Source organism: Herbaspirillum sp. WTB6 (assembly GCF_057457785.1).
This window is the reverse complement of sequence record NZ_CP176522.1, coordinates 57,672-113,301: the sequence shown is the minus strand read 5'-3', so window position 1 is coordinate 113,301 and position 55,630 is coordinate 57,672. Positions and strand designations below refer to the sequence as shown.

The following is a 55,630-nucleotide window of genomic DNA, read 5'->3' as shown; positions in this document are numbered from 1 at the left end:
GCAGCCGGTTCCGCCGCTTCACCGACTTCGGTTTGCGCCAGCAGTGAAACATCGCGCGCGATCTTTCCCAGGCTGCCGGTCAACAGGCCGAGCACGGTGGCGGTTTCGGCCACCCGGTCACGCTGCGTGTGCCACGGCATGTCGGGCAGGCCCAAGCCGAGTTGCGCCGCCAGCGTGGCGGCCACTTGCAAGCCTTGCGAGCCGAGGCTGGCCAGGGTGCCGGCGGCACCGCCGAATTGCAGCGCCAGCAGGCGCGGCCGCAATTCCCGCAGCCGCTGTTCGTGGCGCAGCAGGCCGTCCAGCCAGCCGGCCGCCTTCAGGCCGAAGGTGATTGGCGCCGCCTGCTGCAGCCAGGTGCGGCCGGTCATCGGTGTGGCGCGATGGTCGCTGGCCAATTGCGCCAGCACCGCCATCAGTTGCGCCAGCTCGGCCTCGATCTGCGCCAGCGCATCGCGCAACTGCAGCACCAGGCCGGTGTCGATCGCATCCTGGCTGGTGGCGCCCCAGTGTACGTATTTGGCTGCTTCAACATCGGCGGCGGCGACGCGCGCGGTCAACTGCTTGACCAGCGGAATCGCCAGGTTGCCGGCCTCGGCCGCCGCCGCCGCCAGCGCCGCCAGGTCGACTTCGGCGGCGTCGCAGGCGGCACCGATAGCCGCCACTGCCGACGTGGGGATCACGCCATGTGCGGCTTCGGCGCGCGCCAGCGCGGCCTCGAAATCCAGCATGCGCTGCAGCGTGGCGCGGTCGGAAAACAGTTCCGCCGTCGCCGCGTTGGCGAGTAGCGCCGTATTCAGATTAGGCGCTGTCATGGCAACGAATCCGGCTGGTCCAGGTGGGCATGATGCTCAGATGTCGAAGAACACGGTTTCATCGGCGCGCGCGCTGCCCGCCTGCAGCACGATGTCCCATTCCAGCACGCTGCCGCCCTGCGCAGCGGCATCGGCTGATTTGCGGGCGATCAGCGTCGCCCGCCGTTCGGCCGGCACCAGCGCCAGCACCGGATCTTCGGCGTTGGCCGCCTCGCCCGGGAAATACACGCGCGTCACCAGGTGCTTCAACATGCCGCGCGCAAAGACGGTGACGGCGATGTGCGGCGCCTGCAAGCTGCCGTTGGGCCCCGGCACCCGGCCCGGCTTGATGGTGGTGAAACGGAAAAATCCGCGGTCGTCGGTCGGCATCCGGCCGAAGCCGCGAAAACCCGGCGCCAGCGGCAAATCGCGGATGTCGTCCGGATGCGCATACTTGCCATGTGCATTCGCCTGCCACAGCTCGACCAGGCCGTCCGCCACCGGCTTGCCGTCACCATCCAGCAGCCGCCCCTGCAGCATCACGCGTTCGCCCTCGACTTCGGGACCGGCCAGGTCGGGCGTATTCAGCCAGTCGGTGCCGATCCGCAGGTAGGGGCCGATGGTTTGCGAGGAACTCATTTGCAGGCTCATGTCATTTCTCCATCGGGGTGGCGTCGCGCCCGCGCAGCACGATGTCGAAGCGGTAGCCGAGCGCGGTTTCGGGCGTCGTCACTTCCCAGTCCAGGGTCGAGATCAGGCGGCGCCGCGCCTTGTCGTCGGGAATACTGGTGTACATCGGGTCGAACTCCAGCAGCGGGTCGCCGGGGAAATACATCTGCGTCACCAGGCGCGTGGCGAAGGCATGGCCGAACAGCGAGAAATGGATGTGCGCCGGCCGCCAGGCATTGTAATGGTTGCGCCACGGGTAGGAGCCGGGCTTGATCGTCAGGAAGCGGTAGTACCCCTGGTCGTCGGTCAACGTGCGGCCGCCGCCGGAAAAATTCGGATCGAGCGGCGCGTCGTGGTTGTCGTTCTGGTGCAGGTAACGGCCGGCGGCATTCGCCTGCCAGATTTCGATCAGCGAATTCGCCACCGGCCGGCGGTTTTCATCCAGCACGCGGCCGGTAACGATGATGCGCTCGCCGAGCGGGTCGCCGCCGTGCTGGTGCGTCAGGTCGTTGTCGCCGGCGCGGATGTCGCCATGGCCGAATACCGGGCCGGTGATTTCGGACAAGGTTTGCGGCAGCAGGATCAGCGGCTGGCCCGGCGAGCGCCGCACGGTGGAGGCGTACGGCGGGTACAGGTAATCCGGCTGGCCGCCGCGCAACGGGCGGCGGTACTGGGCAATCTCGGACATGCTGGTCTCCTCTATGCGATGCTGAAATTCGCTGCTGCCTGCCGCGCAAGCGCACGGCCCTTGAAAATCATACGCGCTCGATCACCAGCGCGATGCCCTGGCCGACGCCGATGCACATCGTGCACAGCGCATAGCGGCCGCCGCTGTGCTGCAACTGGTAGAGCGCGGTGGTCACCAGGCGCGCGCCGCTCATGCCGAGCGGATGGCCGAGCGCAATCGCGCCGCCATTCGGATTGACGCGCGGATCATTATCCGCCACGCCCAGCATGCGCAGCACCGCCAGCCCTTGGGCGGCAAAGGCCTCGTTCAATTCGATCACGTCCATCTGGTCGATCGTCATGCCGAGCCGCTGCAGCAGTTTCTGTGTCGCCGGCGCCGGGCCGATGCCCATCACGCGCGGCGCCACGCCTGCGGTCGCCATGCCGACGATGCGCGCCTTCGGCGTCAGGCCGTGGCGGCTGGCCGCCGCTTCAGAAGCCAGCAACAAGGCGCAGGCGCCGTCGTTGACGCCGGACGCATTGCCGGCGGTGATCGTGCCGTCCGGCCGCACGATGGCTTTCAGCTTGGCCAGCGCCTCCAGCGTGGTGGCGCGCGGGTGCTCGTCCTGCGTCACGGTAATCGGATCGCCCTTCTTTTGCGGGATCACGACCGGCGTGATCTCCTCGGCCAGCGTGCCGTTTTGCTGGGCGGCCGCGGCCTTGTTCTGGCTGGCCAGCGCGAACAGGTCCTGATCTTCGCGGCTGATCTGGTAATCGTCCGCGACATTCTCGGCGGTCTCCGGCATCGAATCGACGCCATACTGCGCCTTCATTAGGCGGTTGACGAAACGCCAGCCGATGGTGGTGTCGTAAATCGCCGCGTTACGTGAAAAAGCGCTGTCGGCCTTGCCCATCACGAACGGCGCGCGCGTCATCGACTCGACGCCGCCAGCGATCATCAACTCGGTTTCGCCGGACTTGATCGCGCGCGCGGCGCTGCCGACCGCATCCATGCCGGAGCCGCACAGGCGGTTGATGGTGGCGCCGCCGACTTCCTGCGGCAGGCCGGCCAGCAAGGCCGCCATGCGGGCGACGTTGCGGTTGTCTTCGCCGGCCTGGTTGGCGCAGCCGTAGATGACGTCCTGCACGGCGGCCCAGTCGACCTTGGGATTGCGCTCGATCAGTGCCGAGAGCGGAATCGCGGCCAGGTCGTCGGCGCGCACGTCCTTCAAGGCGCCGCCGTAGCGTCCGATCGGAGTGCGGATCGCATCACAGATAAATGCTTGGTTCATGGTCCTGATTACTCTTGGAGATTAAAAAATAAATTCATTACCCAGCATGCGCTGGCGGTGGACAGATCAGCGGCACCCCGGTCAGGCGCTGCAGTTCGTCAAACGATATGTCGGCCAGGATCTCGCGCAGCGCCAGGCCGTCGGGTGTCACGTCCAGCACCGCCAGGTCGGTATAGATGCGGTTGACGCAGCCGATCCCGGTCAGCGGATAGCTGCAGCGGGAAACGATCTTGCTCTCGCCACTCTTGGTCAGGTGCTCCATCATCACGAACACCTGGCGCGCGCCGGCCGCCAGATCCATCGCGCCGCCGACCGCCGGAATCGCATCCGGCGCGCCGGTATGCCAGTTCGCCAGGTCACCGGTGACCGACACCTGGAACGCCCCCAGCACGCAGATGTCGAGATGGCCGCCGCGCATCATCGCAAACGAATCGGCGTGGTGGAAATAGGCACCGCCGGCCAGCAGCGTCACCGGCTGCTTGCCGGCATTGATCAGGTCTTGGTCTTCCTGCCCTGGCACCGGTGCCGGGCCCATGCCGAGCAAACCGTTTTCGCTGTGCAGGATGATTTCACGGTCGGCCGGCAAGTAGTTCGATACCTTGGTCGGCAGGCCGATGCCGAGATTGACGTAGGCGCCTTCCGGGATGTCGCGCGCGACGCGCTCGGCGATCTGGTCGCGGGTCAGGGGTTTCATCGGATCTCCTTCGCTTGCGCCGTTTCCGACACCACGCGCTGCACGAAAATCCCCGGCGTCACGATCGCCTCCGGGTCGAGCGCGCCCAGTTCGACCACCTCGGCCACCTGCACGATCGCGCACCTGGCCGCCATCGCCATGATCGGGCCAAAGTTGCGTGCGGTCTTGCGATACACCAGGTTGCCCCAGCGGTCGGCGCGCTGCGCCTTGATCAGCGCGAAGTCGGCGTGGATCGGCTTCTCGAACACATAGTGCTTGCCGTCGATTTCGCGGGTTTCCTTGCCTTCGGCCAGCAGCGTGCCGTAGCCGGTCGGCGTGAAGAAGCCGCCGATGCCGGCGCCGGCAGCGCGGATGCGTTCGGCCAGGTTGCCCTGCGGCGCCAGTTCCAGTTCGATCTCGCCGGCACGAAACAGCGCGTCGAATACCTGCGAATCGACCTGGCGCGGAAACGAGCAGATGATCTTCCGTACCCGCTTCGCCTTCAACAGCGCCGCCAGTCCGGTTTCGCCATTGCCGGCGTTGTTGTTGACGATGGTCAGGTCGCGCGCGCCCTGCGCGATCAGCGCATCGATCAGCGCGGCCGGCATGCCGGCATTGCCGAAGCCGCCGATCATCACGGTTGCGCCGTCGTGCACGTCGGCCACTGCCGCCTGTACCGATTCGCATATTTTATTGATCACATTGCTCCTTGCTCGGCCTGTGGACGGTTTGCGCAAGGCCGGGACAAGCTCCAGCCGTCGATACGCTTGCGGCCAGCTTGCGGCTGACTAATGCACGTGCGATAATCGCACTAATGTCTGTTTATAGAACATTACAAGTGTAGCCAGAAGGGCCGTCAGCCGTCAAGGACCAGCCGCCGTCAAACGTCAGCATGCCCATTTTTTTTCGGATAAACCAATGACCGATACAACCCAGCCTAGCCCCAGCCGCAAAAAAGAGCTCAGCATCGCCGACGAAATCGACGCCCTGACCGACCCCAGCTTCATGACTTCGCTGGCACGCGGTCTGGCGGTCGTACGCGCCTTCAGCGACCAGCGCCGCAGCCTGACGATTGCCCAGATCAGCCATAGAACCGGCATTCCGCGCGCGGCGGTGCGGCGTTGCCTGCATACGCTGCGCCAGCTCGGCTATGCCGATTCGGAAGCCAACAATTTTTTCCTGACCCCGAAGATCCTGACGCTTGGCTATTCGTACCTGTCTTCGACCCCGCTGGCGGTCTCGGCACAGCCATGCCTGAACGAGATCAGCCGCACCTTGCATGAATCCTCATCGATCGCGGTACTGGATGGCGGCGACGTACTGTACGTCGCGCGCGCCGCCACCAGCCGCATCATGTCGGTCGCGCTGAACGCAGGCAGTCGTCTTCCGGCCTATTGCACCTCGCTGGGACGCGTGATGCTGGCCCATCTGCCGCCCGAAGAGCTGCAGGCCTATCTGGACCGGGTCGAGCTGAAGGCGTTTACCGAACGCACCGTGGTCTCCGCCAAGCGCCTGCGGGAGATCCTGGCGGCCGTGCGCCAGGCCGGATATGCGATCGTCGAGGAAGAACTGGAAGTCGGGCTGCGCTCAATCGCGGTGCCGGTGCGCGGCGCCTCAGGCCGCGTGGTGGCGGCGCTCAACGTCGGCGCCCAGGCAGCGCGCGTATCGCGCCGGCAGATGGAGGAAGATTTCCTACCGATCCTCCTGCGCGGCTCGCAGGAGTTGGCTGCGCTGTTGCCCTGAGTGATGCCGGCGGAGTGCCACATCGTCTGGAATTTTTCTGGAATTACATACTCCATACATCAATCTCCATCACCGCCCATTAAATAATCAGATTAATGACATACTCCAGGCTAAATTGGGGCGGCGCGATTGGATTCCGGTCACGAGATCATCGACACGCCCAGACCACATTTTTTCCACTGCGCATGCGTCTGAAGGCCGGTGCGAGGACGCCGCTCCGAACGGATTGATCTTCGTCAAGCCAGCTTGCAGCGGGACGTTGTAGCCTGCTTTCTCGGATACCCCACTGAAAGCATGCGCCGACCTGAATCCATATGAGTCGGCTCCATCGAACTGGCCGTAAGACGAAAGAAAGCCATGAGACAAACATTGAGACGGGTTTTTGTCCACATCGTAATGGCAGCGTTCATTTTCACCGGCTTCGCGCAAGCGACGCAGGCAGCGATGATCGGCACCGATCAGATCTATGCCGCAGCCAGCGCACAACAAAATCATGACAGGATTGCCGCTGCATTGAATCGCCCGGAGGTCATCTCACAACTTGAAAAAATGGGGGTGAGCCAGGCCGATGCGCAGGCGCGGGTAGCCGCACTGACAGACACGGAGGCCGCCGCGGTGGCGAGCCAGATCGACAGCTTGCCGGCCGGTGGCGACGGCATCCTGGGGGCGCTGGTACTGATTTTCGTGGTGCTGCTCGTCACCGACATTCTTGGGCTCACCAAAGTTTTCCCGTTCACGCGCTCCGTACGCCGCTAGCGGATCGGTGTCACGCATGGTTCTGCCACTGCGGGCTATCTTCGTTCTGCTGGCGTTGCTGGTCGGCGGCTGCGCCACGCAAACCGACGCCGTGCGACACGACGCCAACCTGCCACGCCGCGCCGAACTCGCCTCGACTCCCTTTTTCGCGCAGGAACGTTATCAATGCGGGCCGGCCGCGCTGGCCATGTTGCTGGCCGCTGCCGGCATGGCCATCACCCCCGATGAGCTGACGCCCCAAGTCTATGTGCCGGAACGCGAAGGCAGCCTGCCGCCGGAAATGCTGGCCGCCGCGCGCCGCAATGGTGCGCTCGCGATGACCATTGCCCCGCGCCTGGTCGACCTGCTGACCGAAGTCGCCGCCGGCAATCCGGTGCTGGTCTTGCAGAACCTCAGCTTGCCGATCTTCCCGTTATGGCACTACGCGGTGGTCATCGGCTTCGACCTCGACAAGGGCGAGCTCTTGCTGCACTCGGGCACCACCGAGCGCCTTGTCATGCCGATCTCCACTTTTGAACACACCTGGAGTCGCAGCGACTTCTGGGGCATGATGGCGCTGCTGCCTGGCCGCCTGCCTGCCACCGCGAACGAAAACGATGCGGTAGACGCGCTCGTCGCCTATGAAAAATCGACCGTTCCTGGTCGTGCCCGCAGCGCGTATGACGCAGCAAGACAAAGGTGGCCGCACAATCTGACGCTGCAGCTCGGAAGCGGCAATACGGCCTACGCAGCCGGAGACCGACTTGCGGCGTTAGCGGCATTTCGTACGGCGACGCTGGAGCATCCCGATAGCGCGCCGGCATTCAATAACCTGGCTTCGGTGCTGGCCGAGTTGGGTCACTTGAATGAGGCCCGGTCGGCAGCGAGGAAGGCTGTTGCGCTCGGAGGACCCTGGCGCGACACCGCTGCGGCTACCCTGGCGGGAATCGAGGCGCAGCAAACGCTCAAAAAGAGGCCTTGAGCATTTTCCAGGATCGCCAGCCATGGATTGCGCCGGGACGAGGATTGCGTGCCTGTTTGATTCCAGCTCCGCTCTCGAACCGCTCAGAGCGGCAACCGGCTCCGCATAGCGGTCACAAGCCGGATAACCGGCTTATGCTGCATCAGACGCGCCGCGGGAAACGCACGCAGGCGCGCAAGCCGTGGCCGGAATTGCTGAGCGTTGCGCGCGCGCCATGTGCCTCTGCAATTTGCCGCACGATCGCCAACCCGAGCCCGCTGCCCTTCGCCTGCGTGCCGCCAGCCTGATAGAAACGATCGAATACCCGCGTCAGTTCGGCTTCCGGGATACCGGGGCCGCTGTCCTGCACGACGATCGATACGGTGTCAGCGTCGGCCTTCACCGCTACGTCGATGCGGCCTCCTTCCGGCGTGTAATGCAGCGCATTGTCGACCAGATTGTTGAGCATGATGCGCAGCGCGTCGGCATCGCCTTGCACGGTCACCGGCGTTTCGCTGCCGATTCCGAGGTCGATGCGCCGGGCGTCGGCGCTCAAGGCGAAATCGGCGATCACGCCATGCGCCAGCAACACCAGATCGACCGGCTGCCGTACCCGCTCGGACACGCCCGGCTCCTGCCGCGCCAGCGTCAACAACTGTTGCACCAGACGAATTGCCCGTTCCAGGCCGCGCTTCAGGTCGGCAAAGGCGGCCTGCCGCTCGCCCGCGTTGGGGGCGCGCTCGGCCAACTGGATTTGCAGCTTGAGGGCCCCCAGCGGCGTCCTCAATTCATGTGCCGCGTCAGCCACGAAGGCGCGCTGCGCGTCCATCGAATGTTCCAGGCGTGCCAACAAATCGTTCAGCGCCGAGGTCAGGGGCCGGATTTCCTGAGGCAGGCCGGCATCGGAAATCGGCTGCAGCGAACTGGCGTCGCGCGCCCCAACTTCGCCGGCGACGCGCCTCAGTGGTGCCAACCCGCGCCCGACAGTGATCCAGATGATCGCTCCCAGGAACGGCAGCAGCAACAGCAGCAGCGCGACGGTTTTCATCGCCATCTGCGCCGCGACTTCGCGCCGCGCGCCCAGCGGCTGTGCGATCTGCACCACGGTATTGCCCAATTGGGTGCTATACACGCGCCAGCGATTGCCCTCCACCGTTACATCGGAAAAGCCGAGCTCGGCGCGCTGCGGCAAGTCGGTGTGCTGGTGCGAGCGGTAAATACGCAAGCCGGTGTTGTCCCAAATCTGGATGACGATATCTTCTTCCTGCTCCAGACGCTCGGCGCGCTCCGGCGCCAGCGGCGCGAACGCGCGATCCGGCAAGGACGCCGCCAACTGTTTCATCTGGTAGTCGAACAGCTGGTCGGCTTCATTGCGCGCCTGAAAATACAGCAAGGCCGCGGCCACCAGCACGCCCGCCGACAGGCCGGCCGAGAGCCACAGCAGCAAGGTACGCCTGATCGAATTCATCGCCTTATTCTTGATGTAGCGGCACCATGTAACCGACGCCGCGCACGTTCTTGATCAGCTCCGCTCCGAGCTTCTTGCGCAACGCGTGGATATAGACCTCGACCGTATTGCTTTCGACTTCCTCGTTCCAGCCATACAGTTTTTCTTCCAGTTGCGCACGCGAGAACACGGCGCCGGGGCGATCCAGGAAAGCATGCAACAGGGCAAATTCGCGCGCCGACAGATTCACCGGCTGGCCGCGCAGCTTTACCTCGTGCGTGGCCGGGTTCAAGCTCAGGTCTCCCAGCCGGATTTCCGGTTGCGCCCGCCCCGCCTGCCGCCGCAGCAGGGCACGAATGCGGGCCGCGAGTTCTTCCAGATCGAACGGCTTGATCAGGTAATCATCGGCGCCCGCGTCCAGGCCTGCCACCCGGTCGGCAACTGCATCGCGCGCGGTCAGGATCAGCACCGGGATCCGGTTGCCGGCCCGGCGCATCGATTTCAACAACTCGAGGCCCGATATTTTCGGCAAACCCAGGTCCAGCAGGAGTAACTGGTACAACTCGCTGCCAAGCGCCACTTGCGCCGCCTGCCCGTCCTGCACCCAGTCCACCGTGAAGCCGTCCAGGCGCAAGCCTTTGCGCACGCTGTCGCCAATCATGGCGTCATCTTCCGCCAGCAATAAACGCATGTACTCCCCACAGACTGTGAATTTTCCCTGCCGATGGAAAATAGTGTACTCCGCAGCAGCTGCAGCAAGGCGGCCGCAAGCGGATGATAGGCGCGTGGAGTTAAGCCAGACTTAAATTTAAAAAAACGCCCCGATTGCGCAGGCAACGGGGCGTCAAATGACGGAGAACGACAATATCGAATCCGCCGTCATCTTGCGAAGCGGAAAATCAAGCGTTCAGGCCACCCGCAAACGCGGTGCCGCGCCATTCTGAAGCGCCGTCGTGGCGGCGCGGCCGGCACTGGCCAGCAATACCTTTGCCTGCGGCCGTTCCTCACCGACCATTCGGGTCAGTCCGGCCATCACCGACAAATTGGCATCTTCCATGGCCGCCAAAGCCTGCAATGCGGCAGCATAGTCGCCGGCATAAAACAGGCTCACCGCGCGTCGCGCTTCCCGGTGCAGTGCCTGATGCGGCGCTTCGATCTGGCGGTAAATCGCCTGGCCGGCATACCTGGATTTGCCTTCGCCGGCGTAATACCACTGGCCCAGCCCGCATTCGGTTTCGTCCGGCAAATCCTTGGGGTCGATCTGCGACAGGCCCATGAATACCTTGTACACCTCCAGCTTCATGGTCAATTCATCGATATTCGCCAGTTCGAGATTGCTGAGCAGCGCCGAAGATTCAATCGCAACCTCCATCTTTTGCGACAACGTCAGCAGTCGTTGCATGCCATGCATCGCCCCCTTGCTTTCATCGCTGAAGCGGCTTGCATCCTGCGCGCCGTCCTGCATCATCGTCGTCGTCAGCCTGGCTTCCTCTCGAATGCCGTCGATCAGAGTCGCAATGTCGGCGGTGGCGCTGGTCGTGCGCTGCGCCAGCTTGCGCACTTCATCGGCCACCACGGCAAACCCCTTGCCGTGAACTCCGGCACGGGCCGCCTCGATTGCCGCGTTCAACGCCAATAGATTGGTCTGGGCTGCGATCTGCCGGATGGAGGCGATGATGCCGCTGACTTCGCCGACCCGGGAATTGAGTTGCTGGACGTTCGAGGCGGCGCCGTTGATGTGCCCGAACATCGCGTGCAGGTTGCCGGAAATGCTTTGCAGCGCCTCCCGATTGGCGTCGGATTCGGAAGACGCCTGCAGCACCGATTTCTTGCCCTCGTTGAGCGTCAGGGTTACACCCTGAAACGACTGGCGGATGCCTTGCAGCGATTTGCCGAAGCTGGTGAGGCTGGAGAAAACACCTTGCGCGACCATCTGCCGTTGCTCTGCGGCCGTCAGCCGTGCCCGGGTTGCTTCGAGTTCGTCTTTTAGCTGCTGATTGCTGGCCAGCGCCGCGGCTAGGGCGCGTTTCTGTTTGCGATAAAACACGTCGGGGTCTTTCGATGCGCTTGCCATAAATCGGCAGACGCTAAAGGGTTGCACTGCCGGGGAAAAGGTTAATCGGTCACGAAAATCAGATCCGGATCATCTGCATATTCGAGCAGGATCTTCCGCACCCGCTCTTGCCACAGGCGGCCGAACTCCGCCACTTCTTCCGGGCTTGCCGAGCCGCCCAGCGCTTTCTGTAACAAGGGGGAAGTACGCGGATCAAACGGCACCTTACCCATGTCCATCCCAAGCTGGACCGCGGCGCCGGTATCCTGCCGTTCAAAGCGTACTTCGCCGTCGAAATCGGCGTCGTAGCCAATCAGGTCCTTGCGGCAATGCTGGCCGCCGATTCCCTTGAAACCGCCGCGCCCGGCCGCACCGGTAATCAGGCCAGCCACATTGGCGATCACGCCGATCACGCCCTGCTCCAGCGGTGCGGAAAACTGAATCTTGATGCCACCGCGCTGCGGCACCTGGTCCGGATACAGCAGTTGCAGGGCGCGCCGCGTCAGCAGATAAGAGCCGGCAACGGTGGGACAAGAATGGCCGGCAAGCCGGACCGCATCAACGTAGTGATAGGTCATCATGCCGCCTTCGGCGGCGCCAAGAAGTTGCGCCAGTTCATCGCGCACGGTGATGGATGGCGCCTGGTCAAAGAAAGCCGGGTATGTCATGAATAGCCTGATTTGGAACATGCGTTGATCGGAATGACCGCGCTGTAAATCGAGTGTGGTCAGCTAGCCTGCATCGTAAGCGTGGCACGCCGGGACGGGAATGATTATTGTCATGGCGAGGCAACGCCTGCGCTCCTATGCTCGACACCGAATCAGGATGAACAGGAGAAACAGACATGACCTTTGTGGTTACCGAAAGCTGCGTCAAATGCAAATACACCGATTGCGTGGAAGTCTGTCCGGTCGATGCGTTTCGGGAAGGTCCCAATTTTCTGGTGATTTCGGCCGAAGACTGCATCGACTGCGCGCTGTGCGTCGCCGAGTGCCCAGTTAACGCGATCTTTGCCGAGGAAGACGTACCGGCCGACCAGCAGCGTTTTATCGGCCTGAACACCGAACTGGCGGAGCAATGGGAACCGATCGTCAGGAAAAAGCCGGCATTGGCCGATGCCGATGAATGGGCCGAGGTGAAGGATAAATTGCACCTGCTGGAGCGATAACGGAGAATCTCCGCGCGATTCAGCCGGCATCCGACATGCGTTGCAGCATGTCTACGCGCGCGATGTCGATACCGTCGCGCGCGCCCTTCAGCCAGCCGGCTTTTTGCCAGCGGCTCATGATACGGATCACGGTCTCGACCCTGGCGCTTACCAGGCGGCCGATTTGCTCGCGCGTCAGGGCCAGATTGATATGCAATTCGCCCGAGGCGCGTTTGGTGCCGAAGCGGCGGCCAAGGAAAAGAAACAGGGCCGCCAGCCGCTTGGGCACCGAGCCGGCGCCGACGATCTCGATCGATGCGTGCAGGGCCGCATTATGCTGCAGCAGGGCCTGATTGACCGCCAGTGCCAGTGGCAGGTGTTCGCGCATCACCTGCAGCATGACGGATGCCCGGATGCGCACGATGTCGACATGATCGGAAAGCGCAATGGCATCCGCCGGATAGGGTTTGTGCGCGATTGCCGCCGGCAAGCCGACCGTCTCGCCGCCGGCGAACAGGCCCAGGATCACCCCATCGCCGGAACGCCTGGTACGCTCGATTTCAACGATGCCGTCGTCGATCAGCGTAAAGTGATCGGCCTTGTCCCCGGCATACCAGATACGTTCGCCGGCCTTGAAGCGATGCCGGGTCATTTCGCGCGCCAGGCGCGACAACGGCAAATCGCCGACCTCGGCAAACAGTGTGAAACGCGCCAGGATGCCTGCCTCCGGTGCGCCAGGCGGCACCACCTGGGGCGGCATGCCCGGAATTGACCGGATGGCGTTCAATTGCAGCATGCAAGGCTCCCGGTGCCAACCGTGTTACAGCAGCCCAAGCTCCAGCTTGGTCTCGTCGCTCAGCATGTCAATGCTCCATGCCGGCTCCCATACCAGTTCGACCCGCACATCGGACACCCCCGGCACTTCGGAGAGGCGCTCTTCCACCGTGCCGGGGAATGTCCCGGCCACCGGGCAGGCCGGCGCCGTCAGCGTCATCTCGATCGCGACCTCGCCTTCGTTGCCGATATCCATTTTGTAGATCAAACCGAGATCATAGATATTGACCGGGATTTCCGGATCGTAAATGGTGCGCATCGCGGCGATCAGGTTGTCCCTGATCTGTTCTTCCTGCAGGGAAGCGCCGTTGCCTGGCTGTTCTGAGACGTTCATCATTTACTCCGTTGACACATCCTGTGGTTGATCCTTCAGAGCCGCATGCAGGGTATGCCATGCGAGCGTCGCGCATTTCACGCGTGCCGGGAATTCGCGCACGCCGGCCAGCACTTCGAGCTTGCCGATGTCGTCATGCGGGACATCGTCGGGGCTGGTGACCATTTGGTGAAACTCGTGGAACAGATGTTCGACCTCCGCCACCTTCTTGCCCTTCAACGCCTCAGTCATCAGCGACGCGGAAGCGGTCGAAATCGCGCAGCCGCTGCCGGAAAAACTCAGGTCCTCGATTACCCCATGCTCGATTTTTAGATACACCGTCACCTGGTCGCCGCACAGCGGGTTATGGCCTTCGGCCTTGTGATTGGCGCAGTCGAGCACATGGCAGTTACGCGGCTTGCGGTAGTGATCGAAGATCACTTCCTGATATAGATCTCGCAGATCGCTCATCTCTGGAATAACTCCCGTACCTTGTGCAAACCGGCCACCAGCGCATCGATCTCCTGGCGAGTGTTGTACAGCGCAAACGATGCACGCGCGGTACCGGCAAGCCCGAAACGGCGCATGACCGGCATCGCGCAATGATGGCCGGCCCGGATCGCAATGCCGTCGTGATCCAGGATCGTGCCGATATCGTGCGGATGAATTCCATCCATCGTGAACGACAGGATACTGGCCTTGTGCTGCGCGCGCCCGATGATGCGCAGACCGGGAATGGCGCTGACCAGCTCGGTTGCGTATTCCAGCAAATCCTGTTCGTGCGCCGCGATCCGCTCGACTCCGATCGCCGCGACATAGTCGAGCGCCGCGCCCAGTCCGATTGCGCCGGCGATGTTTGGCGTACCGGCCTCGAACTTGTATGGGAGGTCGTTGTACTCGGTCTTTTCAAACGTCACCGCGCGAATCATGTCGCCGCCGCCCTGGTAGGGCGGCATGGCCTCCAACAGGGCCTTCTTGCCGTACAGCACGCCAATGCCGGTCGGAGCAAAAATCTTGTGCCCTGAAAAAACATAGAAGTCGCAATCCAGCGCACGCACGTCGACGGTAAGGTGCGAAATCGCCTGCGCGCCGTCCAGCAATACCAGCGCGCCGACCGCATGCGCCATTTCACTCACTTGCGCCACCGGCGTGATCGTGCCCAGCGCATTCGACAGATGGGTAATCGCCACCAGCCGGGTCCGCTCGCCCAGCAGCGCGGCATAGGCTGCCATGTCGAGTTCGCCGGCATCGTTTACCGGTGCCACCTTGAGCACGGCACCGCTTTGCGCGCACACCATTTGCCACGGCACGATGTTCGAGTGGTGCTCCATGGCGCTGACGACGATCTCGTCACCCGCCTGCAACAGTGGCCGGGCATAGCTTTGCGCCACCAGGTTGATGGCCTCGGTAGCGCCTCGAACAAAAATAATCTCCTCGTCGTGGCCGGCGCCGATGAAGCTGCGTATCTTGCCGCGTGCCGCCTCATAGGCATCGGTCGCGCGCTGGCTCAGATCGTGCACGCCGCGATGGACATTGGCATTCAGCTTGCGGTAGTAACTGGCCTCGACGTCGATCACCGATTGCGGCTTTTGCGTGGTGGCGGCATTGTCCAGGTAGACCAGCGGTTTGCCGCGCACGGTTTCCGACAGAATCGGAAAATCGAGACGCCAGTTCGCCACGCCGCTCGCGGTCGCCGAGTGCAACAGGGTTTCGGTATCCAGTTTCACACCAGCTCCCTGATGCGCTCGCCTTGCGGGAGGCGTGCGAACAAAATTTGCTCCAGTCGCTGGCGCAATGACTGCAGCCGGATCCGCTCGATCACGTCGTGAGCGAAGGCATGCACCAGCAGGCTTTGCGCAATCGCGTCCTCGATGCCGCGCGAGCGCAGGTAAAACAGCTGCTCATCATCGATCTGGCCAACGGTCGCGCCATGCGTGCATTGGACGTCGTCGGCATAAATCTCGAGTTGCGGCTTGGTATCGACTTCGGCATCGCGCGAGAGCAGCAGGTTGTGATTCGACTGGTGGGCATTGGTCTTTTGCGCACCGGGGTGAACGATCACCTTGCCGTTGAATACGGCGCGCGACGAACCATCCATGACGCCCCGATAATATTCACTGCTGGTGCCGCTGGGCGACGCGTGATCAACCCGGGTGTGGTTGTCCACATGCTGGCGTCCACCCACCAGATACAGGCCATTCAGCGTGACCTCGCAGCCGGTTGCGCCGAAGTTGGTCGTGATGTCATTGCGCGTCAACAGCGCTCCCAGCGAGATCGAATGCGACTCCACGCTGCTGTCCTGTTTTTGTTGCGCATGGATGCCGGCGATATGAAACGCCTGCGCCGATTCCTGTTGCAGCTTGTAGTGTTCGATCGCGGCGTTGCCCGCGGTGAAGATCTGCGTGACGGCATTGGTCAGATACACCGCATCGTCCGTTCCCGCATAGTGTTCCACCACGGTCGCCCGCGCACCGGGTTCGGCCACCAGCAGATTGCGCGGGTAGATCGCCACACCGCTCTGCGTGGTCAGAAACAGCAAATGAATCGGCTGGGCAACCACGATGTCGCGCGGCACATGCAGCCAGGTGCCATCTGCCATGAAGGCGGTGTTCAGTTCTCCGAATACGGTCTGCCCGGTGCGGTCGATCAGATAAGGCTGCAGCGAGTCCGGCGCCTCCTTCAGCGCCTGCGCCAGGCTGCTCAGCACGACGCCGTCCGGCAGGGGCTGCAGGCTCGACAATTCCGGTGCGTGCCGGCCATTGACGAATACCAGCCAGTGGCCTGCTTCGCGGTCAGGAGCAATGTTCTTCAGCAACGCCTCAGCTCCCGTTGCGTCGGAGTCGGCGGCCGCCAGTGCGGCAAAAGCCTGGCGTTCAATCCGGCTGACGTTGGTGTATTTCCAGTCTTCCTCGCGCGTCGTCGGATAGCCGCTCTGGGCAAAGCGCTCAAGCGCGGCGTTACGCCCCTGCACCAGCCAGGGCAACTGGGTGCCAGGCAAGGTCAACGCAATGCGGGCGTAATCGGCCAGCGTGCGCTCCCTGGGTTCCAGGTTCATCATGCTGCCGCCCCCACTCCCGCGGTGACGGATTTTTTGGCATCGGCACCCGGCTCCAGCCAGCCATAACCGCGCTCTTCCAGTTCCAGCGCCAATTCCTTGCCACCAGACTTGATAATTTTCCCTTTCGACAGCACGTGCACAAAATCCGGCACGACATAGTCCAGCAGGCGCTGATAGTGGGTCACCATGATGATCGAGCGTTCTGGGCTACGCAGCGCGTTAATGCCCTTGGCCACGATCTGCAGCGCATCGATGTCGAGTCCGGAATCGGTTTCGTCGAGGACGGCCAGTTTCGGTTCCAGCATTGCCATTTGCAGCACTTCGTTGCGCTTTTTCTCGCCACCCGAAAATCCCTCGTTGACCGAGCGGTACAGCAATTCCTGGTTCATTTCCATCAGCTTCATCTTCTCCTTCATCAGCTTCATGAATTCGAAGGCGTCCAGTTCCTGCAAGCCGCGATGCTTGCGCACGTTATTGAGCGCCGCTTTCAACAAATAGACGTTGCTGACCCCAGGAATCTCGACTGGGTACTGGAACGCCAGGAAGACACCTTCCCGCGCGCGAATTTCCGGTGCCAGCGCGAGCAGGTCCTTGCCCAGGTATTCCACGCTGCCCCCGGTCACCTCGTAATTGTCGCGCCCCGCCAAAACCTGGGCCAGCGTGCTTTTTCCCGAGCCGTTTGGCCCCATGATGGCGTGCACTTCGCCGGCGTTGACGGTCAGATCAAGTCCCTGCAGGATCGGTTTCTGCTCGACCCGGACTTGCAGATTTTTAATTTCCAGCATGTTTTTCCCTAGTTCGCTTATAACAATGATTAACCGACACAACCCTCGAGGCTCACGGAAAGCAGCGCCTGCGCTTCCACCGCAAACTCCATCGGCAGTTCCTTGAAGACTTCCTTGCAGAATCCGTTGACGATCATCGACACCGCGTCTTCCGCCGAAATGCCGCGCTGCATGCAATAAAACAGCTGATCCTCGCCGATGCGTGAAGTGGATGCCTCATGTTCGACGCGCGCCCCGGGATTTTTGACTTCGATGTACGGGAAGGTATGGGCGCCACATTGGTCGCCCAGCAGCAACGAATCGCACTGCGTGTAATTGCGTGCGCCCTCGGCCGATTTCATGATCTTCACCTGGCCGCGATAGGATTGCTGGCCACGCTTGGCGGAAATGCCCTTGGACACGATCGTGCTGCGGGTATTTTTGCCGATATGAATCATCTTGGAACCGGTATCGGCTTGCTGGAAATTGTTGGTCAGCGCCACCGAGTGGAATTCGCCGATCGAATCGTCGCCGCGCAAGATGCAGCTTGGATATTTCCAGGTAATCGCGGCGCCGGTCTCGACCTGGGTCCAGGAAATGCGCGATTTCTTGCCACGGCAATCACCACGCTTGGTGACGAAATTGTAGATACCGCCGTTGCCGTCCTTGTCGCCCGGGTACCAGTTCTGCACGGTCGAATATTTGATCTGCGCGTTATCCATCGCCACCAGTTCCACCACGGCCGCGTGCAACTGATTTTCGTCGCGTACCGGAGCGGTGCAGCCTTCGAGGTAGCTGACGTAGGCGCCTTCGTCAGCAATGATCAGGGTGCGCTCGAATTGGCCGGTGTCTTTTGCATTGATGCGGAAATAGGTGGACAGCTCCATCGGGCAGCGCACGCCGGGCGGGATATAGCAGAATGACCCATCGGTGAACACCGCCGAATTCAGCGCCGCATAGAAATTGTCGCCGGGCGGCACCACCGACCCCAGGTATTTCTGCACCAGTTCCGGATGATTCTGCACCGCATCCGAGAAGGAACCGAAAATGATGCCGAGTTCGCCCAGCTTGTCCTTGAAGGTGGTGCCGACCGAGACGCTGTCGAACACCGCATCGACCGCAACTCCGGCCAGCATCTCGCGCTCTTTCAGCGGCACGCCGAGCTTTTCGTAGGTCTTCAGCAGTTCGGGATCGACCTCGTCCAGGCTTTTCGGCCCCTCCTTCAGGGATTTCGGCGCGGAGTAATAAATGATGTCCTGATAGTCGATCGGCGGATGCTTCACCGCCGACCATGCCGGCGGAGTCATCGTCAGCCAATGCCGAAACGCCTTCAGCCGCCACTCCAGCATGAAGGGAGGCTCATTCTTCTTGGCCGAGATCAGCCGTATCGTGTCCTCGGTCAGGCCGCGCGGTACCGTATCGGTCTCCACGTGGGTGACGAAACCGTGCTGATATTCATTTTCGAGAAAACCGTCCAGTTGTGTGGCGGTCGTCGATGCTGCCTCTGTCATGCCTGTTCTCCGTTCATATGATTTGCTAGCTGACGGTGCGCGCGCGGCTCGCCGGCAGGAACAGTTGCCGCCACCGGGTGCACCATCTGATCCAAGGTCACTTCGCGCAACGCGTGCAATACGATCTGGTTGACCCGCTGCCAGTTGGCGCGCACCGGGCAACCGCGTTCCTGGGCGCACAGGCCGGGCGTGATGCTGCACTCGGTCATGCCGATCGGTCCATCCATTGCCTCGATCACCTGTGCCATCGAAATCTGGTTTGCGGGGCGTGCCAGCGTGTAACCGCCGCGCGACCCGCGTAGCGACACCACCAAGCCCTCACGCGTCAATATCTTCAGAATCTTGCTCACCGTCGGCAGCGGAACCCGGATGTTGGCCGCGATTTCGGCTGCGCTCTGGATACGCTCCGGATGCAGCAGCATCGTCGTCAGGATCACGGTGCCGTAATCCGCCAATTTACTCATTCGCAACATTGCCGACACCCATATTTTTAAACAGCACCAATATAGTCCGATTTGCGCAAAAAAGCAATTGCCGCATGCGCCAAATGTGCGGTATCGGGGAATTTCAGAAGTAATCGATCAGGTAGGAAAACCTTGAAAAACCAGCAACGCTGGCAAGAATTTTTGCGCTGCGCAACGAGCGCCAGTCCGACTCTAGCGCCGGCCCGACTCTAGCGCCGGCCGCGAAAACCGTGGCCGCCACTTCGATAGTTCAGGCCAAATCCAAAATACACCGGCGGGCCCACATACACGGGCGGCGCCACGTACGCAGGCCCATAGCCGTAGGCGGGTTGGGTTGGATACACGGTTCCATATGGATCGCCATACGCAGCGTTATAGGGTACCGCCACGCATCCTCCGAGCACGGCGATTGCACTGAACATGGCTAGGCAAATCAGCAGTCGTTTCATGATTGACATCCTCCAACCTCGGGTTCACAGCAGGATGAGCCGGTTGCGCCATCCTCGGTCCGGTGCGGAGGCTGCAAGCCGCGGACCGGCTGCTCACCCCAACCCAACTGCCGAACAGGACATCACTCTAAACCGGCCGTGGCGGCAGGAGGCATGACGTTACAAAAATTTACGCGGCAAATCGCTGCCGCCAGCGTCACCAGCGCCAATCACGGATTTCCGGCATATCCTGACCATACACACGTACGTACGCGTGGTGCGCCATAAGCTTGTCGCGCAGGATGGCCTTGACCGCACCTGCGGTCGCACTCAGCCCGGGCACCCGAGCGATCACGTCGCCGGCCAGGTGAAAGCGGTCCAGGTCGTTCAGCACCACCATGTCGAACGGTGTGGTGGTGGTGCCTTCCTCCTTGTAGCCGCGTACATGAAGGTTGTCATGGTTGGTGCGGCGGTAGGTCAGCCGATGGATCAGCCACGGGTAACCGTGATAGGCAAAGATGGTCGGCTTGTCGCGCGTGAACAGCGCATCGAAGGCGGCGTCGGACAGGCCATTCGGGTGTTCGCTTTGCGGCTGCAAGGTCATCAGGTCGACGACGTTGACCACGCGTATCTTCAGTGCCGGCAAATGCTCCCGCAAAAACTTCACTGCCGCCAGCGTCTCCAGTGTCGGCACATCGCCGCTGCACACCATCACCACATCCGGTTCCCCGCCTTGATCGTTACTGGCCCATTGCCAGATCCCGACGCCGGCCGCGCAATGGCTGATCGCCGCGTCCATATCCAGCCATTGGGGTGCCGGCTGCTTGCCGGCCACGACCACGTTGACCTGATTGCGGCTGCGCAGGCAATGATCGGTGACCGATAGCAGCGTGTTGGCATCCGGTGGCAGATAAACCCGGATGACATCGGCCTTCTTGTTCATCACCTGGTCGATGAAGCCGGGATTCTGATGGCTCAGGCCGTTGTGGTCCTGGCGCCAGACGTGCGATGACAAAAGGTAGTTCAGCGACGCGACCGGTCGGCGCCAAGGAATCTTGCGCGTCACCTGCAGCCACTTCGCATGTTGGTTGAACATCGAATCGACGATATGGATGAAGGCTTCGTAGCACGAAAAAAAGCCGTGCCGGCCGGTCAGCAGATAGCCTTCCAGCCAGCCTTCGCATTGATGTTCGCTCAACATTTCCATCACGCGTCCGTCAGCCGCGACGTGATCGTCGTACTGGAAAACTTCTGCCGTCGAGCAGCGGCTGGTCACATCGAACACCGCGCTCCAGCGGTTGGAACTGGTTTCGTCCGGGCTGAAGACCCGGAAATTGCGCGTCCTCTGGTTTGCCCGCAACACATCGCGGATGAATTGACCCTGCACCGCGGTCGCCTCGGCATCGGTCGCGCCAGGTTGCACAACGGTTAGGGCGTAGTCGCGAAAATCCGGTAGCGCCAGATCACGCAACAGCAAGCCGCCATTGGCATGCGGATTGGCGCCCATGCGCCGTGCGCCGCGCGGCGCCAGATCGGCCAGCTCGCCGATCAAACCGCCGTTCGCATCGAACAGCTCCTGCGGCCGATAGCTTTTCATCCAGTGTTCCAGGATTTTCAGGTGTTCCGAATTGGTCGCCAGTTCCGCCACCGGCACCTGGTGCGAACGGAATGTCCCTTCAACCGCCTTGCCATCCACCATCTTCGGGCCTGTCCATCCCTTGGGTGATTTCAGGATGAGCATCGGCCAGTGCGGCCGCTGCCGAAAGCCATTGGTGCGAGCATCGTGCTGGATTTCCCGGATTTCGGCCACCACCGCGTCCAGTGTCGCCGCCATCAATTGATGCATCTGCTGCGGATCGTCGCCCTCGACGAAATATGGGTGATAGCCGTAGCCGATGAAAAGCGCTTCCAATTCGTCACGCGGAATGCGCGCCAATACCGTCGGCCCGGCGATCTTGTAGCCATTCAGATGCAGGATCGGCAGCACCGCGCCGTCATGTACCGGATTCAGGAATTTGTTGGAATGCCAACTGGTCGCCAGCGGGCCGGTTTCAGCCTCGCCGTCGCCCACCACGCAGGCCACCAGCAAATCCGGGTTGTCGAACGCGGCGCCATAGGCATGCGACAGGCAATAGCCCAGTTCACCGCCCTCATTGATCGAACCCGGCGTTTCGGCCGCGGCATGACTGGGGATGCCGCCTGGGAACGAGAACTGCCGGAACAGCTTTCTCATCCCCTCCTCATCCTGCGAAATCTCCGGGTAAAGTTCGCTGTAGCTGCCTTCCAGCCAAGTGTTGGCCACCAGCGCCGGGCCGCCATGCCCGGGGCCGGTGACGTCGATCATGTCCAGGTCGTACTGCCGAATGATCCGGTTCAGATGCACGTAAATGAAATTCAAGCCGGGTGTCGTCCCCCAATGCCCAAGCAGGCGCGGCTTGACATGGTCCAGCGTCAGCGGCTGCTTCAACAGCGGATTGTCGAGCAGGTAAATCTGGCCCACGGAAAGGTAATTCGCCGCGCGCCAATAGGCGTCCATCTTGCGCAGCAGTTCCGGGTCCAGCGGATTCCTACTCAATTCCGTTCTTGCTACCTTCATGCCGATGCTCCTTCCTGCTCGCCGCTCAGCAGCCGGCAAGTAGTGGTCGCCACCATCCATTCCTCGTCGGTGGGAATGACGCGCACCTCGACCCGGCTGGCCGGCGTCGAAATCAGCTCTTCCGACGCCGCATTGGATTCAGCATCAAGCGCAATCCCGAGAAACGCCAGCCCGTCGCAGATGCGCGCCCGGATGAGCGGCTGGTTTTCACCGATGCCGCCGGAAAAGACCAGCGTATCGATGCCGTTCAGCACTGCGGCATAGGCGCCGACCCATTTGCGTGCCTGATAGCAAAACAAGGCCACCGCCTCGGCTACCCGCACATCCTCAGTCTCGCGCTCGAGCAAGTCGCGCATGTCGGCACTGCTGGCGGAAACGCCCAATAAACCCGATTCGTGGTTGACCATCTGGCTGAACTGTTGCGTCGACAAGCCATCCCGCTGCATCAGGTAGCACATCAGGCCGGGGTCGAAATCGCCCGCGCGCGCCCCCATCATCAACCCCCCGGTCGGCGTAAAGCCCATGCTGGTATCGACGCTGGCGCCGCCCTGCACCGCCGCCATGCTGACACCGTTTCCCATATGCGCCAAGATCACGCGTCCCTGCGCGCGTTGCGGATTGATCTGCTCCAGACGCTGCATCAGGTAGGCATAGGATAGGCCGTGAAATCCATAGCGCCGGATCCCGACCTCATCGAAGCGGCGCGGAATCGGCAGCAATCGCGCCACGCGCGGCAGCGTGCGATGAAACGCCGTATCGAAACAGGCAATCTGGGGCAGTTGTGGATAGCGCCGGCGCAATTCCTCGATCAACTCGATCTCGCGCGGAAGATGATCCCAATCGAGCGCAATGATGTTGCGCAAGTCTTGCAATAGCAGCGGCGTGATCGCTTGCGGTTCGGTATGCTGCCAGCCGTGCACCACCCGATGGCCGATTGCGCGCAGCGCGCCGAAATCCAGCCGCTGTGCCAGCCAGTCGATCAAAAAAACCATCGCCGAGTTGGAAGCGGGTATATCGACTCGTTGCTTGCGCGCTTCATCCATCGACGCATCGTGAAACGACAGATGTTGTTCAGGCGAATCGATGCGATCCACCTTTCCGGCCAGGATGCGCACCGGTTCGGCGCCGACTCGATACAGCGCAAAGCGGATACTGGAGGAACCGCCATTGATTGCCAGCACATGCTGGCCATTTGCTGCTGCCGTCGATTTCCCCATCGAGTCACCCGATTCAAGACGCCAACCAACCGCCGGTAAACCCGGCGCGACGCAAGCCATTGACCACATGCGGGCAGCTTCTCATCAACTGCCACAGCAATCCAGTCCGATAATTCTCGATCATCAGCATGATCGGCCCCTGGTTCAGGCCGACATGCCAGGGTGACACCCAACCCGCCTGGTTGTGGCTTTTTTCCGGGTAAGTGAGGTTGAACGTAGCCTTGAAGCCATAGGGATGATCCAGCTTGAGTTTCAAGCCATACGTGCAATAGTCGATCGTCGGCAGCACGATCTCCGGCGCAAACGGCAGCGACGCCACCGCCGCCCATGGGGCGAGGGTGCCATCGTCCGGCCCGTATGGCACCCCGCGCCCTATATAGCCGAAGAAATGACGCTGGATGCCATTCACCCTGACATTGGCCGGTCCGGGCCCGTCGCTGGCGGTGATTCCCCAGCAGCATTCGCCATAGCCACTAAAATCGAGCGGATTCTCGATCGCGTACTGGCGATGCACATAGGTTGCACGCCGGCTGTTCTCGAAATAATCAATCCCCTTTTCCCGCATGAAGGCATCCTGAATGCCGCGAAAATCGATCCAGACATGCGGTAGCTGATGGGTAAACAGCGGGCCGGAATACAGGTAATCGTAGCCGTAGCATTGCGCCCATTTGTAGCTGGAAGTCCACGCCGCATAACTGCTCTCCGGCAGCGGATGGGTGGGCGAACCGAGCGCCAGCAAGTAGAGCAGCATCGCCTCGTCGTAGCCTTCCCAGCGATATTTGAGGAATCCGCTCTCGGGTTTCCAGCCGTGCGTCACCGTCTCGCCGCCGTCCTGCGCCCACTGCCAGTCGGCGCGCCGATACAAATCCTCCGCAAGGGTGCGGATTTCCTGCTCCTGCTCCGACTGGCCACAAAAATACGCTGCCGCCAATAACCCGCCGGCCAGCAGGAAGGCGCTGTCGACGGTAGACAACTCGCACTGCCATGCGCGCCGGCCGCTCTGCATGTCGAGGAAATGATAATAAAAACCCTGATAGCCGGTCGCGTCCGGCTCCGGCCCTTGCGGGCTATTCCAGAAAAATTGCAGCGTGACCAGGGTGCGCGCAAGGGCGGTTGAACGCGGCATGAGGCCGCGCTCGACCGCAACCGGATACGCCGCCAGCGCCAGGCCGGTGGCGGCAATGCTGGCTGGCCAATTCTCCGCGTTCTTGTCGATCACCAGACCGTTCCCGGGATTGACCTCGTGCCAGAAATAGCTAAAGGATTCGTGCTGCAGCCGATTCATTTCGGCATCGATCGTAGGTTCCCGCTTGCTCATGCATGCTCCCTGAGCTTATTTGGCCGCCGCATCGAGGGCCGTGCCGACAATCGCCCGGGCCTCGCTCACGATGCGCTGTAAATGATCGGTGCCGAGAAAGCTTTCCGCATAAATCTTGTAGATATCCTCCGTGCCGGATGGACGCGCCGCGAACCACCCGCTTTTCGCCACCACCTTCACTCCGCCGATTGGCGCCTTGTTGTACGGCGCCTGGGTCAGGACGCTTTCGATTGCCTCTCCCGCCAGTTCGTGCGCGCGTATCTGCTGGACCGAAAACTGCGCCAGCTTGCGCTTTTGCGTCGGCGTTGCCGCCGCCTCGAAGCGCTGGAATACCGGGGTGCCGAACTCGTGCGTGAGGTCGACGTAGGCATCGCCCGGGTCATGCTGTAGCCGCGCCGTGATTTCGGCCGCCAACAGCGCCGGTGCGATACCGTCCTTGTCGGTGCTCCAGACCGAACCGTCCTGCCGCAAAAACGAGGCGCCGGCACTCTCCTCGCCGGCAAAGCCTAGCGAAGCGTCGAACAGCCCCTCGACAAACCACTTAAAGCCGACCGGCACTTCCAACAGCGGCCGTCCCAGGCGGGCGGCGACGAAATCGATCATGCGGCTGCTGACCACGGTTTTTCCGACCCCGGACTGTGCCGGCCAATGCGGCCGGTGCCGAAACAGATAATCGATCGCCACCGCCAGATAATGGTTCGGCGGCAGCAATCCGCTGCCCCGGGTGACGATCCCGTGCCGGTCATGATCGGTATCGCAAGCGAAGGCAATGTCAAACCGATCCTTGATGCCGATCAGGCGCTGCATCGCATAGACCGAGGAAGGGTCCATCCGGATCTGGCCGTCCCAATCGACCGTCATGAAGCCGAAAGTCGGGTCGACCTGGTCACTGGCGACCGTCAGGTTCAAACCATGGCGCTCGGCAATCCGGCCCCAGTAGTGCACGCCGGCGCCACCCAGCGGATCGACGCCCATGCGCACGCCGGCGCCGCGAATCGCATCCATGTCGATGACGTTCGCCAGATCGTCGACGTAGGCGCCGAGAAAATCATGCCGGTGAGTGGTGCCAACGCGCAGCGCCCTTGCCAGAGAAATCCTGTCGACGCCGGCCAGACCCGCCTCCAGCAGCGCGTTGGCCCTGGCCTCGATCCAGCGCGTGACATCGGTCTCGGCCGGCCCGCCGTTGGGCGTGTTGTACTTGAAGCCGCCATTGTCGGGCGGATTGTGCGACGGCGTGATGACGATGCCGTCGGCCAGGCCGCCACGCCGCCCCTGGTTGTAGACCAGGATCGCACGCGACACCGCCGGCGTTGGCGTATATTCATCGCCCTCTGCCAGCATCACCTCGACGCCATTTGCGGCCAGCACTTCGAGCGCGCTGGCATAGGCAGGCTGCGACAGCGCATGGGTGTCGATGCCAAGAAACAGCGGGCCATCGATGCCGCGCTGCTTGCGGTACTGGGAAATGGCCTGGGTAATCGCCAGGACATGCGCTTCGTTGAAGCTGCACTCCAGCGACGAACCGCGATGACCGGAGGTGCCGAACGCCACGCGCTGCGCAGCCACCGCCGGGTCGGGTGTTTCGGTGTAGTACTGCGTGATCAGCTTCGGCACGTCAACCAGCATGGAACGCGGTGCCGGCTTGCCGGCCAGCGGACTGATCTGCTGCGCGGTCGCTGCCGCCGCATCGGCTGCGTTAGCCATGCATCCTCCGGTTCACTCGCTCGATTTGGGCGTGTGCCGCCTGCACCACGTGCTGCGGCGCGAAGCCGAAATGGCGGGCGACGATCTTCCCGGGCGCCGACAAGCCGAAGGTGTGCATCGCCAGCACCGCGCCGTCCGGCCCGGCATACCGCTCCCAGCCGAAGCCGGATGCCTGTTCCACCGCCACCCGCGCCCCGATTGCCGGCGGCAGCACGCTTGCACGGTATTCCCTGCTCTGTTGTTCGAACAATTCCCACGACGGCATGCTGACCACGCGGGCGTGGACGCCCTCGGCCTTCAATTGCTCATACGCCGCTAGGCACAGCGCGACCTCGCTGCCGGTGCCGAGCAGCAGCACCTCCGGCTGTTGGTCCGGGGCATCCGCCAGGACATAGGCGCCGCATGCCAGGCCGGCCGCCGCCGCACAGCGGCTGCGATCGAAGGTGGGTACCGCCTGCCGCGTCAGCACCAGGCTAATCGGCCGGTCCCGGCAGGCCATGATGAAGCGCCAAGCTTCCACCACTTCATTGGCGTCCGCCGGGCGCAGCACGATCATGCCCGGCATGGCACGCAGCGCCGCTAGTTGTTCGACCGGCTGATGGGTCGGTCCGTCTTCCCCCAGGCTGATCGAATCGTGCGTCCAGATATATACGACCGGGATTTCCATCATCGCCGACAGCCGCAAGGCGCCACGGCAATAGTCGGTGAAAATCAAAAAACTGGCGGCAAACGGACGCAGTTGCGACAGGCTCATGCCGTTGGCGATCCCGCACATCGCATGCTCGCGCACACCGAAATGAAAATTCCGCCCCCGATAGTCGCCAGCCGCGCTGCGATCCGTGTTTGGCGGCTGGAAATTGCCGAACAATGGGTCTTTCAGATCGGTCTTGGTCGACGGCGCCAAGTCCGCCGCGCCGCCCAGCAGCCACGGCACCCGGGCGGCGATGGCGTTGAGTACCGTAGCGGACGATTCGCGCGTCGCCATGCCCTGCGCGTCCGGCGCAAATGCCTTTAACTCCGCATCCCAGCCAGCGGGCAAGCCACGTGCGCGCATGCAGTCGATCTGCGCTGCCAAGTCAGGATACTGCTTGCTGTACCCGGCAAACAGTGTTCCCCACGCCGCATGCGCGCCGGCACCGCGTCGGCCGAAGTGCGCCGCGAAATGCTCGACCACGCCGGCCGGCACGTCGAACTGCCGGTCGGGATCGCAGCCATAGAATTCCTTGGCCAGCCGCACCTCCTCCGTACCAAGCGGCTCGCCGTGCGCCTCGCGCGTGTCGTGCTTATGCGGCGCACCATAGGCGATATGGCTATCGACAATGATCATCGTCGGCCGCTCCAGCGTGTTCTGGAAGGTGTGGTAGGCCGCCTCCAGCAGCGCCAGGTCGTTGGCGTCGGGTACCCGCAGCACTTGCCAGCCGTAGGCAGCAAACCGCGCTCCGACATCCTCGGTGAACGCGATGGCGGTCGGCCCTTCGATCGAGATGCGGTTGGCGTCGTAGATCCAGCACAGATTGGCCAGCTTCAAATGCCCGGCCAGCGACGCCGCTTCGCTGCTGACGCCTTCCATCATGTCGCCGTCGCCGCACAGCGCATAGACGCGGTAGTCGTACAGTTCGTAGCCGGGACGGTTGTAGGTGGCCGCCAGCCAGCGCCCGGCGATCGCCATGCCGACGCTGTTCGCCGTGCCCTGCCCGAGCGGGCCGGTGGTGGCTTCGACACCCGAGGTCCAGCCATATTCCGGGTGGCCGGTGCAGCGGCTGTCGAGCTGGCGGAAGCTTTGCAGATCGTCCAGCGTCACCGCCAGCCGCCCGGCTTGCCGATAGCTGGGCGCCGTCGCCCTGACCCGACACAGGTACAACAGGCTGTACAGCAAGGCCGAGGCGTGGCCGACCGACAATACGAAGCGGTCGCGGTTGGGCCAATCCGGGTCCTGCGGGTCGTAGCACAAAAAGCGCTGCCACAGGCAAAATGCGGCCGGCGCCGCGCCCATCGGCGTGCCGGGATGGCCGGATTGCGCCTTTTGCACCGCGTCGATCGACAGCGTGCGCAGGGTATCGACGCAGCGTTGGTCGATTTGCGCCTGCTCGCTCATGGCGCACCGCCGGTAGTGGCCGCCTGCCGCTCGCGCTCGAAGATGGCTGCCCAGCCTGCATAGCGCGCGGCGATGCGATCGCGCGCCTGCTGGCGGGTGACTTGTCCACCCTCGTAATCCTTGACCGCATCCCAGAAGCTGGTGCGGCCGACCGCGAAGCCGATATATCCCGGCACCCCAGCCGCGGTCCGCAGCCAGGCGCTTACCTTGCTTTCATCGGCACCGCGCCCGAGCACGATGCAGCCGACTTCGCTCCGACCATCGCGCCGCACCACGTCGACGATGCGCAGACAGTCCTCGCGCCGCTCCACGCCTTCGATCTTCCAGACATCGGGCTCGACCCCCGCATCCTGCAGGCTACGGATCGCCTGCAGCATCAGATGGGGACGAGTCTGGCGGTCGTAGGCGTCCTTGTCGCCGTGCAGCGCTTCCAGTTGCGCCTTGGTCGCCGGCACCAGCAATTCGAACATGAAGCGCCGGCCGCTCTTGTGGCAAAAATCGGAGAGTTGCTTCAGGCGCGCCGCCTGGCGCTGGTTGAGAGCGGCATCGCCCTCCGGGTTATAGCGCACCAGCACCTTCGCAAACGTCGGCTTGAAGGCATCGATATGCGCGGCGAAATCCGGGCCGTATTCGAATTCGAACTCGTCCGAACCGCTCTTTTCGACCGAGAGCGCGGTGGTATAGCCCTGCGCGATCGCATCGCGCAGGATCGCGGCGCCGAATTCCTCGTCCACCAGCAGGCCGGCATTGTCCTTCGAAACGCCGTCAGCCAGCGCCTGCTGGAACCCTTCGTAAATCAACTGCTTGCTGTCCACCACCTTGTCATGCTGGCCTGACGTCAGTGGCGGATGAAAGCCGAACATCCCGCTCACATACGACTGGCGGTGATCGAACGGCAATACGTACAGCGTGTGGTGGTAGCCGATGTTCATGATGTCTCCTTCCGGAAGTGGCGATAGCGCCGGATCAGCGCATTGGTCGAACTGTCGTGCGCCAGGCTCGGTTCCCCCGCGCTCTCCAGTTCGGGAATGATTCTCTGCGCCAGCACCTTGCCCAGTTCGACGCCCCACTGGTCGAAGGAATCGATGTTCCAGATCGCGCCTTGCGTGAAGACGCTGTGCTCATATAGCGCAATCAGCGCACCCAGCGTCTGTGGCGTCAGCCGCTCGGCGAGGATGGTGTTGCTGGGGCGATTGCCCTCGGAGGTACGATGCGGCACCGTCCGCTCCGGCGTGCCTTCGGCGCGCGCTTCCGCGGCCGTCTTGCCGAACGCCAGCGCTTCGCCCTGCGCGAACAGGTTCGCCATCAGCATGTCGTGCTGCCGCCCAAGCGGATTCGACGCCTGGCAAAAGCCAATGAAATCACATGGCACCAGCCGGGTCCCCTGATGCAGCAACTGGTAGAACGAATGCTGGCCGTTGGTGCCCGGCTCGCCCCAATACACGGGCGCAGTCTGGTAGCCGAGCGGCTGCCCATCGCGCGTCACGTGCTTGCCGTTGCTTTCCATCGCCAACTGTTGCAGATAAGCCGGGAAGCGCTTCAGGTACTGTGCGTAGGGCAACACCGCGACCGTCTCCATGCCGAGAAAATTGTTGTTCCACAGCGCCAACAGTCCCATCAGCACCGGCAGGTTACGTTCGAACGGTGCGCTGCGAAAATGCTCGTCGAGCGCATGCATGCCGGACAGCATCGCGCGAAAATTCTCGGGTCCGATCGCGATCATGGTCGACAGGCCGATCGCCGAATCCATCGAATAGCGGCCACCGACCCAATCCCAGAAGCCGAACATATGCTCACGGTCGATGCCGAATTCGGCCACCGCCTCGGCATTGCTCGACACCGCGACAAAATGCCGGCCCACCGCTCGCGGATCACCCAGCTTTTCCACACACCAGGCGCGCGCGGCGCGGGCGTTGGTCAGGGTCTCCAGGGTGCCGAATGTCTTGGAGCAGACGATGAACAGCGTCTCTTCCGCATCCAGACCGCGCAACGCTTCCACCAGGTCGGTGCCGTCGACGTTGGAGACGAAGCGAAACCTCAGTTCGCGCAGGCTGTAATGGCGCAATGCTTCGTACGCCATCACCGGCCCCAGGTCCGAGCCGCCGATACCGATATTGATGATGTTACGGATGCGCTTGCCGCCCTGCCCGCGCCATTCGCCGTCGCGCACCTGATTGCTGAAGATGGCCATCTTGTGCAGTACCGCGTGCACTTGCGGCACGACGTCCAGGCCATCGGCCAGAAGATGCTCATTGGCGCTGGCGCGCAGCGCCACGTGCAAGGCCGCGCGCTGCTCGCTGACGTTGATTTTGTCGCCATGGAACATGGCGTCGATCCGCGCCCGCAGGCCGCATTCGGCGGCCAGTTGCAGCAACAGTTGCAGGGTTTCGCCGGTGATGCGGTTCTTCGAATAGTCGAGATACAGTCCGGCCGCTTCGGCCGCAAAGCGCTCGCTGCGCCCCGGATCGTCGGCAAACAATTGGCGCAGATGCAGCCCGCCTACCGCCCGCTGGTGCGCTGCCAGCGCTTGCCAGGCCGGACGCTCAGTCAGGGTTGGCGCGGCGCCCGAATCGCCGGCCGTCACGGCGCCACCTTCGCATCAGCAGCGTTTCGCAACTGCTCGCCCTTGGAAGCAATGGCGGCCAACAGTTGTCGCCAGGATTTGGCGAACGCCTGGGCGCCCTCGCGTTGCAATTGTCCGGCCAGGCTCGCATCGTCGATGCCACAGGCCGCGAACTTGGCCAGCACCCCTTCCCACTCGCCGGCGGCTGCGGCATCCGCCGTCATCGTCTTTCTCAACTGGCCATGGGCGGCCAAGGCCAGCAAGGTCTTTTCCGGCATGGTGTCGATGGTGTCGGGCGCGGCCAGCGCTTCGATGTAGAGCGTATCCGGCGCCGCCGGGTCCTTGGTGCCGGTGCTGGCCCACAGCAGGCGCTGCGGCTGCGCGCCAGCGGCGGCAAGCCGGCGCCAGCGCGCCGACGCCAGCAGTTCGCGGTAGGCCGGATAGGCGCGCTGAGCAATCGCGATGCCGAGCCGGTTTTGCAGTTCCGGCGCCACCTTGTCTTTCACCGCCACATCCCAGCGACTGACGAAAATCGAAGCTACCGAGGCCACTTTCGGATCCAGGCCGGCCGCCAGGCGACGCTCGATGCCGCGCATGTAGGCGGCCGCCGCCGCCAGATACTGCTCGCGCGAAAACAGCAGCGTGACATTGATCGGCACGCCCAGGTAGATGGATTCCTCGATTGCGCTCAAGCCGGCGGCGGTACCGGGAATCTTGATGAACAGGTTGGGCCGCGCGGCGCGCGCGTGCAGGGCCAGCGCCGCGCGGACGCTGGCCTCGGCATCGTCAGCCAGCAGCGGCGACACCTCCAGCGACACCCAGCCGTCGACCCCATTCGTCCTTTCGTACACGGGGCGGAACAGATCGGCGGCCGCGGTCAGGTCTTCCAGCGCCAGTTCGAAGAACACCTCTTCGCCGGCCTTGCCTTCCCCGGTCTTTTGGAGGATCGCCCCGTCGTAGAAATCCGTGTCGCCGATCGCTTTCTGGAAGATGGTCGGGTTGGAGGTCAGCCCGGTCAGCGCGAAATCGTCGATATAACGGCGCAAGGTGCCGTCGCGCACGATTTGTCGGGTGATGTTGTCCAGCCACAGGCTCTGACCGAGCTGGTGAAGTTTCTGCGCTCCGTTCATGATCGACTATTCGAGATCGGGTCATGCCAGCCGCCGTCGCATTCGGTCAATTGCGCGGCTCGCTCCGGCCCCCAACTGCCGACCGGGTATCCGATCGGCGCTGCGCCGCCATGCAAGGCCGGGTCAATGATGCGCCATGCCTGCTCGACGCAGTCGTCGCGCGTGAATAGGGACGGGTCGCCGCGCAAGGCATCGCCGAACAGGCGCTCATAAGGCGTCATGTCGTCGCCCGGATCGCGCTGCGCGATCAGTTCGGTGGCCTGGCCGACCATCTCCGGGCCAGGCAGCTTGACGCATGCGCCGAGCGAAATGCCGACGTTCGGGCTGAAACGAAAGCGGAAATAATTCGAGCCGACCTTCCCCATCGCATCGAACACGGCCTGCGGTAGGCGCCTGAGTTGGACCAGCACTTCCATCGCGGTGAGCGGCATCTGCTTGCCGGCGCGGATATAGAACGGCACGCCGGCCCAGCGCATGCTGTCGACATGCAGCCGCAGCGCGACAAAGGTTTCGACTCTGGAATCGGCCGCCACACCCTGTTCCTGGCGGTAACCGTCGAACTGGCCGCGCACCACTTCCGTCGGGTCGAGCGGCCGGATCGCGCGCAGCAGGCGCAGTTTTTCATCGCGCAGGATATCGACGCCTCGACCCACCGGCGCATCCATGGCCAGCAGGGTCATGACTTGCAGCAAGTGGTTCTGCACGACGTCGCGCAGCGTGCCGACCTCTTCATAGAAGAGCCCGCGGCCTTCGACGCCGAAATTCTCGGCCATGGTGATTTGCACGCTGGCAACATGATCGCGGTTCCAGATCGATTCCAGAAAGGCGTTGGAGAAGCGGAAATACAGCAGGTTCAGCACCGCTTCCTTGCCCAGATAATGATCGATGCGAAAGATCGCCGACTCGGGGAATGATTGATGCAGCGTCGCGTCCAGTTTTTCGGCGGAAGCCAGGTCGCGCCCGAATGGCTTTTCGACGATGATCCGCGCCCCCCGGCCGCAGCCCGAGCGGGCCAGCCCGCGCGCGACCGGCCCGAACATGCTGGGAGGGATCGCCAGGTAGTGCAGCGGCCGCTGCGCCTCGCCCAGTGCCTGACGCAGCCGTTCATACGTGGCGTCGTCGTCATAGTCGCCGTCGACATAGCGCAACTGCCCGCACAGCTTGCCGCAGGCGTGCTCGTCCAGCCTGCCATATTCATGCAGGCTGCTGCGGATCCGCTGCCGCAGGCGTTCCAGGCTCCAGCCGGAGCGGGCCACGCCGATAATCGGCAGATCCAGTTGGCCGCGCCACACCATGGCCTGCAGCGCCGGATAAATTTTCTTGCAGGCCAGGTCGCCGGTGGCGCCAAAGAAAACCAAGGCGTCGGATTGGCCTTCTGCCCCTTCTGCCATTTGGGTCTGCGTCATTTGCGCGGCCCCGTGGTTTCGAGATGGCCGCCGAACTGGTGGCGCATCGCCGACAGCAACTTGTTGGCGAAATCGGCGTCGCCGCGCGAACTGAAACGCTCGAATATGGCGGCCGAGAGGATCGGCGCCGGAACCCCGGTGTCGATGGCCGCCGCCAGCGTCCAGCGCCCTTCGCCCGAATCCGAGACGCGGCCGGCGTAATCGCTCAGTTCCGGATTCGCGTGCAAGGCAGCGGCGGTCAGGTCCAGCAGCCAGGAGCCGATGACGCTGCCACGGCGCCAGACCTCGGCGATGTCGGCCAGATTCAGATCGTATTGGTAATGCTCGGGATGGCGCAGCGGCGCGGTTTCGGCGTCGGCACTGCGCGCATGCTTGCCGGCATCGGCATTGCGCAGAATATTCAAGCCTTCGGCATACGCGGCCATGAGGCCGTACTCGATGCCGTTGTGCACCATCTTGACGAAATGGCCGGCGCCGGCATTGCCGCAATGCAGGTAGCCCCGCTCCGCTGGCGTCGGGACGCCGATGCGGCCCGGCGTGCGCGGCGCGCTGCCGGCACCGGGTGCCAGCGCCGCAAAAATCGGCTCGAGACGGCGCACCGCCTGGGGTTCGCCACCGATCATCAGGCAATAGCCGCGCTCCAGGCCGGCCACGCCGCCGCTGGTGCCGACATCCACATAATGGATGCCCTGCGGCCGCAGCGCGGCGCTGCGGCGAATGTCGTCGTGATAGAGCGAATTGCCGCCATCGATCACGATATCGTCCACGCCCAGCAGCGGTATCAGCCCGGCCAGCACCTGGTCCACCGCCACCGCCGGCAGCATCAGCCACAGCGCGCGCGGCGGTTCCAGCGCCGCCACCAGCATCGTCAGCGAGTCGGCGCCGACCGCACCTCGCGCGGCGAGTGCGGCGACCGCCGCCGGCTCGGCATCGTAGGCGACGCACCGATGGCCGGCCTGCATCAGGCGCCGCGCCATGCTGGCGCCCATCCGCCCCAGGCCGATCATGCCGATTTGCATCCTGGCCCTCCTCTATCGTTGCGCATCGTCCGCCATCCGATGAATCCACAACCCGACCTGATGCGGACGCCGATCATCCCTCAGCCCGAGCGCCGGAGTTCCCTGCGGCACGCCATCCACCGTCAACAGCGCCAGATTCCCGGCGCAAATCCGGCGCGCCGCTGGCTCGCGGGATGCCGATCACGTATCCGGCTTTTGCATACCGATAATGCACGCCAAATGCGCACCGGTCCGACACCACGCAAGGTATCCAGATACACACGATAGAGGCCAGGCACCGGAAATAGTTCTAAAAATATAATTTAATAGGTGGAGTATATTGATTTTTCCAAATATTTATGGGTGTAATCAAGATTCAAATAGTGGGGTATGTGAATTGGCCGGGCTATCAGGCCGATCGTGCGGCAGCATCCGGAGCAACGGCCGGCGCCCGCTTCCAACAGCGCAAGCGGAAAAGTTTTATGATCAAAACCGCCACAATAATATTGGCGACATGCATCGGCATGGCGAAAGCCTTACAACGGAGGGTGGAATGAGTGATTCGACAAGCAGTGAGATTACCGGCCCCGATCTGGCCGCCGGCGTCCCGTTTGCCAGCGTGACCGACAACGGCATGCTGCTCGGACACGTGGGAGGAGAAGCAGTGCTGCTGGCGCGACGCGGCAATGATCTGTTCGCGATCGGCGCCACCTGCAGCCATTATGGTGCACCGCTGGCGGAAGGCTTGCTGGTCGGCGATACGGTGCGCTGTCCATGGCACCACGCCTGTTTCAGTTTGCGCACCGGGGCGGCAGTGCGGGCGCCGGCGCTCAATCCGGTGGCCTGCTGGCGCATCGAGCAGGCGCAGGGCATGGTGTATGTACGGGAGCAAATCCAGCCGGCCAAGCCACCGGCGCTGGCGGCAAGCCCCGGATTGCCGCAATCGATCCTGATCGTCGGCGGCGGCGCCGCCGGTAACGCGGCGGCGGAAACGCTGCGGCGCGAAGGCTATACGGGCGGCATCACCATGCTCTCGGCCGACTCCTCGGTTCCGTACGACCGCCCCAACCTGTCCAAGTCCTACCTGGCCGGCAGCGCGCCGCCGGAATGGATTCCATTGCGCTCGACGGAGTTCTATCGCGAGCACGACATCGATCTGCGGCTGAACGCCGAAGTGGCGGAGATCGATACCGTGCGCCGGCACCTGCTGCTGGTGGACGACAGCCAGTACTCGTTCGACAGCCTGCTGCTGGCAACCGGTGCCGAACCGCTGCGCCTGCCGGTGCCGGGCGCCGATCTGCCGCACGTCCACACGCTGCGCACGCTGACCGACAGCAATGCCCTGATCGCCACCGCCAGCACGGCACGGCGCGCGGTCGTCATCGGCGCCAGCTTCATCGGCCTGGAAGTGGCGGCCGCGCTGCGCGCACGCAACATCGAGGTGCACGTGGTCGGGCGCGAAAGCAGCCTGATGGAGCGCGTGCTGGGACCGCAAGTCGGCGCTTTCCTGCGCGCCCTCCATGAGGCGCATGGCGTGCATTTCCACCTGAACACCAGTGCCGCGGCAATCGATTCGCACAGCGTGACGCTGCAGAACGGCGAAACGCTGGCGGCCGAGCTGGTGGTGGTCGGCATCGGCGTTGCACCGGTGCTCGGGCTGGCGCAACAGGCCGGGCTGAAACTGGATCGCGGGGTTGCCGTCGACGAATACCTGGAAACCAGCGTGCCCGGGATCTTTGCCGCCGGCGATATCGCGCGCTGGCCGGATCGCCTGTCCGGGGCACCGATCCGGGTCGAGCACTGGGCAGTGGCCGAGCGCCAGGGGCAGACTGCGGCGCGCAACATGCTGGGCAAGCGCGAGCCGTTTGATGCGGTGCCGTTCTTCTGGACCGAACAATACGACTTCACGCTTGGCTACACCGGCCACGCCGAAACCTGGGACCGGATCGAGATCGACGGCTCGCTGGAGGCGCGCGATTGCAGCATCGGCTACTGGCGCAACGGCGTCAGGCTGGCACTAGCGGTAGTGCAGCGCGACCTGGATGGCTTGCGCGCCGAACTCGAGTTTGAACAACGCATTGCGCAAACTCATATACTCCAGAAATCATGAGCAATTTCTGTTCTATTTGCAAAGAACTTTTACATATACTCCTGTTGATATTGAAACCCGGATAACATCGGGCGTCACAATGGGCGACTGCTGATTTTCGATGGAACGCCAGCCGGAGCCCGTTGTCACACTTGCATGATCGGTGGATCGCGAGGCACCCATGTTACGCAGTGAACATAACCTGCACGGTTTGACCCTACATGCCACGGACGGCGAGATTGGCAGCGTCGAGCAGGCGTTTTTCGATGATCAGCAGTGGGGGATTCGCTATCTGGTGGTCAAGACCGGATTGTGGCTCCTGGGGCGTGAAGTGCTGATTTCACCGATCTCGGTGATCCGTATCGACGATCAGGACAACCGGCTGGAGGTGGACCTGACGCAACAGCAAATCAGGAACAGTCCGGACATCGACACCCACAAGCCGGTATCGCGCCAGCACGAGATCGACTTCTTCGGCTACTACGGCTACGCCCCTTACTGGGGCGGCCCGTATATCAGGGGAGCCTCGGAATATCCGATCTTCACGCCGATTCCGCCGACGCAGGAAGACCTGCGCCGCGCCGCGCTGGAAGTCGAAGTACGGCCGGAAGACCTGCATCTGCGCAGTACCAACGAGGTGCGCGGTTACGGCCTGCATGCCAGCGACGGCAGCATCGGCCACGTCAGCGATTTCATTTTCGACGACGAGGGGTGGGCGATACGCTACCTGGTAGTCGACACGCGCAGATGGTGGCCCGGCGGCAAAACAGTGCTGATCGCCACCGAATGGATCGAGGACATCGACTGGAGCGATTCGGTGGTGCACACCGCGCTGAGCCGGGATGCTATCAGCAACAGTCCTCCATATGACGACACGGCCGCAATCGACCGCGCCTATGAAACCAGCCTGCATGATTTCTACGGCAAGCAAGGTTACTGGCAGCGCTAGCGGGCACCCGAAATGGTTTCGAGCGCAGTCGTCATCCGTGTTTCGCCCTTGTCACAACCGCAGCAATCACCAGGAGAATTTCGATGAATCTCATGCTTCAGAAATCACGCCGCGCACTAATCATGAGCCTGATCGCCGCCGGCGCCCTTGGCTCCGCTGCCGGACTGGCCAGCGCCGCCGATGTCAAGGTCGCGTTGAATGGCGGCAACGAAGTACCGCCGGTCACCACCAGCGCGTCCGGCAGCGGCACGCTGGTCATCAACGCCGACGGGTCGGTCAGCGGCAGCGTCACCACCTCCGGCGTGGAAGGCACGATGGCCCATATCCATGAAGGAGCCGCCGGCAAGAACGGCCCGGTGATCGTGCCGCTGGAGAAAAAAGGCGATGGCGGCTGGGCGGTTCCGGCCGGGGCCAAATTGACCGGCGCCCAATACAAGGCCTTCCAGAGCGGCAATCTGTATGTGAATGTACATAGCGCGGCCCACCCCGGCGGCGAAATCCGCGCCCAGTTGAAGCCCTAGCCATCCGGCCGGCGCCTGCTTACAACGGAGCCTGCTCGCCCAATATCTGGTCCGGGATCATCAGCACTAGCGCCACGGCCAATGACGCCACCAGGGCGGCGACGATGAACAGGCTCTGGAATGCGTCTTGTACGACAACGCGCAATTGGGCGTGCAATGCGTGTCCCATTTGCGGCGCCGCCTCGCCCGCCGCGCCCACCATCACGCGGATGATTTCGGCACCGGAAAGCGGCCCGGCCAGTTCCGGCGCCTGCTGATGCAGCATCGCCAGCAGTAGCGCCATCAATATCGCAATCCCTACTGCGGAGCCCAACGAGCGGAAAAACGCAGTCACTGCGGTGGCGATGCCGACATGCCTGTGCGGCACCGCGTTCTGCACCGCCACCATCGAGGTCGGCAATTGCAGACCGATGCCAAGGCCGGTCAGCGCCATCAGCAGGATGCCCGCCATGCTGGCGCGCGGATCGATCAAGGCCAGGCCCAGCACCGCGCACGGCACCAGCAGCGCGCCGCTCAGCTGGATGCGCTTGAAGCGGCCGCTGCGCGCTGTCAGGCTGCCGCCGACATAGGCGCCGAAGGGGATTGCCAGCGACAGCGGGATCAGTTGCAGGGCCGAGCCTTCGACCCCGACCTCGGTCATCATCTGCAGCCGCAGCGGAATCAGCACCGACAGCGAGACGATCTGAAAAAAGGCAATGAACAGGACGCTGCAGCAGATCGATACCGTCGGCATGCGGAATAGGTCGATCGGGATGATCGGTTCCAGCGCACGCCGCTCCTGCCACAGGAATGCCGCCAACGCGGCAGCCGCGATGGCAAACAATTGCAGATTGAGTGTTTCGCTCCAGGCCGTGCCCTGGCCGATGCGCGTGATGCCGATCAGCAGCAGGCTGAGCCCGAGCGAGAGCAGCAGCGCGCCCGGATAATCGACCGGCCGCTTGACCCGCGGCACCGGCAGCCGCGCCAGCGCCCGGCGCGAGATGACGAATGCGGCCAACCCGAGCGGCAGGTTGATCCAGAACACCCAGCGCCACGACAGGTAGGCGGTCAGGAAACCTCCCGCCAGCGGCCCACAGACGCTGGCGACCGCATAGGCGCCGCTGATATACCCCTGGAAACGGCCGCGATCGCGTGGCGCCACGACGTCGGCTATGGTGGCCTGCGCCACCGAAATCAGGCCGCCGCCGCCCAGCCCCTGCAGGATGCGCGCTGCCACCAGCATCGGCATCGACTGCGCCAGCGCGCACGCGACCGAGGCAATCAGGAAAATTGCGATCGCCGACGACAGCATGGCGCGCCGCCCGTACAGATCGCCCAGCTTGCCATAGATCGGCGTCGCCACCGCCACCGCCACCAGATAACCGGAGACCACCCAGGCCAGCAGTTCAAAGCCCTGCAGTTCGGCCGACATTTTCGGCAATGCCACGGAAACGATGGTCTGGTCGAGCGCGCCGAGCAGGATCGCCAGCATCAGGCCGATAATGACCGACCGCACTTCAGTGTGCGACAAGGCGGATGACGGGCTGGCCTGGAAGGTAGTCATTGCAGAATGGTTTGATGAAGTGGGAAGGCAGCACGAGCCCTGCCTTCGTTGCAAAGCCGCAAGAGTATCAATAAATCGGATTTCGCGGAGTTCACCGCCGGGACGGCCAAAGCGGAAGGCGATTTGCGCCCCCTCCCAAAAGCAGCCATGCCCCCACTCTTGCCGGTTGCGCAGACTTGCTTGATGCATATCAAAAAAATAAAATTTCCCGCTTGCCGGAACGCTACGAGCACGGCATCCAGAGTAGCCTGTCAACTTGCGTGCAAATGCCCGCAAGCCTAATGCGGATGAAACCAACACAAAATCAGGAGTGCGGTATGAGCTATAAAACCATCCTCGTGCATGTGGATGAATCCCCAAATGTCGATGCACGGATCAAGATCGCTGCCAACATCGCCATCAGCGAAAACGCCCATCTGATTGGCACGGCAATGACCGGCGTGTCGCGATTTCTTTACGAAAGCGTGACGGTCAACCCCGACGATTCGGCCATCGCTCCGTATCTGGAGGTGTTGCGCCAGCGGGGCCGCCAAACACTGGAAAAATTCGACAAGCTGGCACAACAAACCGGGGTCCTGTCGTTTGAAAGTCGGCTGGTGGACGACGAGGCGGCTGACGGCGTCAGTCTGCAGGCGGAGTATTGCGACCTGGTCGTTCTGGGGCAATACGACCCGGATGAGGTTTCTCCCTATCTGCAAGCCGATTTTCCCGAATATGTGGTGATGAATTCCGGCACTCCGGTCCTGATCGTTCCATACACCGGCAACTTCAAATCCGTTGGCTCCAGGGTACTGATCGCCTGGAACGGCAGCAAGGAATCCAAACGCGCGGTGCATAACGCACTTCCCCTGCTGCGGCGGGCCTCAGTGGTAGAAGTGGCGATATTCAATTCCTCCACTCAGGGAGAAGTGCACGGCGAACAGCCGGGTGCCGATATTGCTCTCTATCTCGCCCGGCATGGAGTAACGGTGAACGTGCGGGAAGAAGTCACGGTCGAAACCGATGTTGGCAACGCGCTGCTATCGCTGGCTTCCGACCTGTCGTCGGACCTGATCGTAATGGGCTGCTATGGCCATTCGCGTTTTCGCGAGGTGGTGCTAGGCGGAGTTACCCGCACGCTGCTGCAATCGATGACTGTACCGGTATTGATGTCGTACTGAAAAAGCATGCGTCTTCCTGGTGCGCACCATCCCGCTGGCCGACGGCGGGCGCAAAACAGGGACACGCCAAGGCTCTGAAACGCCATGCTCGCTGAAAAACATTGCTTCCTGAGCTTGGGGTCCGTGCTGGTGGTCGGACTGGTGGCGCAGGTTATGCCGGCGCAGAGCCAGAGCGCCGCGTGCCTCGAGCTGACCTCCAGTGCGTTTGGCGCCGGCGGGAGCATTCCGGCCGTCTATACCTGCGATGGCCGCGACCTGTCTCCAGCGCTGTCCTGGTCAGGCATTCCGCCCCGGGCGAAAAGCCTGGCGCTGATCATGGACGACCCCGATGCTCCCGATCCGGCGGCACCGCAGAGAGTCTGGGTGCATTGGATGCTCTACAACCTCCCGGCGAATGCTTCCGGCCTGCCGCGCGGCGTGCCTTCGGCCGAGTTGCCGGCTGAAACGCTGGAAGGGCTGAATGACTGGAGGCGCATCGGCTATGGCGGGCCATGCCCGCCGATCGGGCGCCACCGCTATTTTTTCCGCCTGTATGCACTGGACGCGACGCTCCCCGATCTTGACCATCCGAGCAGGGCGAAGCTGGAACGCGCGATGCAGGGCCATATCATCGAGCAGACCGAACTGATCGGCCTGTACCAGCGCCCATAGCACACCGCCCGCAGAAAAATCCGACGCCGGCGACGAATGCATCCAGGAGCGAAAATTCAATGACCGCACAATGCCTCTTTGCCGATCGTGCCGAAGCGGCGCTAGCACTGGCCTCGCGCTTGCGCGACTATCGCGGCCGCAAGCCATTGATTCTCGCGATTCCGCGCGGCTCAGTGCCGATGGGCAAGATCATTGCGCAGCAACTCGGCGGCGAACTGGACGTGGTTCTGGTGCGCAAGCTGGCGGCCCCATTTGATCCGGAATATGCGATCGGCGCCGTCGACGAAAGCGGTTGGGCCTATCTTTCCTCCGAAATTGAGGATTCCGCCGGGATGCGGGCATTCATCGAACAGGAAAAAACCCGGCAATTGGAGCTTCTGGCGCGGCGGCGCGTGCAATACACGCCGTTCAGGCGCCCGATCGATCCAGCTGGCCGCATCGCCATCGTGATTGATGACGGCCTGGCCACCGGCGCCACCATGATCGCCGCGCTGCATGCGGTTCGCGCCCGAAATCCGGCGGAGCTCGTATGCGCCGTGCCGCTGGCCCCGCCCGCCAGCCTGACCGACGTCATGCCGTTTGCGGACAGGCTGATCTGCCTGCATGCGCCGGATAACTTTCACGCGGTCAGCCAGTTCTACCGGCATTTCCCGCAAGTTGACGATCAGGAAGTCGCCAGCACCCTTGCTTTGCCCGGCTCGGCCCCGGATGCACCGCCGGCTCCTTGAGCGCCTTCGCCGCAGGCCACCGGCCTCTGCATCAAGGCTGGCTTGGACCAGCGAGCGCCGCGTAGCGCGACATCGTCAATTGGCCTTGCGAATCGTCAACGGTCAATTGCGCCTGCGCACCGACCGCCAGCGTTACCTTGTCCGGGATATGCCCGAACGGTAACCCGGTTACCACCGGAATCGGGCAATGGGCGCGCAGATACACCAGCATCGCATCGAAATCGTAGCCGTTGTCGTACTCGTTCAAACGATAGTTGGAAAAATCACCCAGCAGCAAGGCCTGCTGCCGCGCTAGCACCCCCGCATGCAGCAGTTGCAGCAGCATGCGCTCGATCCGATAGGGGTGCTCGTTGATATCTTCGACGAACAGGATGCCATCCTCTATCTGCGGCAGGTAACGGGTGCCGGCCAAATGGGTAAGCATGGTCAGGTTGCCACCCCATAACGTGCCGCAGACATCGAGCGTCGGATTGTCGGCTGCGGGGATCTGCAGCGTGTGTGCGCCGCCGGCAAGGCAGCGCCAGAAATCGTCCAGCGTGAACCGGCTGGGTTGCGCCCGGGTGAAGTCGTCGCACAGCATCGGCCCGGCGAAACTGCCGGCGCCGGTACGCGCCAGCAGCGCCATCTGGAACGCTGTAAAGTCGCTGTGGCCGACGAACAGCTTGCCGCTGGCGGCCAGTCGATCGAAATCGAGCGCCGGCAAGATCCGCGTCAGCCCATAACCGCCGCGTAGCGCCAGCACCACCTGCACGTCCGGATCGGCCGCCGCTGCCATTAACTGTGCTGCGCGCTGCCGGTCGGTGCCACCGAAGCGCTGGTACTGCTGCGCCGGGTCGAAATAGCGCTTGACGCGGCAACCTTCCTCCTGCAAGCGTGCGATACCGCGTTCGACCGCGGCCGGGTCGTAAGCGTAGCCGGACGGCGCGACCAGGGCCACAGCAACCCCCTGCCCGCGGCCAGGAAAATCTTCTGTCATTGTGCTCCCCCGCGTTGTTGCAGGCGGCGCCGCTCGGCAAAAAAATCCTTCAGCAAGGCGCCGCACCGATCGGCCAGCACGCCGCCAACCAGCTCGGTCTGGTGATTGATTTGGGCCTGCTCGAACAGGTTGATCACCGAACCGCCGGCGCCGGTTTTGGGGTCGGTGGCACCGAATACCACCCGCGCCAGCCGCGCATGCAGCATGGCGCCGGCGCACATCGCGCAAGGTTCGAGCGTGACGAACAACTCGCAGCCGGGTAGCCGGTAATTGCCGAGCAGCGCGGACGCAGCCCGCAGAGCCACGATTTCCGCGTGCGCGGTCGGATCATGGGTGCCGATCGGCTGGTTGAAGCCGGTCGCAATGACCGTACCATCCTTGACCACTAGCGCGCCCACCGGCACTTCGCCCAGCAACCTGGCATTTTGCGCTTGCGACAGCGCCTGCTGCATCAGGATGATGTCGCGCATCGAATCAGACCGGCGCGTTGATTTCTGCCCAGCAATTCGGCGTTTCGTGCAGCACCAGCCGCTGCAACCGCAAACCGGTGCCGAAATGATCCTGGAACGCGACTTGCAGCAAATCGAATGCAGTGCGCGCCAGATTTTCCACCGTCGGAATGCGGGTGATCACCACCGTCTTATGGCCCGGCAGCGTCGCCAGGAAATCGCGCACCGCGTGGTCCTTTTCATACACCAGAAAGGCATGATCCCAGACATCGACCAGATGCTGCTTGGCGAGCGTCTTGATGTCGGAAAAATCCATGATCATGCCGTTGTCGGAACGCCCTTCCTCGTCGATCACGGCGCCGATCAGCGTGATCTCAAGGGTATAGCGATGACCGTGCAGGTTGCGGCACTGGCTCTTGTGATCGGGAATCCGGTGGCCGGCGTCGAATTCAAGCTTGCGGGTAATCGTCAGCATGGCGGATTCGGGTTGCGTGGAAGTGGTGCTCATGGAATTTGCAGCAGTTTATGGGTTTGCAGGCTTAATTTCCATCTTGGATTCTGCTTGCAGGTGTCGATTGCCAGTCTGGTATTGCGTTCCAGATCGGGACCATCCATCGGTTGCACGAAAAAATGCTGGAACGCGAGCGCCTCGTAATCGGCAAGGTTCTGCTCCGCTTGCGGAATCACCACCTTCAATTCGCTGCCGGCCTGGACACGCAACGGCGCCCCCATCTTCGGGCTGACGCAAATCCAGTCGACACCAGGAGGCACAGGCAAGGTGCCATTGGTCTCGATCGCGATGGTAAATCCGGCCGCGTGCATCGCATCGATCAGCGGCACATCAAGCTGCAGCGTCGGTTCGCCGCCGGTGAATACGACGTACTTGTTGGACGGGTAGCTTGCCGGCCAGAGCCGGTCGATCGCCTGCACCAGCGAGGGCACCTCGTACTTGCCGCCCAGCACGCCATCGGTACCGACGAAATCCGTATCGCAAAACTGGCAAATCGCACTGGCGCGATCGGCTTCGCGGCCGCTCCACAGGTTGCAGCCGGAAAAACGACAAAATACCGCCGGCCGCCCGGCATGCGCGCCCTCCCCTTGCAATGTGTAAAAAATTTCCTTGATGCTGTAAGTCAACAATATCCCCGGTTTTTACCGAATGGCACGAATGACAGTAGCCATTCTGGCAATTTTCCGCACCATTAGCATAATTTGATTACAATCAAATTATAATTTTGCGCCCAATCCGTGGAGAATGATAATGGAAACAAAAACCGCCCGCTTGACCGTCCTGATCGACCCCGTCAAGAAAAAAAATTTCGAGGAGCTTTGTTCCACGCAAGACCTGACTCCGTCCCAAGTCGTGCGGCAATTGATTCGCGACTATCTGGAGCGGCATCCCGGCAATACGGATACCAGTACAAAGAATAATCCGGCGGCCTGACGGATTGGGTTTTCAGACGTCTGACCGGTATCACCGAATTTTCGCCACGCCCGAGCGCGGCGTTTCAATCAAACCTAATGCGTCATTCCCACTCAATCGTCGCCGGCGGCTTACCGGAAATGTCGTACACCACGCGATTGATGCCGCGTACTTCATTGATGATGCGGTTGGAGACCCTGCCCAGCAGTTCGTACGGCAGATGCGCCCAGTGCGCAGTCATGAAATCCTGGGTCTGCACCGCGCGCAGCGCCACCACATAGTCGTAGGTGCGGCCATCGCCCATCACGCCGACCGACTTCACCGGCAGAAACACGGCGAACGCCTGACTAGTCAGCTCGTACCAGCTCTTGCCGCTGGCCTGATCGACGGTGTTGCGCAATTCTTCGATGAAAATGGCGTCGGCCCGGCGCAGCAAGTCGGCGAATTCCTGCTTTACTGCGCCCAGGATGCGCACTCCGAGGCCGGGCCCCGGGAATGGATGGCGGTACACCATCGCATGCGGCAATCCGAGCGCCACGCCAAGCTTGCGCACTTCATCCTTGAACAGCTCGCGCAGCGGCTCCAGCAATTTCAGGTTCAGGGTTTCCGGCAGGCCGCCCACGTTGTGATGGCTCTTGATGGTGTGCCCCTTCTTGCCCTTGCCGGCGCTTTCGATCACGTCCGGATAAATCGTGCCCTGCGCCAGCCATTTCGCATTCGTGATCTTGCTTGCCTCGGACTGGAACACGTGGACAAATTCGCGGCCGATGATCTTGCGCTTTTGTTCCGGATCGGTGACGCCGTGCAGATGGTGCATGAACTGGTCGCTGGCATCGATCCGGATCACCTTGACGCCCAGATTTTTGGCGAACATGTCCATCACCGCATCGCCCTCGCCCAGCCGCAGCAGGCCGTGGTCGACGAAAACGCAGGTCAGTTGGTTGCCGATGGCGCGGTGAATCAGGGCTGCCGCCACGCTTGAATCGACCCCCCCGGACAGCCCGAGGATGACATCGTCGCCGCCCACCTGGCGGCGGATCGCCTCCACCGCTTCGGCGATGTAATCGGGCATGTTCCAGTCCGATTTGCAGCCGCAGATTTCATGCACGAAGCGGGTCAGGATTGCCTCGCCTTGCAGCGTATGGGTGACTTCCGGGTGGAACTGGACCGCGTAAAAATGGCGTGCCTTGTCGGCCATGCCGGCAATCGGGCAATTGTCGGTGGAAGCCATCAATTTGAAACCGGGCGGCATTTCGTTGACCTTGTCGCCGTGGCTCATCCAGACCTTGAGCATGCCGTGGCCTTCCGGCGTGACAAAGTCGTTGATCCCGTCCAGCAACGCCGTATGGCCGCGCGCGCGCACTTCGGCATAGCCGAATTCGCGCACCTTACCCATCTCGACCTTGCCGCCCAACTGCTGCGCCATGGCCTGCATGCCGTAGCAGATGCCCAGCACCGGCACGCCGATTTCGAACACCGATTGCGGCACCCGCGGCGTGTCGTCTTCGGTCACGCTGTTCGGGCCGCCGGACAGGATGATGCCGCGCAGCGATCCGTCCCGGGCATAGTCGCGAATGAAATCATCGCTGACGTCATACGGATGGACTTCGGAAAACACGCCGGCATCGCGCACGCGACGTGCGATGAGTTGCGTCACTTGCGAGCCAAAATCAAGAATCAGGATTTTTGTATGCATCGGAAAGGGCGAAAAGGAAGCAATTGGAAAATCAGGACAACGGCGGCCGGGCTTGCACCACGCAATTACGGCCGGCACCCTTGGCCGCATATAGCGCCAAATCGGTGTGACGAATCAGGTCTTCGGCCGTGGCCGAGGGAAACAGGTTGGTCGATGCGCTGCCGATGCTGATGGTCACGCTGCTGGCATCGCTGCCGAGTTCGGGCGGCAGCATGATTGCACGCCGCATGCGTTCGGCCACCGATTCCGCCACCACATGGGAGGCGCCGGGCAGCACCACCAGCAACTGGTCGCCGATATAGCGGCCCAGCGCGTCGCCGGGACGAATGCAGGAACGCAGGCGGCTGGCGATCTTGACCAGGATCGTATCGCAAGTGGATTGCCCGAGGCTGTCGTTCAATTTCTTGAAATGATCGACTCCCACCAGGACCAGCGATAGCGGTTGCCGATTGTTATTGCAACGCTCTTTTTCGACTGCCACCAGGCGCGTAATCGCGACCCGGTTCCAGGTGCCGATCAACGGGTCGAGCAGGGAATCCCGGCGCAGGCTCTTGTTCTTCTTCAACAGGTCGAGTTGCGCCGCGCCGGCCGTCTGCAGGCGCAATTCGCGCTCGACCTGGGCCGCCAGATCAAGCAGCAACTCACGCTCCTGCTCGCCGAACTGTCGGGAGCCGTAGTCAACCAGATGCAGGGCACCCACCACGGCCTCGCTGGCGTTGCGGACCGGACAGCCGGCATAAAAACGGATGTACGGCGCCCCGAGCACCGAGCGATGTATGGCCAGCGCGGCGTCCGCCCGGGTATCAGTCACCACGCGCACCGCATCCAGCGGCGGCAGATCATGGCAAAATGCGGCCTCGATCGCCGCCATCGAGCGCCCGCCGGCGCCCTCGGCTGCAACGCCATACCACTGTACGAGGCAGCTGGCGACAGAAAACAAATGCTTGCCGATGCGGCGGATGCGAACCATCTGCGCGTCCTCGGCTGCGGGGAAAAAACCCGATTCGAGCGCGGTCGCCTCGCCGCCAGCCTGATTGGTCCGCTCTGGATTGCTCATTCGATGGTGCCTGGGCAACGCCGCTTCAGCCGGTGTGCCGGCACTCAATCGGCGCGATAATTTGGCGCTTCCTTAGTGATCTGGACATCATGCACATGCGACTCGCGCATCCCGGCCGAAGTGATTTCGACAAACTCGGCCCGTTCGCGCAATTCATCGATCGAGGCGCAACCGCAATAGCCCATCGATGAGCGCACGCCGCCGATCAACTGATACAGGATCGCCACCACGCTGCCCTTGTAGGGGACGCGGCCTTCGATTCCTTCCGGCACGAACTTGTCGGTATTGTTGGCCGGGTCCTGGAAATAGCGGTCGGCCGAGCCGTCCGCCATCGCGCCCAGGCTGCCCATGCCGCGATAGTATTTGTAGCTGCGGCCCTGGTACAGGATCACCTCGCCCGGAGCTTCTTCGGTGCCGGCCAGCATGCTGCCCATCATCACGGTAGACGCGCCGGCCGCCAGCGCCTTCGAAATATCGCCCGAAAAACGGATGCCGCCGTCGGCAATGCACGGTACACCAGTCCCTTTCAAGGCCTCGGCCACATTCGAAATCGCAGTGATTTGCGGCACGCCGACGCCGGCCACGATGCGCGTGGTGCAGATCGAACCGGGACCGATGCCGACCTTGACCGCGTCGGCCCCGGCTTCCACCAGCGCCAGCGCCGCTGCCGCGGTCGCGATATTGCCGCCGATCACTTCGATTTTCGGATAGCGCGCCTTGATCCATTTGATGCGATCCAGCACGCCTTTCGAATGGCCGTGCGCGGTATCCACCACCAGCACGTCGACTCCGGCCTGCACCAGCAACTCAACCCGCTCGTCGTTGTCGGGGCCGACCCCCACCGCCGCGCCCACTTGCAACATGCCGTGCTCGTCCTTGGAAGCGAGCGGATGTTCATGCGACTTTAGGATGTCCTTGACCGTGATCAGCCCGCGCAGTTCGAAGGCATCGTTGACCACGATCACCCGTTCCAGCCGGTGCTTGTTCATCAGGCGCTTGGCTTCTTCTAGTTCGGCGCCCTCTTTCACCACCACCAGCTTGTCGCGCGGCGTCATCTTGTCGCGCGCCTGGGCATCCAGTTCTTCCTCGAAACGCAGGTCGCGATTGGTGATCACGCCAACCACCTGCTTGCCCTCCACCACCGGGAAGCCGCTGATGCCGTGCTGATCGGACAGCGCGATCACGTCGCGGATCTTCATGGTGGGCGGGATCGTGATCGGATCGCGCACCACGCCGGATTCGAAACGCTTGACTTTCGCCACTTCGCGCGCCTGATCTTTCGGACTCAGGTTCTTGTGCACGATGCCGATGCCGCCTTCCTGCGCCATCGCGATCGCCAGTCGCGCCTCGGTCACGGTATCCATCGCCGCCGACAGCAGCGGAATGTTGAGCGTGATGTTGCGGGTAAGGCGCGTGTGCAGGGAAGTGTTTTTGGGGAGGACGTTGGAAAACGCGGGGACAAGCAGCACGTCATCGAAGGTGAGTGCTTTGTGGAGTAGACGCATAATGTTTCCTACAGGCGCAAAAGCGAATTATACAGAAATCGCCAAGTCACGACGGCCCGCCGGCCGTTGTTTCTGGTAAAACATGCCTGTTTCGCACCAGTTACGTTGACAGACGGAAAAAAGCGTGGCGAAATCGTCCCGGCCGCTCACCATCCAAGGAATAACAATGAACCGGAGTCGACTGAAATCGATTTGCACCGCGACCGTCCTGGCCGGCGGCTGGACGCTGGCGAGCCTGGCATTCGCCCAATACGTGTGGCTCGATGATGGCGGCCGCAAGCAGTATTCCGATCTGCCGCCACCGCCTTCGGTAGCCGCCAGTCGAATCCTGAAAACGCCGCACGCGGTGCGCCCTGCCGCGCCAGCGCAGGCCGCCGCTGAGCCCGCGACCGACGGCGCCGCCAGCAAGGCCAAGGCGCCGCCGACCCTGGCCGAGAAGAATGCGGAATTCGTCAAGCGCCGCGCGGATCAGGCCGAGCAGGAAAAAAAGCAGGCCGAGCAACGCCGTATCGCTGATGAAAAAACCAAGAGCTGCGAACGCGCCCGCCAGTATCAAAAAACCCTGGCTTCGGGGGTGCGGATGGCCGGCATCGACAAGAATGGCGAGCGGGTGTTCCTGGACGATGCGCAACGGGCGCAGGAAGAACGCGATGTGCGCAGCGCACTCAAAGCCTGCGAATGACGCTAGCCACGCTCGGCGACGCTTGGCCGGCTAACGCCGCTTACCGACGCGGCGCCGACGCGCCTCCTTGGGGTCCGCAATCAGTGGCCGGTAGATTTCGATCCGGTCGTGCTCGCGCGCGATGCTTTCCAACGCCTTCAACTTACCGTAGATGCCGACTCGGGCGCGGGCCAGATCGATTTCCGGCGCCTGCTGCAATATCCCGCTAGCGGTAATCACCTGCTGCAGCGTGCTGCCGGCGGCCACCTCCAGGCTCAGCAGTAGCTGGCGCTCGGGCCGCGCATAGCAGACCTGCACCGCGATCTTGCCACCACCGTCAGCCATACACAGCCTCGGCCCGCTTGCAGAAGGAATCGACGAAGCTGTTTGCGATCATGCTGAAGACCGGGCCGATGATCTGCTCCAGCAGCCGATTCGAAAATTCGTAATGCATGTCGAACTCGATCTTGCAGGCATCGGCCTTCAGCGGCTTGAAGTTCCAGCTTGCGTCCAGATGCCGGAACGGGCCGTCCACCAGTTGCATCTTCATCGCGGTCGGCGGCGCGTTGGTGTTTTCGGTGGTGAAGGCATGATGCACGCCGCGGTACTGGATGGTGATGGTCGCCACCAGGCGGTCTGCCTGCCGCTCGCGCACCGCGACGCCGCCGCACCACGGCAGAAACAATGGGTAGTCCTCTACCCGATCCACCAGGGCGAACATCTGTTCCACGCTATAACCAAGGAATACCGCTTTGTGTACCACCGCCATTGAATAACCGTTTGATAGAATCTCGGGGTTGAAATTTTACCCGACCCGTTGCCCCGGCCGACCCGATGACCATAGTTGAAAATAGAAAAGCGTTCCATGATTACTTCATCGAGGAGCGCTACGAAGCGGGTGTCGTGCTGCACGGCTGGGAAGTCAAGGCGATCCGCGCCGGCCGCGTGCAATTGAAGGAAGCCTACGTGATCGTGCGCGATGACGAAGTGTTCCTGTTCGGCGCCCACATTAGCGCCCTGCTCAGCGCTTCCAGCCACGTTCATCCGGAAGCGCTGCGCACCCGCAAGCTGCTGTTGCATGCGGAAGAGATCAAGCGCATCCGGGCCAAGGTGGAGCGCGCCGGCTATACACTGGTGCCGCTCAACCTGCATTACGTGCGCGGCCGCGTCAAATGCGAAATCGGCCTGGCCAAGGGCAAGAAAATGCACGACAAGCGCGAGACTGAAAAACAGCGCGATTCGCAGCGGGAAATACAGAGCATCATGAAATCGCACCGGCGCTAGCCGCGGCATTTGGTGCCGCCTTCGCGAGGGCCTCAAATTCGGCTTAAGTGCCCGATATACTCCAACCACCGACGCGATATTCCGCACGAAAAATGGCGGTTATTCAACGATACTCCCGCAAATAGCGTGGCTTGGCGATTGCGGGACGCGTTTTTCGGCGCTCCACAACCGGCGTCGCCACTCATATGCCGATTCTCACTTCTGCTGCGACTTCACCACCTGCAAGGCGCTGGCGATCAAACCGCCCATGTCGCTCATGGTGGCCGGCACGATCAGTGAATTGCCGGTTTTCGCCAGGTTGGCGAAGGCGCCGACATACTGTTCGGCGACCTTCAGGTTGACAGCATCGGCACCACCCGGTTCGCGGATCGCCGCCGCCGTCTGACGCAGTGCATCGGCGGTCGCGTTGGCGATGGCGACGATGGCGGCGGCGTGCCCCTGGGCACGGTTGATCGAGGCCTGCTTCTCGCCCTCGGATTTGGCGATCGAGGCTTCGCGTTCGCCGGTGGCGATGTTGATCTGTTCCTGCTTGCGCCCTTCGGAGGCGGCGATCAAGGCGCGCTTTTCGCGCTCGGCGGTGATCTGGGCCTGCATCGCATGCAGGATTTCCTTCGGCGGCGTCAGGTCCTTGATTTCATAACGCAACACCTTGACACCCCAGTTGGCGGCCGATTCGTCGATCGCGTTGACGATCTCGGTATTGATGTGGTCGCGCTCTTCAAAGGTCTTGTCCAGCTCCATCTTGCCGATCACCGAGCGCAAGGTGGTCTGCGCCAACTGCGTGATTGCCGCCAAGTAATTGGAGGAACCGTAGGAAGCGCGCATTGGATCGGTCACCTGGAAATACAGCACGCCATCCACCTGCAACTGCGTGTTGTCCTTGGTAATGCAGACCTGGGGCGGGACATCCAGCGGAATTTCCTTCAGTACGTGCTTGTATGCAATGCGGTCGATGAACGGCACCACGATATTCAGGCCCGGGCCGAGGGTCGCATGGTATTTACCCAGGCGTTCGACCACCCATGCATGCTGCTGCGGTACCACGTTGATGGTCTTGACGACAAAAACGATCGCCAGGATGAAGATGATCAAAGACACGTTGCCGAAACTGAAATCCATGTTGTCGCTCCCGGTTGGTATTGGTTATTGCTCGATTAATTGTTCGACACGATCAGGCGGCTGCCGCGCACCTCGCGGATGATAAACGATCCCGGCCGAGCGTCACCCTCCGGCGCCAGTTCGATATCCCACAAGGCCCCACGATATGGCGCGCGGGCGCTGGCCTGACCGTTCGGTCCGAGCGTCCAGTCGTTTACCTGCACGCTCTGGCCGATGTCCAGGTTCACGTTCGGGTCGCGCGCCACATCATGCCTGTGCCGTCGGCCCCATTTGCTGCGTCGCAGCGCATAGGTGGAGCCAATGCCGACCGCGGCGGCAATAATCAGTTGCCACTGCGGGTCCAGCCCCGCCAGGGCCGCCAGCGCGCCACTGGCCAGGCCGACGGCAATCATCAGCAAATAGAAGGTACCGCTGAATATCTCCAGGATCACGACGACACCCGCCGCGGCCAGCCACATCATCCAGTCCGCCATTGCACACTCCTCCCTTTCGACAACGCTTGCATAAAAACAAAACCCTCGTCGACCAGCGGTGACGAGGGTTCAAGTTCAAACAACGAAACTGTTTTTGTTTGTATTCGGCAAGTGAGGGCTAGTCTAGCCGAAAATCGGCTGCCGTCAACCGCTTTGTCTGATCCGCGCCACGCCGGCCGCGGCGCGACGGCGCGGCGGCCGGACTTGGCAGACCTATTTCGCGGCTCCCAGTTTTTGCCAGGTATCGGCCACGGTGTCCGGATTCAGCGATATCGAGGCGATCCCTTCCTGCATCAGCCATTCGGCAAAATCCGGATGATCCGACGGCCCCTGGCCACAGATGCCGATGTACTTGCCCTGTGCGCGGCAGGCCGCGATTGCCTGCGACAACAAGGCTCGCACAGCCGGATCGCGCTCGTCGAAATCGGCCGCCAAGAGCGCCATGCCGGAATCGCGGTCGAGGCCGAGCGTCAACTGGGTCAGATCGTTGGAGCCGATCGAGAAGCCGTCGAAATACTCGAGGAAGCGCTCGGCCAGGATGGCGTTGCTCGGCACTTCGCACATCATGATCAGGCGCAAGCCGTTCTCGCCGCGTTTCAGCCCGTTCTTGGCGAGCAGATTGACCACCTTCTCGGCCTGGCCCAGCGTACGCACGAACGGCACCATGATCTCGACGTTGGTCAGGCCCATGTCGTTGCGCACCCGTTTCATCGCGGTGCATTCCATCTCGAACGCCTCGGCAAAGTCGTCCGCCAGGTAGCGCGCGGCGCCGCGGAAACCGAGCATCGGGTTTTCCTCGTCCGGCTCGTAGCGCGAACCGCCGATCAGCTTCTTGTATTCGTTCGATTTGAAGTCGGACAGGCGCACGATCACCGGCTTCGGCCAGAAGGCGGCGGCAATCGTGGCGATGCCTTCGGCCAGCTTGTCCACGTAGAACGCCTTCGGCGAGGCATGGCCGCGCGCGACCGATTCCACCGCCTTCTTCAGGTCGGGGTCGATGTTCGGGTATTCCAGAATCGCCTTCGGATGGACGCCGATGTTGTTGTTGATGATGAATTCCAGCCGTGCCAGACCGACGCCATGATTCGGAATCGACTGGAAATCGAACGCCAGTTGCGGATTGCCGACGTTCATCATGATCTTCAACGGCAGTTCCGGCATCGCGCCGCGCTGGATCTCGGTGACTTCGGTTTCCAGCAAGCCGTCATAGATCTTGCCCTCGTCGCCTTCGGCACAGGACACCGTGACCAGCGTGCCATCCTTCAGCACGTCGCTGGCATTGCCGCAGCCGACCACCGCCGGGACACCCAGCTCGCGGGCGATGATTGCCGCGTGGCAGGTACGGCCGCCACGGTTGGTGACGATCGCCGAGGCGCGCTTCATCACCGGCTCCCAGTTGGGGTCGGTCATGTCGGCCACCAGTACGTCGCCTGGCTGTACCCGCTCCATTTCGGACGGGTCGCGGATCACGCGCACCGGGCCGGCGCCGATCTTCTGGCCGATCGCGCGGCCCGCCGCCAGCACCGTGCCGCTGCTCTTCAAGGTGAAGCGCTGCTGGGCGTCGCTGTGCTTTTGCTGCGACTTCACGGTTTCCGGCCGCGCCTGCAGGATATACAGCTTGCCGTCGCGGCCATCCTTGCCCCACTCGATATCCATCGGTCGGCCATAGTGTTTCTCGATCGTGACCGCGTATTTCGCCAGCTCGACGATATCGGCGTCGGTCAGCGAGTAGCGGTTGCGCAACTCGATCGGCACATCGACCGTTTTCACCGAGCGTCCGGCCTTGGCTTCGCTGGTGAATTCCATCTTGATCAGCTTGGAGCCGATGTTGCGCCGGATGATCGGCGCCTTGCCCTGCTCCAACATCGGCTTGTGGACATAGAATTCGTCCGGATTGACCGCGCCCTGCACCACGGTTTCGCCCAGGCCGTAGCTGGAGGTGATGAAGACCACGTCGCGGAAGCCCGATTCGGTATCCAGCGTGAACATGACGCCGGCGGCGCCGACGTCGGAGCGCACCATGCGCTGCACCCCGGCCGACAGGGCAACTTCGGAATGGATGAAGCCCTTGTGCACACGGTACGAAATCGCGCGGTCGTTGTAGAGCGAGGCAAACACGTGCTTCATCGCGTCCAGCACGTTGTCGATCCCGATCACGTTCAGGAAGGTTTCCTGCTGACCGGCAAAAGACGCGTCCGGCAAATCTTCGGCCGTCGCGGAAGAACGGACCGCGAACGACATTTCACTTGAAGAATCGGCCACAAGTTCTTGATAAGAATCCTTTATTTGCTGCGCAAGACGCGGCTGGAAGGGGGTATCGATGATCCATTGACGAATATCCGCGCCAGCCTGGGCCAGCGCCCGCACGTCATCGATGTCGAGCGCCGACAGTCGATCGGCGATACGCTCGGCCAGCGTCGGGCCGCCAGCGGCGCTATGCGCCAGGAAATCGCGAAAGGCTTGCGCGGTGGTGGCGAAACCGCCGGGCACGCGCACGCCATTCTCAGCCAATTGGCTGATCATTTCACCTAATGACGCATTTTTGCCGCCGACCGAATCGACATCGGTCATTCGTAACTGATCAAGCGAAACGACGTAAGCGGCCTCCGGTTTGGGCTCGCGTTGCGGCCCTGCATATACTGCGCTGGACATGACTACCTCTATTTTGATGATGGGAAATCTTCACGGTCGCTTCGCTCGGCCTGTGTTTTTGTTATTCTTGCTACGGATGGAGTGACTGATACATATTCCGTGCCATTTTACAACCTGC

General features: G+C 62.5%; 55 protein-coding genes and 1 pseudogene (1 of these 56 running past the window's edge). 13 read left to right on the top strand and 43 right to left on the bottom strand.

Annotation, left to right across the window (positions count from 1 at the left end):
- From ACK2VC_RS00520 to ACK2VC_RS00495, 6 genes are all read right to left on the bottom strand, one after another.
- Positions 1-812, bottom strand: the 5' portion of a protein-coding gene (locus ACK2VC_RS00520; protein WP_486731654.1) for a 3-carboxy-cis,cis-muconate cycloisomerase. Its footprint begins 565 nt before the window's first position; 812 of the gene's 1,377 nt are visible here — the first part of the coding sequence; its start codon is at positions 810-812; its stop codon lies off the left edge, out of view.
- Between the two features lie 36 nt (positions 813-848).
- Entirely contained in the window at positions 849-1,442 is a 594-nt protein-coding gene (pcaG, locus tag ACK2VC_RS00515; protein WP_486731653.1) for a protocatechuate 3,4-dioxygenase subunit alpha, read from the bottom strand.
- 1 nt (position 1,443) lies between these two features.
- Positions 1,444-2,148: a protocatechuate 3,4-dioxygenase subunit beta gene (gene pcaH, locus ACK2VC_RS00510; RefSeq protein ID WP_486731652.1), complete on the bottom strand. Its 705-nt coding sequence runs from the start codon at positions 2,146-2,148 to the stop codon at positions 1,444-1,446.
- Positions 2,149-2,215: 67 nt separating this feature from the next.
- Complete coding sequence (gene pcaF, locus ACK2VC_RS00505) at positions 2,216-3,418, bottom strand: 3-oxoadipyl-CoA thiolase (protein WP_486731651.1); 1,203 nt, start codon at positions 3,416-3,418, stop codon at positions 2,216-2,218.
- 37 nt (positions 3,419-3,455) lie between these two features.
- Complete coding sequence (locus ACK2VC_RS00500) at positions 3,456-4,112, bottom strand: CoA transferase subunit B (protein WP_486731650.1); 657 nt, start codon at positions 4,110-4,112, stop codon at positions 3,456-3,458.
- Positions 4,109-4,792 carry a 3-oxoacid CoA-transferase subunit A gene (locus ACK2VC_RS00495; protein ID WP_486731649.1) on the bottom strand — a complete coding sequence of 228 codons (684 nt, stop codon included), beginning with the start codon at positions 4,790-4,792 and terminating at the stop codon, positions 4,109-4,111. Before ACK2VC_RS00495 ends, ACK2VC_RS00500 begins: the two co-directional genes overlap by 4 nt.
- Before the next feature lie 217 nt (positions 4,793-5,009).
- Here ACK2VC_RS00495 and ACK2VC_RS00490 point away from each other — a divergent pair, with 217 nt between their 5' ends.
- From ACK2VC_RS00490 to ACK2VC_RS00480, 3 genes are all read left to right on the top strand, one after another.
- Positions 5,010-5,834, top strand: a complete 825-nt coding sequence (locus ACK2VC_RS00490; RefSeq protein WP_486731648.1) for an IclR family transcriptional regulator domain-containing protein — start codon at positions 5,010-5,012, stop codon at positions 5,832-5,834.
- Positions 5,835-6,191: 357 nt separating this feature from the next.
- Positions 6,192-6,590: a PA2779 family protein gene (locus ACK2VC_RS00485; RefSeq protein WP_486731647.1), complete on the top strand. Its 399-nt coding sequence runs from the start codon at positions 6,192-6,194 to the stop codon at positions 6,588-6,590.
- 16 nt (positions 6,591-6,606) lie between these two features.
- Positions 6,607-7,551 (top strand): PA2778 family cysteine peptidase, encoded by a 945-nt coding sequence (locus ACK2VC_RS00480; RefSeq protein WP_486731646.1) that lies wholly within the window; start codon positions 6,607-6,609, stop codon positions 7,549-7,551.
- 142 nt (positions 7,552-7,693) lie between these two features.
- Here ACK2VC_RS00480 and ACK2VC_RS00475 read toward each other — a convergent pair whose 3' ends face one another.
- From ACK2VC_RS00475 to ACK2VC_RS00455, 5 genes and pseudogenes are all read right to left on the bottom strand, one after another.
- A complete protein-coding gene (locus ACK2VC_RS00475) occupies positions 7,694-8,998 on the bottom strand; it encodes a sensor histidine kinase (protein WP_486731645.1) in 1,305 nt (434 codons plus the stop codon).
- A 4-nt stretch (positions 8,999-9,002) separates the two neighbouring features.
- Positions 9,003-9,668 carry a response regulator gene (locus ACK2VC_RS00470; RefSeq protein ID WP_486731644.1) on the bottom strand — a complete coding sequence of 222 codons (666 nt, stop codon included), beginning with the start codon at positions 9,666-9,668 and terminating at the stop codon, positions 9,003-9,005.
- Positions 9,669-9,884: 216 nt separating this feature from the next.
- On the bottom strand, positions 9,885-10,253 hold the full coding sequence (locus tag ACK2VC_RS00465) for a CZB domain-containing protein (RefSeq protein WP_486733277.1): 369 nt from the start codon (positions 10,251-10,253) through the stop codon (positions 9,885-9,887).
- 138 nt (positions 10,254-10,391) lie between these two features.
- Positions 10,392-10,727, bottom strand: a pseudogene (locus ACK2VC_RS00460) (methyl-accepting chemotaxis protein); the annotation flags it as partial.
- A 365-nt stretch (positions 10,728-11,092) separates the two neighbouring features.
- A complete protein-coding gene (locus tag ACK2VC_RS00455) occupies positions 11,093-11,698 on the bottom strand; it encodes a hypothetical protein (RefSeq protein ID WP_486731643.1) in 606 nt (201 codons plus the stop codon).
- A gap of 176 nt (positions 11,699-11,874) precedes the next feature.
- On the opposite strand from ACK2VC_RS00455, the gene fdxA reads away from it, so the two are divergent.
- On the top strand, positions 11,875-12,198 hold the full coding sequence (fdxA, locus tag ACK2VC_RS00450) for a ferredoxin FdxA (RefSeq protein ID WP_486731642.1): 324 nt from the start codon (positions 11,875-11,877) through the stop codon (positions 12,196-12,198).
- A 19-nt stretch (positions 12,199-12,217) separates the two neighbouring features.
- Here the strand turns inward: fdxA and ACK2VC_RS00445 are convergent, their stop codons facing one another.
- From ACK2VC_RS00445 to gnd, 19 genes are all read right to left on the bottom strand, one after another.
- Positions 12,218-12,973 carry a Crp/Fnr family transcriptional regulator gene (locus tag ACK2VC_RS00445; RefSeq protein ID WP_486731641.1) on the bottom strand — a complete coding sequence of 252 codons (756 nt, stop codon included), beginning with the start codon at positions 12,971-12,973 and terminating at the stop codon, positions 12,218-12,220.
- 24 nt (positions 12,974-12,997) lie between these two features.
- Positions 12,998-13,348 carry an SUF system Fe-S cluster assembly protein gene (locus ACK2VC_RS00440; RefSeq protein ID WP_486731640.1) on the bottom strand — a complete coding sequence of 117 codons (351 nt, stop codon included), beginning with the start codon at positions 13,346-13,348 and terminating at the stop codon, positions 12,998-13,000.
- Complete coding sequence (sufU, locus tag ACK2VC_RS00435; RefSeq protein ID WP_486731639.1) at positions 13,349-13,795, bottom strand: Fe-S cluster assembly sulfur transfer protein SufU; 447 nt, start codon at positions 13,793-13,795, stop codon at positions 13,349-13,351.
- Positions 13,792-15,045: a SufS family cysteine desulfurase gene (locus tag ACK2VC_RS00430; RefSeq protein ID WP_486733276.1), complete on the bottom strand. Its 1,254-nt coding sequence runs from the start codon at positions 15,043-15,045 to the stop codon at positions 13,792-13,794. The genes sufU and ACK2VC_RS00430 overlap by 4 nt, the downstream gene beginning before the upstream one ends.
- A gap of 2 nt (positions 15,046-15,047) precedes the next feature.
- Positions 15,048-16,382: a Fe-S cluster assembly protein SufD gene (sufD, locus tag ACK2VC_RS00425; RefSeq protein WP_486731638.1), complete on the bottom strand. Its 1,335-nt coding sequence runs from the start codon at positions 16,380-16,382 to the stop codon at positions 15,048-15,050.
- On the bottom strand, positions 16,379-17,167 hold the full coding sequence (sufC, locus tag ACK2VC_RS00420) for a Fe-S cluster assembly ATPase SufC (RefSeq protein WP_486731637.1): 789 nt from the start codon (positions 17,165-17,167) through the stop codon (positions 16,379-16,381). Before sufC ends, sufD begins: the two co-directional genes overlap by 4 nt.
- A 29-nt stretch (positions 17,168-17,196) precedes the next feature.
- A complete protein-coding gene (gene sufB / locus ACK2VC_RS00415; protein WP_486731636.1) occupies positions 17,197-18,657 on the bottom strand; it encodes a Fe-S cluster assembly protein SufB in 1,461 nt (486 codons plus the stop codon).
- Positions 18,654-19,121, bottom strand: a complete 468-nt coding sequence (locus ACK2VC_RS00410) for an SUF system Fe-S cluster assembly regulator (protein WP_486731635.1) — start codon at positions 19,119-19,121, stop codon at positions 18,654-18,656. Before ACK2VC_RS00410 ends, sufB begins: the two co-directional genes overlap by 4 nt.
- 209 nt (positions 19,122-19,330) lie before the next feature.
- Positions 19,331-19,570 (bottom strand): hypothetical protein, encoded by a 240-nt coding sequence (locus tag ACK2VC_RS00405; protein ID WP_486731634.1) that lies wholly within the window; start codon positions 19,568-19,570, stop codon positions 19,331-19,333.
- Between the two features lie 196 nt (positions 19,571-19,766).
- Complete coding sequence (locus ACK2VC_RS00400) at positions 19,767-22,145, bottom strand: phosphoketolase family protein (protein ID WP_486731633.1); 2,379 nt, start codon at positions 22,143-22,145, stop codon at positions 19,767-19,769.
- A complete protein-coding gene (locus ACK2VC_RS00395; protein ID WP_486731632.1) occupies positions 22,142-23,362 on the bottom strand; it encodes an acetate/propionate family kinase in 1,221 nt (406 codons plus the stop codon). Before ACK2VC_RS00395 ends, ACK2VC_RS00400 begins: the two co-directional genes overlap by 4 nt.
- A gap of 13 nt (positions 23,363-23,375) precedes the next feature.
- On the bottom strand, positions 23,376-24,680 hold the full coding sequence (locus ACK2VC_RS00390; protein WP_486731631.1) for a glucoamylase family protein: 1,305 nt from the start codon (positions 24,678-24,680) through the stop codon (positions 23,376-23,378).
- A gap of 15 nt (positions 24,681-24,695) precedes the next feature.
- Positions 24,696-26,384: a phosphoglucomutase (alpha-D-glucose-1,6-bisphosphate-dependent) gene (gene pgm / locus ACK2VC_RS00385; protein WP_486731630.1), complete on the bottom strand. Its 1,689-nt coding sequence runs from the start codon at positions 26,382-26,384 to the stop codon at positions 24,696-24,698.
- Positions 26,377-28,479 (bottom strand): transketolase, encoded by a 2,103-nt coding sequence (gene tkt, locus ACK2VC_RS00380; RefSeq protein ID WP_486731629.1) that lies wholly within the window; start codon positions 28,477-28,479, stop codon positions 26,377-26,379. The genes pgm and tkt overlap by 8 nt, the downstream gene beginning before the upstream one ends.
- Positions 28,476-29,411 (bottom strand): 2-deoxy-5-keto-D-gluconate 6-phosphate aldolase domain-containing protein, encoded by a 936-nt coding sequence (locus ACK2VC_RS00375; protein WP_486731628.1) that lies wholly within the window; start codon positions 29,409-29,411, stop codon positions 28,476-28,478. The genes tkt and ACK2VC_RS00375 overlap by 4 nt, the downstream gene beginning before the upstream one ends.
- Positions 29,408-31,063, bottom strand: a complete 1,656-nt coding sequence (pgi, locus tag ACK2VC_RS00370; protein WP_486731627.1) for a glucose-6-phosphate isomerase — start codon at positions 31,061-31,063, stop codon at positions 29,408-29,410. The genes ACK2VC_RS00375 and pgi overlap by 4 nt, the downstream gene beginning before the upstream one ends.
- Positions 31,060-32,172, bottom strand: a complete 1,113-nt coding sequence (tal, locus tag ACK2VC_RS00365; RefSeq protein ID WP_486731626.1) for a transaldolase — start codon at positions 32,170-32,172, stop codon at positions 31,060-31,062. Before tal ends, pgi begins: the two co-directional genes overlap by 4 nt.
- Positions 32,169-33,563: a glucose-6-phosphate dehydrogenase gene (zwf, locus tag ACK2VC_RS00360; RefSeq protein WP_486731625.1), complete on the bottom strand. Its 1,395-nt coding sequence runs from the start codon at positions 33,561-33,563 to the stop codon at positions 32,169-32,171. Before zwf ends, tal begins: the two co-directional genes overlap by 4 nt.
- 11 nt (positions 33,564-33,574) lie before the next feature.
- Entirely contained in the window at positions 33,575-34,597 is a 1,023-nt protein-coding gene (gnd, locus tag ACK2VC_RS00355; RefSeq protein ID WP_486731624.1) for a phosphogluconate dehydrogenase (NAD(+)-dependent, decarboxylating), read from the bottom strand.
- A gap of 532 nt (positions 34,598-35,129) precedes the next feature.
- Between gnd and ACK2VC_RS00350 the strand changes: the two genes are divergently transcribed.
- From ACK2VC_RS00350 to ACK2VC_RS00340, 3 genes are all read left to right on the top strand, one after another.
- Positions 35,130-36,686, top strand: a complete 1,557-nt coding sequence (locus ACK2VC_RS00350) for an FAD-dependent oxidoreductase (protein ID WP_486731623.1) — start codon at positions 35,130-35,132, stop codon at positions 36,684-36,686.
- A 160-nt stretch (positions 36,687-36,846) separates the two neighbouring features.
- Positions 36,847-37,614 carry a PRC-barrel domain-containing protein gene (locus tag ACK2VC_RS00345; RefSeq protein WP_486731622.1) on the top strand — a complete coding sequence of 256 codons (768 nt, stop codon included), beginning with the start codon at positions 36,847-36,849 and terminating at the stop codon, positions 37,612-37,614.
- Between the two features lie 83 nt (positions 37,615-37,697).
- A complete protein-coding gene (locus ACK2VC_RS00340) occupies positions 37,698-38,135 on the top strand; it encodes a CHRD domain-containing protein (protein WP_486731621.1) in 438 nt (145 codons plus the stop codon).
- Positions 38,136-38,154: 19 nt separating this feature from the next.
- Here the strand turns inward: ACK2VC_RS00340 and ACK2VC_RS00335 are convergent, their stop codons facing one another.
- Positions 38,155-39,678 (bottom strand): MDR family MFS transporter, encoded by a 1,524-nt coding sequence (locus ACK2VC_RS00335; RefSeq protein WP_486731620.1) that lies wholly within the window; start codon positions 39,676-39,678, stop codon positions 38,155-38,157.
- 317 nt (positions 39,679-39,995) lie between these two features.
- Between ACK2VC_RS00335 and ACK2VC_RS00330 the strand changes: the two genes are divergently transcribed.
- The 3 genes from ACK2VC_RS00330 to ACK2VC_RS00320 all read left to right on the top strand — a co-directional run bounded on the left by ACK2VC_RS00330 (position 39,996) and on the right by ACK2VC_RS00320 (position 42,217).
- A complete protein-coding gene (locus ACK2VC_RS00330) occupies positions 39,996-40,838 on the top strand; it encodes a universal stress protein (protein WP_486733275.1) in 843 nt (280 codons plus the stop codon).
- 84 nt (positions 40,839-40,922) lie between these two features.
- Positions 40,923-41,489 (top strand): YbhB/YbcL family Raf kinase inhibitor-like protein, encoded by a 567-nt coding sequence (locus ACK2VC_RS00325; protein WP_486731619.1) that lies wholly within the window; start codon positions 40,923-40,925, stop codon positions 41,487-41,489.
- Between the two features lie 59 nt (positions 41,490-41,548).
- On the top strand, positions 41,549-42,217 hold the full coding sequence (locus ACK2VC_RS00320) for a phosphoribosyltransferase (protein WP_486731618.1): 669 nt from the start codon (positions 41,549-41,551) through the stop codon (positions 42,215-42,217).
- Between the two features lie 31 nt (positions 42,218-42,248).
- Here the strand turns inward: ACK2VC_RS00320 and ldcA are convergent, their stop codons facing one another.
- The 4 genes from ldcA to queE are packed head-to-tail and all read right to left on the bottom strand — an operon-like array spanning position 42,249 to position 44,779.
- Complete coding sequence (gene ldcA, locus ACK2VC_RS00315; RefSeq protein WP_486731617.1) at positions 42,249-43,193, bottom strand: muramoyltetrapeptide carboxypeptidase; 945 nt, start codon at positions 43,191-43,193, stop codon at positions 42,249-42,251.
- The gene (gene tadA / locus ACK2VC_RS00310) at positions 43,190-43,663 is read right to left on the bottom strand and encodes a tRNA adenosine(34) deaminase TadA (RefSeq protein WP_486731616.1); all 474 of its coding nucleotides are present in this window, start codon (positions 43,661-43,663) and stop codon (positions 43,190-43,192) included. Before tadA ends, ldcA begins: the two co-directional genes overlap by 4 nt.
- A 4-nt stretch (positions 43,664-43,667) precedes the next feature.
- Positions 43,668-44,117 (bottom strand): 6-carboxytetrahydropterin synthase QueD, encoded by a 450-nt coding sequence (gene queD / locus ACK2VC_RS00305; RefSeq protein ID WP_486733274.1) that lies wholly within the window; start codon positions 44,115-44,117, stop codon positions 43,668-43,670.
- 29 nt (positions 44,118-44,146) lie between these two features.
- On the bottom strand, positions 44,147-44,779 hold the full coding sequence (gene queE / locus ACK2VC_RS00300) for a 7-carboxy-7-deazaguanine synthase (protein ID WP_486731615.1): 633 nt from the start codon (positions 44,777-44,779) through the stop codon (positions 44,147-44,149).
- A 124-nt stretch (positions 44,780-44,903) separates the two neighbouring features.
- Between queE and ACK2VC_RS00295 the strand changes: the two genes are divergently transcribed.
- Positions 44,904-45,086 (top strand): CopG family transcriptional regulator, encoded by a 183-nt coding sequence (locus ACK2VC_RS00295; RefSeq protein WP_486731614.1) that lies wholly within the window; start codon positions 44,904-44,906, stop codon positions 45,084-45,086.
- Positions 45,087-45,168: 82 nt separating this feature from the next.
- On the opposite strand, the gene guaA is transcribed toward ACK2VC_RS00295, so the two are convergent.
- From guaA to guaB, 3 genes are read right to left on the bottom strand one after another with little or no spacing between them, the layout of a single operon-like run.
- On the bottom strand, positions 45,169-46,761 hold the full coding sequence (gene guaA, locus ACK2VC_RS00290; RefSeq protein ID WP_486731613.1) for a glutamine-hydrolyzing GMP synthase: 1,593 nt from the start codon (positions 46,759-46,761) through the stop codon (positions 45,169-45,171).
- Positions 46,762-46,792: 31 nt separating this feature from the next.
- A complete protein-coding gene (locus ACK2VC_RS00285) occupies positions 46,793-47,818 on the bottom strand; it encodes a GGDEF domain-containing protein (RefSeq protein ID WP_486731612.1) in 1,026 nt (341 codons plus the stop codon).
- Positions 47,819-47,862: 44 nt separating this feature from the next.
- A complete protein-coding gene (gene guaB / locus ACK2VC_RS00280; protein ID WP_486731611.1) occupies positions 47,863-49,323 on the bottom strand; it encodes an IMP dehydrogenase in 1,461 nt (486 codons plus the stop codon).
- Between the two features lie 166 nt (positions 49,324-49,489).
- Between guaB and ACK2VC_RS00275 the strand changes: the two genes are divergently transcribed.
- Positions 49,490-50,005: a DUF4124 domain-containing protein gene (locus tag ACK2VC_RS00275; protein WP_486731610.1), complete on the top strand. Its 516-nt coding sequence runs from the start codon at positions 49,490-49,492 to the stop codon at positions 50,003-50,005.
- 30 nt (positions 50,006-50,035) lie between these two features.
- Here ACK2VC_RS00275 and ACK2VC_RS00270 read toward each other — a convergent pair whose 3' ends face one another.
- Together ACK2VC_RS00270 and ACK2VC_RS00265 are read right to left on the bottom strand one after the other, a co-directional pair.
- A complete protein-coding gene (locus ACK2VC_RS00270; protein ID WP_486731609.1) occupies positions 50,036-50,329 on the bottom strand; it encodes an RnfH family protein in 294 nt (97 codons plus the stop codon).
- Complete coding sequence (locus tag ACK2VC_RS00265) at positions 50,322-50,753, bottom strand: type II toxin-antitoxin system RatA family toxin (RefSeq protein WP_486731608.1); 432 nt, start codon at positions 50,751-50,753, stop codon at positions 50,322-50,324. The genes ACK2VC_RS00270 and ACK2VC_RS00265 overlap by 8 nt, the downstream gene beginning before the upstream one ends.
- A gap of 65 nt (positions 50,754-50,818) precedes the next feature.
- On the opposite strand from ACK2VC_RS00265, the gene smpB reads away from it, so the two are divergent.
- Entirely contained in the window at positions 50,819-51,268 is a 450-nt protein-coding gene (gene smpB, locus ACK2VC_RS00260) for an SsrA-binding protein SmpB (protein WP_486731607.1), read from the top strand.
- Positions 51,269-51,463: 195 nt separating this feature from the next.
- On the opposite strand, the gene ACK2VC_RS00255 is transcribed toward smpB, so the two are convergent.
- The 3 genes from ACK2VC_RS00255 to ppsA form a co-directional block, all read right to left on the bottom strand.
- On the bottom strand, positions 51,464-52,387 hold the full coding sequence (locus tag ACK2VC_RS00255; protein ID WP_486731606.1) for an SPFH domain-containing protein: 924 nt from the start codon (positions 52,385-52,387) through the stop codon (positions 51,464-51,466).
- 35 nt (positions 52,388-52,422) lie between these two features.
- Positions 52,423-52,860, bottom strand: a complete 438-nt coding sequence (locus ACK2VC_RS00250) for an NfeD family protein (RefSeq protein WP_486731605.1) — start codon at positions 52,858-52,860, stop codon at positions 52,423-52,425.
- Between the two features lie 213 nt (positions 52,861-53,073).
- Positions 53,074-55,431 (bottom strand): phosphoenolpyruvate synthase, encoded by a 2,358-nt coding sequence (ppsA, locus tag ACK2VC_RS00245; RefSeq protein ID WP_486733273.1) that lies wholly within the window; start codon positions 55,429-55,431, stop codon positions 53,074-53,076.
- Positions 55,432-55,630: the final 199 nt, after the last annotated feature.

What these genes read in the sequence shown, in the direction of transcription:
- ACK2VC_RS00270 (WP_486731609.1), bottom strand. Translation starts at nt 50,329, where the DNA reads ATGGCTGACGGTGGTGGCAAGATCGCGGTGCAGGTCTGCTATGCGCGG.
- tkt (WP_486731629.1), bottom strand. Translation starts at nt 28,479, where the DNA reads ATGAGCGAGCAGGCGCAAATCGACCAACGCTGCGTCGATACCCTGCGC.
- ACK2VC_RS00395 (WP_486731632.1), bottom strand. Translation starts at nt 23,362, where the DNA reads ATGGGGAAATCGACGGCAGCAGCAAATGGCCAGCATGTGCTGGCAATC.
- ACK2VC_RS00465 (WP_486733277.1), bottom strand. Translation starts at nt 10,253, where the DNA reads ATGGGCCTGTCGCAGATCGACCCCAAGGATTTGCCGGACGAAACCGAA.
- ACK2VC_RS00500 (WP_486731650.1), bottom strand. Translation starts at nt 4,112, where the DNA reads ATGAAACCCCTGACCCGCGACCAGATCGCCGAGCGCGTCGCGCGCGAC.
- ACK2VC_RS00405 (WP_486731634.1), bottom strand. Translation starts at nt 19,570, where the DNA reads ATGAAACGACTGCTGATTTGCCTAGCCATGTTCAGTGCAATCGCCGTG.
- pcaH (WP_486731652.1), bottom strand. Translation starts at nt 2,148, where the DNA reads ATGTCCGAGATTGCCCAGTACCGCCGCCCGTTGCGCGGCGGCCAGCCG.
- ACK2VC_RS00345 (WP_486731622.1), top strand. Translation starts at nt 36,847, where the DNA reads ATGTTACGCAGTGAACATAACCTGCACGGTTTGACCCTACATGCCACG.
- ldcA (WP_486731617.1), bottom strand. Translation starts at nt 43,193, where the DNA reads ATGACAGAAGATTTTCCTGGCCGCGGGCAGGGGGTTGCTGTGGCCCTG.
- ACK2VC_RS00285 (WP_486731612.1), bottom strand. Translation starts at nt 47,818, where the DNA reads ATGAGCAATCCAGAGCGGACCAATCAGGCTGGCGGCGAGGCGACCGCG.
- gnd (WP_486731624.1), bottom strand. Translation starts at nt 34,597, where the DNA reads ATGCAAATCGGCATGATCGGCCTGGGGCGGATGGGCGCCAGCATGGCG.
- sufD (WP_486731638.1), bottom strand. Translation starts at nt 16,382, where the DNA reads ATGATGAACCTGGAACCCAGGGAGCGCACGCTGGCCGATTACGCCCGC.
- ACK2VC_RS00490 (WP_486731648.1), top strand. Translation starts at nt 5,010, where the DNA reads ATGACCGATACAACCCAGCCTAGCCCCAGCCGCAAAAAAGAGCTCAGC.
- ACK2VC_RS00320 (WP_486731618.1), top strand. Translation starts at nt 41,549, where the DNA reads ATGACCGCACAATGCCTCTTTGCCGATCGTGCCGAAGCGGCGCTAGCA.
- ACK2VC_RS00265 (WP_486731608.1), bottom strand. Translation starts at nt 50,753, where the DNA reads ATGGCGGTGGTACACAAAGCGGTATTCCTTGGTTATAGCGTGGAACAG.
- ACK2VC_RS00440 (WP_486731640.1), bottom strand. Translation starts at nt 13,348, where the DNA reads ATGATGAACGTCTCAGAACAGCCAGGCAACGGCGCTTCCCTGCAGGAA.
- ACK2VC_RS00250 (WP_486731605.1), bottom strand. Translation starts at nt 52,860, where the DNA reads ATGGCGGACTGGATGATGTGGCTGGCCGCGGCGGGTGTCGTCGTGATC.
- guaB (WP_486731611.1), bottom strand. Translation starts at nt 49,323, where the DNA reads ATGCGTCTACTCCACAAAGCACTCACCTTCGATGACGTGCTGCTTGTC.
- ACK2VC_RS00455 (WP_486731643.1), bottom strand. Translation starts at nt 11,698, where the DNA reads ATGACATACCCGGCTTTCTTTGACCAGGCGCCATCCATCACCGTGCGC.
- ACK2VC_RS00485 (WP_486731647.1), top strand. Translation starts at nt 6,192, where the DNA reads ATGAGACAAACATTGAGACGGGTTTTTGTCCACATCGTAATGGCAGCG.
- ACK2VC_RS00275 (WP_486731610.1), top strand. Translation starts at nt 49,490, where the DNA reads ATGAACCGGAGTCGACTGAAATCGATTTGCACCGCGACCGTCCTGGCC.
- ACK2VC_RS00295 (WP_486731614.1), top strand. Translation starts at nt 44,904, where the DNA reads ATGGAAACAAAAACCGCCCGCTTGACCGTCCTGATCGACCCCGTCAAG.
- ACK2VC_RS00330 (WP_486733275.1), top strand. Translation starts at nt 39,996, where the DNA reads ATGAGCTATAAAACCATCCTCGTGCATGTGGATGAATCCCCAAATGTC.
- ACK2VC_RS00255 (WP_486731606.1), bottom strand. Translation starts at nt 52,387, where the DNA reads ATGGATTTCAGTTTCGGCAACGTGTCTTTGATCATCTTCATCCTGGCG.
- ACK2VC_RS00325 (WP_486731619.1), top strand. Translation starts at nt 40,923, where the DNA reads ATGCTCGCTGAAAAACATTGCTTCCTGAGCTTGGGGTCCGTGCTGGTG.
- pcaG (WP_486731653.1), bottom strand. Translation starts at nt 1,442, where the DNA reads ATGAGCCTGCAAATGAGTTCCTCGCAAACCATCGGCCCCTACCTGCGG.
- ACK2VC_RS00400 (WP_486731633.1), bottom strand. Translation starts at nt 22,145, where the DNA reads ATGAAGGTAGCAAGAACGGAATTGAGTAGGAATCCGCTGGACCCGGAA.
- guaA (WP_486731613.1), bottom strand. Translation starts at nt 46,761, where the DNA reads ATGCATACAAAAATCCTGATTCTTGATTTTGGCTCGCAAGTGACGCAA.
- sufC (WP_486731637.1), bottom strand. Translation starts at nt 17,167, where the DNA reads ATGCTGGAAATTAAAAATCTGCAAGTCCGGGTCGAGCAGAAACCGATC.
- ACK2VC_RS00375 (WP_486731628.1), bottom strand. Translation starts at nt 29,411, where the DNA reads ATGAACATCGGCTACCACCACACGCTGTACGTATTGCCGTTCGATCAC.
- pcaF (WP_486731651.1), bottom strand. Translation starts at nt 3,418, where the DNA reads ATGAACCAAGCATTTATCTGTGATGCGATCCGCACTCCGATCGGACGC.
- zwf (WP_486731625.1), bottom strand. Translation starts at nt 33,563, where the DNA reads ATGGCAGAAGGGGCAGAAGGCCAATCCGACGCCTTGGTTTTCTTTGGC.
- ACK2VC_RS00445 (WP_486731641.1), bottom strand. Translation starts at nt 12,973, where the DNA reads ATGCTGCAATTGAACGCCATCCGGTCAATTCCGGGCATGCCGCCCCAG.
- fdxA (WP_486731642.1), top strand. Translation starts at nt 11,875, where the DNA reads ATGACCTTTGTGGTTACCGAAAGCTGCGTCAAATGCAAATACACCGAT.
- sufB (WP_486731636.1), bottom strand. Translation starts at nt 18,657, where the DNA reads ATGACAGAGGCAGCATCGACGACCGCCACACAACTGGACGGTTTTCTC.
- tal (WP_486731626.1), bottom strand. Translation starts at nt 32,172, where the DNA reads ATGAACGGAGCGCAGAAACTTCACCAGCTCGGTCAGAGCCTGTGGCTG.
- tadA (WP_486731616.1), bottom strand. Translation starts at nt 43,663, where the DNA reads ATGCGCGACATCATCCTGATGCAGCAGGCGCTGTCGCAAGCGCAAAAT.
- pgm (WP_486731630.1), bottom strand. Translation starts at nt 26,384, where the DNA reads ATGGCTAACGCAGCCGATGCGGCGGCAGCGACCGCGCAGCAGATCAGT.
- smpB (WP_486731607.1), top strand. Translation starts at nt 50,819, where the DNA reads ATGACCATAGTTGAAAATAGAAAAGCGTTCCATGATTACTTCATCGAG.
- ACK2VC_RS00470 (WP_486731644.1), bottom strand. Translation starts at nt 9,668, where the DNA reads ATGCGTTTATTGCTGGCGGAAGATGACGCCATGATTGGCGACAGCGTG.
- ACK2VC_RS00340 (WP_486731621.1), top strand. Translation starts at nt 37,698, where the DNA reads ATGAATCTCATGCTTCAGAAATCACGCCGCGCACTAATCATGAGCCTG.
- ACK2VC_RS00350 (WP_486731623.1), top strand. Translation starts at nt 35,130, where the DNA reads ATGAGTGATTCGACAAGCAGTGAGATTACCGGCCCCGATCTGGCCGCC.
- ACK2VC_RS00390 (WP_486731631.1), bottom strand. Translation starts at nt 24,680, where the DNA reads ATGAGCAAGCGGGAACCTACGATCGATGCCGAAATGAATCGGCTGCAG.
- ACK2VC_RS00480 (WP_486731646.1), top strand. Translation starts at nt 6,607, where the DNA reads ATGGTTCTGCCACTGCGGGCTATCTTCGTTCTGCTGGCGTTGCTGGTC.
- ppsA (WP_486733273.1), bottom strand. Translation starts at nt 55,431, where the DNA reads ATGACCGATGTCGATTCGGTCGGCGGCAAAAATGCGTCATTAGGTGAA.
- sufU (WP_486731639.1), bottom strand. Translation starts at nt 13,795, where the DNA reads ATGAGCGATCTGCGAGATCTATATCAGGAAGTGATCTTCGATCACTAC.
- ACK2VC_RS00410 (WP_486731635.1), bottom strand. Translation starts at nt 19,121, where the DNA reads ATGAGTAAATTGGCGGATTACGGCACCGTGATCCTGACGACGATGCTG.
- queD (WP_486733274.1), bottom strand. Translation starts at nt 44,117, where the DNA reads ATGCTGACGATTACCCGCAAGCTTGAATTCGACGCCGGCCACCGGATT.
- ACK2VC_RS00475 (WP_486731645.1), bottom strand. Translation starts at nt 8,998, where the DNA reads ATGAATTCGATCAGGCGTACCTTGCTGCTGTGGCTCTCGGCCGGCCTG.
- ACK2VC_RS00335 (WP_486731620.1), bottom strand. Translation starts at nt 39,678, where the DNA reads ATGACTACCTTCCAGGCCAGCCCGTCATCCGCCTTGTCGCACACTGAA.